The 49948-nt window shown below is 71.2% G+C and carries 48 protein-coding genes and 1 pseudogene; 26 read left to right on the top strand and 23 right to left on the bottom strand.

Translation table 11 applies throughout. The annotated features are described in order from the left end of the window. Window positions 1-700, bottom strand: a 700-nt coding sequence (locus ACWC91_RS36025; RefSeq protein WP_450726215.1) for a type III polyketide synthase, incomplete at its 3' end; no start/stop codon positions are given. Window positions 701-849: 149 nt separating this feature from the next. Between ACWC91_RS36025 and ACWC91_RS36020 the strand changes: the two genes are divergently transcribed. Continuing rightward, window positions 850-1719: a UbiA family prenyltransferase gene (locus ACWC91_RS36020; RefSeq protein ID WP_450726213.1), complete on the top strand. Its 870-nt coding sequence runs from the start codon at window positions 850-852 to the stop codon at window positions 1717-1719. 134 nt (window positions 1720-1853) lie between these two features. On the opposite strand, the gene ACWC91_RS36015 is transcribed toward ACWC91_RS36020, so the two are convergent. The 3 genes from ACWC91_RS36015 to ACWC91_RS36005 form a co-directional block, all read right to left on the bottom strand. Beyond that, complete coding sequence (locus tag ACWC91_RS36015; protein ID WP_450645105.1) at window positions 1854-2168, bottom strand: hypothetical protein; 315 nt, start codon at window positions 2166-2168, stop codon at window positions 1854-1856. A 62-nt stretch (window positions 2169-2230) separates the two neighbouring features. Further along, the gene (locus ACWC91_RS36010; RefSeq protein ID WP_450726211.1) at window positions 2231-2908 is read right to left on the bottom strand and encodes a hypothetical protein; all 678 of its coding nucleotides are present in this window, start codon (window positions 2906-2908) and stop codon (window positions 2231-2233) included. Then, window positions 2899-3474, bottom strand: coding sequence for an RNA polymerase sigma factor (locus ACWC91_RS36005; protein WP_225078421.1), 576 nt, complete (start codon window positions 3472-3474; stop codon window positions 2899-2901). Before ACWC91_RS36005 ends, ACWC91_RS36010 begins: the two co-directional genes overlap by 10 nt. 155 nt (window positions 3475-3629) lie before the next feature. Here ACWC91_RS36005 and ACWC91_RS36000 point away from each other — a divergent pair, with 155 nt between their 5' ends. The 6 genes from ACWC91_RS36000 (at window position 3630) to ACWC91_RS35975 (ending at window position 7228) form a co-directional block, all read left to right on the top strand. After that, entirely contained in the window at window positions 3630-4112 is a 483-nt protein-coding gene (locus tag ACWC91_RS36000; RefSeq protein WP_225078420.1) for an Asp23/Gls24 family envelope stress response protein, read from the top strand. A gap of 83 nt (window positions 4113-4195) precedes the next feature. Next, the gene (locus ACWC91_RS35995; RefSeq protein WP_450644877.1) at window positions 4196-4363 is read left to right on the top strand and encodes a hypothetical protein; all 168 of its coding nucleotides are present in this window, start codon (window positions 4196-4198) and stop codon (window positions 4361-4363) included. Continuing rightward, entirely contained in the window at window positions 4360-4773 is a 414-nt protein-coding gene (locus ACWC91_RS35990) for an Asp23/Gls24 family envelope stress response protein (protein WP_225078418.1), read from the top strand. Before ACWC91_RS35995 ends, ACWC91_RS35990 begins: the two co-directional genes overlap by 4 nt. Window positions 4774-4825: 52 nt before the next feature. Further along, the gene (locus tag ACWC91_RS35985; RefSeq protein WP_376506317.1) at window positions 4826-5539 is read left to right on the top strand and encodes a DUF6286 domain-containing protein; all 714 of its coding nucleotides are present in this window, start codon (window positions 4826-4828) and stop codon (window positions 5537-5539) included. Between the two features lie 28 nt (window positions 5540-5567). Beyond that, window positions 5568-6176 (top strand): alkaline shock response membrane anchor protein AmaP, encoded by a 609-nt coding sequence (locus tag ACWC91_RS35980; protein WP_450644875.1) that lies wholly within the window; start codon window positions 5568-5570, stop codon window positions 6174-6176. A 596-nt stretch (window positions 6177-6772) separates the two neighbouring features. Beyond that, complete coding sequence (locus ACWC91_RS35975; RefSeq protein ID WP_450644873.1) at window positions 6773-7228, top strand: DoxX family protein; 456 nt, start codon at window positions 6773-6775, stop codon at window positions 7226-7228. A gap of 69 nt (window positions 7229-7297) precedes the next feature. On the opposite strand, the gene ACWC91_RS35970 is transcribed toward ACWC91_RS35975, so the two are convergent. From ACWC91_RS35970 to ACWC91_RS35930, 9 genes and pseudogenes are all read right to left on the bottom strand, one after another. Continuing rightward, the gene (locus tag ACWC91_RS35970; RefSeq protein WP_450644879.1) at window positions 7298-7762 is read right to left on the bottom strand and encodes a DUF2199 domain-containing protein; all 465 of its coding nucleotides are present in this window, start codon (window positions 7760-7762) and stop codon (window positions 7298-7300) included. Window positions 7763-8096: 334 nt separating this feature from the next. Next, window positions 8097-8615, bottom strand: a complete 519-nt coding sequence (locus ACWC91_RS35965) for a hypothetical protein (protein WP_225078413.1) — start codon at window positions 8613-8615, stop codon at window positions 8097-8099. Window positions 8616-8917: 302 nt separating this feature from the next. Then, a complete protein-coding gene (locus ACWC91_RS35960; protein WP_225078412.1) occupies window positions 8918-9229 on the bottom strand; it encodes a hypothetical protein in 312 nt (103 codons plus the stop codon). Between the two features lie 164 nt (window positions 9230-9393). After that, entirely contained in the window at window positions 9394-10392 is a 999-nt protein-coding gene (locus tag ACWC91_RS35955) for an ABC transporter substrate-binding protein (RefSeq protein WP_450640919.1), read from the bottom strand. An 8-nt stretch (window positions 10393-10400) separates the two neighbouring features. After that, window positions 10401-11168: an ABC transporter ATP-binding protein gene (locus ACWC91_RS35950; protein ID WP_450640920.1), complete on the bottom strand. Its 768-nt coding sequence runs from the start codon at window positions 11166-11168 to the stop codon at window positions 10401-10403. A 2-nt stretch (window positions 11169-11170) separates the two neighbouring features. After that, entirely contained in the window at window positions 11171-12247 is a 1077-nt protein-coding gene (locus tag ACWC91_RS35945) for a FecCD family ABC transporter permease (RefSeq protein WP_450640921.1), read from the bottom strand. A gap of 320 nt (window positions 12248-12567) precedes the next feature. Next, on the bottom strand, window positions 12568-13086 hold the full coding sequence (locus ACWC91_RS35940) for a copper chaperone PCu(A)C (protein ID WP_225078408.1): 519 nt from the start codon (window positions 13084-13086) through the stop codon (window positions 12568-12570). A 222-nt stretch (window positions 13087-13308) separates the two neighbouring features. Continuing rightward, window positions 13309-13518: pseudogene (locus ACWC91_RS35935) on the bottom strand (heavy-metal-associated domain-containing protein); the annotation flags it as partial. Next, entirely contained in the window at window positions 13518-13721 is a 204-nt protein-coding gene (locus ACWC91_RS35930; protein ID WP_281154970.1) for a hypothetical protein, read from the bottom strand. The gene ACWC91_RS35930 and the pseudogene ACWC91_RS35935, both read right to left, overlap by 1 nt. 712 nt (window positions 13722-14433) lie before the next feature. On the opposite strand from ACWC91_RS35930, the gene ACWC91_RS35925 reads away from it, so the two are divergent. The 3 genes from ACWC91_RS35925 to ACWC91_RS35915 are packed head-to-tail and all read left to right on the top strand — an operon-like array spanning window position 14434 to window position 16723. After that, window positions 14434-15069 (top strand): ATP-binding cassette domain-containing protein, encoded by a 636-nt coding sequence (locus tag ACWC91_RS35925; RefSeq protein WP_225078406.1) that lies wholly within the window; start codon window positions 14434-14436, stop codon window positions 15067-15069. After that, on the top strand, window positions 15066-15944 hold the full coding sequence (locus ACWC91_RS35920) for a metal ABC transporter permease (protein ID WP_450640923.1): 879 nt from the start codon (window positions 15066-15068) through the stop codon (window positions 15942-15944). Before ACWC91_RS35925 ends, ACWC91_RS35920 begins: the two co-directional genes overlap by 4 nt. Next, on the top strand, window positions 15893-16723 hold the full coding sequence (locus ACWC91_RS35915; protein ID WP_225078404.1) for a metal ABC transporter substrate-binding protein: 831 nt from the start codon (window positions 15893-15895) through the stop codon (window positions 16721-16723). The genes ACWC91_RS35920 and ACWC91_RS35915 overlap by 52 nt, the downstream gene beginning before the upstream one ends. A 108-nt stretch (window positions 16724-16831) precedes the next feature. Here ACWC91_RS35915 and ACWC91_RS35910 read toward each other — a convergent pair whose 3' ends face one another. Both ACWC91_RS35910 and ACWC91_RS35905 read right to left on the bottom strand, forming a co-directional pair. Next, window positions 16832-18502, bottom strand: coding sequence for a class I adenylate-forming enzyme family protein (locus ACWC91_RS35910; RefSeq protein WP_225078403.1), 1671 nt, complete (start codon window positions 18500-18502; stop codon window positions 16832-16834). Then, window positions 18499-20247 (bottom strand): CoA transferase, encoded by a 1749-nt coding sequence (locus ACWC91_RS35905; RefSeq protein ID WP_450640925.1) that lies wholly within the window; start codon window positions 20245-20247, stop codon window positions 18499-18501. The genes ACWC91_RS35910 and ACWC91_RS35905 overlap by 4 nt, the downstream gene beginning before the upstream one ends. Before the next feature lie 125 nt (window positions 20248-20372). Here ACWC91_RS35905 and ACWC91_RS35900 point away from each other — a divergent pair, with 125 nt between their 5' ends. Continuing rightward, window positions 20373-21545 carry an acyl-CoA dehydrogenase family protein gene (locus ACWC91_RS35900; RefSeq protein ID WP_450640927.1) on the top strand — a complete coding sequence of 391 codons (1173 nt, stop codon included), beginning with the start codon at window positions 20373-20375 and terminating at the stop codon, window positions 21543-21545. Here the strand turns inward: ACWC91_RS35900 and ACWC91_RS35895 are convergent. Then, a complete protein-coding gene (locus ACWC91_RS35895; RefSeq protein WP_450640929.1) occupies window positions 21542-22477 on the bottom strand; it encodes a sugar ABC transporter permease in 936 nt (311 codons plus the stop codon). The two genes, ACWC91_RS35900 and ACWC91_RS35895, sit on opposite strands and share 4 nt — an antisense overlap. Window positions 22478-22578: 101 nt before the next feature. After that, window positions 22579-23787: an MFS transporter gene (locus tag ACWC91_RS35890; protein WP_450640931.1), complete on the bottom strand. Its 1209-nt coding sequence runs from the start codon at window positions 23785-23787 to the stop codon at window positions 22579-22581. Between the two features lie 682 nt (window positions 23788-24469). Here ACWC91_RS35890 and ACWC91_RS35885 point away from each other — a divergent pair. Together ACWC91_RS35885 and ACWC91_RS35880 are read left to right on the top strand one after the other, a co-directional pair. Next, window positions 24470-24742 carry a hypothetical protein gene (locus ACWC91_RS35885; protein ID WP_308043141.1) on the top strand — a complete coding sequence of 91 codons (273 nt, stop codon included), beginning with the start codon at window positions 24470-24472 and terminating at the stop codon, window positions 24740-24742. A gap of 184 nt (window positions 24743-24926) precedes the next feature. After that, on the top strand, window positions 24927-25544 hold the full coding sequence (locus ACWC91_RS35880) for a sigma-70 family RNA polymerase sigma factor (protein WP_225078398.1): 618 nt from the start codon (window positions 24927-24929) through the stop codon (window positions 25542-25544). Between the two features lie 310 nt (window positions 25545-25854). On the opposite strand, the gene ACWC91_RS35875 is transcribed toward ACWC91_RS35880, so the two are convergent. The 4 genes from ACWC91_RS35875 to ACWC91_RS35860 form a co-directional block, all read right to left on the bottom strand. Then, the gene (locus ACWC91_RS35875) at window positions 25855-27057 is read right to left on the bottom strand and encodes a PP2C family protein-serine/threonine phosphatase (RefSeq protein ID WP_450640933.1); all 1203 of its coding nucleotides are present in this window, start codon (window positions 27055-27057) and stop codon (window positions 25855-25857) included. Between the two features lie 236 nt (window positions 27058-27293). Continuing rightward, on the bottom strand, window positions 27294-27500 hold the full coding sequence (locus tag ACWC91_RS35870) for a hypothetical protein (RefSeq protein WP_225078397.1): 207 nt from the start codon (window positions 27498-27500) through the stop codon (window positions 27294-27296). A 186-nt stretch (window positions 27501-27686) separates the two neighbouring features. Beyond that, window positions 27687-29606 (bottom strand): ABC transporter ATP-binding protein, encoded by a 1920-nt coding sequence (locus tag ACWC91_RS35865; RefSeq protein WP_450640935.1) that lies wholly within the window; start codon window positions 29604-29606, stop codon window positions 27687-27689. Window positions 29607-29738: 132 nt separating this feature from the next. Beyond that, window positions 29739-30119 (bottom strand): sugar ABC transporter substrate-binding protein, encoded by a 381-nt coding sequence (locus tag ACWC91_RS35860; RefSeq protein ID WP_450640937.1) that lies wholly within the window; start codon window positions 30117-30119, stop codon window positions 29739-29741. Between the two features lie 333 nt (window positions 30120-30452). Between ACWC91_RS35860 and ACWC91_RS35855 the strand changes: the two genes are divergently transcribed. After that, the gene (locus ACWC91_RS35855; RefSeq protein ID WP_450640938.1) at window positions 30453-31694 is read left to right on the top strand and encodes an Ig-like domain-containing protein; all 1242 of its coding nucleotides are present in this window, start codon (window positions 30453-30455) and stop codon (window positions 31692-31694) included. Window positions 31695-31840: 146 nt separating this feature from the next. Here the strand turns inward: ACWC91_RS35855 and ACWC91_RS35850 are convergent, their stop codons facing one another. Next, window positions 31841-32893, bottom strand: coding sequence for a LacI family DNA-binding transcriptional regulator (locus ACWC91_RS35850; protein ID WP_225078393.1), 1053 nt, complete (start codon window positions 32891-32893; stop codon window positions 31841-31843). A gap of 194 nt (window positions 32894-33087) precedes the next feature. On the opposite strand from ACWC91_RS35850, the gene ACWC91_RS35845 reads away from it, so the two are divergent. From ACWC91_RS35845 to ACWC91_RS35815, 7 genes are read left to right on the top strand one after another with little or no spacing between them, the layout of a single operon-like run. Then, entirely contained in the window at window positions 33088-34158 is a 1071-nt protein-coding gene (locus ACWC91_RS35845; protein WP_376504370.1) for a C45 family autoproteolytic acyltransferase/hydolase, read from the top strand. An 8-nt stretch (window positions 34159-34166) separates the two neighbouring features. Beyond that, entirely contained in the window at window positions 34167-35813 is a 1647-nt protein-coding gene (locus ACWC91_RS35840; protein ID WP_450640940.1) for an amidohydrolase, read from the top strand. Then, on the top strand, window positions 35810-36829 hold the full coding sequence (locus ACWC91_RS35835) for an ABC transporter permease (RefSeq protein ID WP_376504373.1): 1020 nt from the start codon (window positions 35810-35812) through the stop codon (window positions 36827-36829). The genes ACWC91_RS35840 and ACWC91_RS35835 overlap by 4 nt, the downstream gene beginning before the upstream one ends. Next, window positions 36826-37701 carry an ABC transporter permease gene (locus ACWC91_RS35830; RefSeq protein WP_376504374.1) on the top strand — a complete coding sequence of 292 codons (876 nt, stop codon included), beginning with the start codon at window positions 36826-36828 and terminating at the stop codon, window positions 37699-37701. Before ACWC91_RS35835 ends, ACWC91_RS35830 begins: the two co-directional genes overlap by 4 nt. Further along, the gene (locus tag ACWC91_RS35825) at window positions 37698-38720 is read left to right on the top strand and encodes an ABC transporter ATP-binding protein (protein WP_450640941.1); all 1023 of its coding nucleotides are present in this window, start codon (window positions 37698-37700) and stop codon (window positions 38718-38720) included. The genes ACWC91_RS35830 and ACWC91_RS35825 overlap by 4 nt, the downstream gene beginning before the upstream one ends. Then, window positions 38717-39523 (top strand): ABC transporter ATP-binding protein, encoded by an 807-nt coding sequence (locus ACWC91_RS35820; RefSeq protein ID WP_225078387.1) that lies wholly within the window; start codon window positions 38717-38719, stop codon window positions 39521-39523. The genes ACWC91_RS35825 and ACWC91_RS35820 overlap by 4 nt, the downstream gene beginning before the upstream one ends. Before the next feature lie 14 nt (window positions 39524-39537). Beyond that, on the top strand, window positions 39538-41190 hold the full coding sequence (locus tag ACWC91_RS35815; protein ID WP_225078386.1) for an ABC transporter substrate-binding protein: 1653 nt from the start codon (window positions 39538-39540) through the stop codon (window positions 41188-41190). Window positions 41191-41281: 91 nt separating this feature from the next. Here the strand turns inward: ACWC91_RS35815 and ACWC91_RS35810 are convergent, their stop codons facing one another. Further along, on the bottom strand, window positions 41282-44452 hold the full coding sequence (locus tag ACWC91_RS35810) for a BTAD domain-containing putative transcriptional regulator (RefSeq protein ID WP_450640943.1): 3171 nt from the start codon (window positions 44450-44452) through the stop codon (window positions 41282-41284). Between the two features lie 225 nt (window positions 44453-44677). Here ACWC91_RS35810 and ACWC91_RS35805 point away from each other — a divergent pair, with 225 nt between their 5' ends. From ACWC91_RS35805 to ACWC91_RS35785, 5 genes are all read left to right on the top strand, one after another. After that, window positions 44678-45538, top strand: coding sequence for a hypothetical protein (locus ACWC91_RS35805; protein WP_450640945.1), 861 nt, complete (start codon window positions 44678-44680; stop codon window positions 45536-45538). A gap of 158 nt (window positions 45539-45696) precedes the next feature. After that, window positions 45697-46785, top strand: a complete 1089-nt coding sequence (locus tag ACWC91_RS35800; RefSeq protein ID WP_225078383.1) for an ABC transporter permease — start codon at window positions 45697-45699, stop codon at window positions 46783-46785. Between the two features lie 161 nt (window positions 46786-46946). Further along, window positions 46947-48104: a sugar ABC transporter substrate-binding protein gene (locus tag ACWC91_RS35795; RefSeq protein WP_225078382.1), complete on the top strand. Its 1158-nt coding sequence runs from the start codon at window positions 46947-46949 to the stop codon at window positions 48102-48104. After that, window positions 48101-49711: a sugar ABC transporter ATP-binding protein gene (locus ACWC91_RS35790; RefSeq protein WP_450640947.1), complete on the top strand. Its 1611-nt coding sequence runs from the start codon at window positions 48101-48103 to the stop codon at window positions 49709-49711. The genes ACWC91_RS35795 and ACWC91_RS35790 overlap by 4 nt, the downstream gene beginning before the upstream one ends. Next, window positions 49708-49948: hypothetical protein (locus ACWC91_RS35785; RefSeq protein WP_450726208.1), on the top strand; the 241-nt coding region annotated here is incomplete at its 3' end. The genes ACWC91_RS35790 and ACWC91_RS35785, both read left to right, overlap by 4 nt.

Raw genomic sequence — 49948 nt, 5'->3', positions numbered from 1 at the left:
AGCTCCTGATGTCCCAGCCCATGACGCGCCCGGTGTCCGGATACAGGTGGCTGCGGGTGTCCACGATCGTCGGGCCGACGGTCGCGTCCGGGCGGTCCGCGCCGCAGGCGACGACCGCGGCGGCGCCGTCGCCGAACAACCCGGTGGCGACCAGGTTGGCCACGGAGGCGTCGTTGCGCTGGAAGGTGAGGGAGCACAGTTCGACCGACAGCAGTACTGCCACGTGGTCGGGCCGGCCCAGCAGGTAGTCGTGCATACGGGCCAGGCCTGCAGCGCCGCCGGCGCAGCCGAGGCCGAAGAGGGGCAGTCTTGTGACGTCCGGCCGCAGTCCGAGGCGGCCGGCCACCCGTGCGTCGATCGAGGGAACGGCGATGCCGGTGACGGAGGTGAAGATCAGCAGGTCGACGTCGGCTGCGGACAGGCCGGCCCTCTGCAGTACGGCTCTCACTGCCTTGGCGCCCAGACCGGTGGCGGCGGCGATGAAGACGTCGTTGGCGGCGCCGAATCCGTCCAGTTCCTCGTACCGTTCCAGCGGCAGTGTCATGTGGCGCGAGCGGACCTTCGCGCTGCGGTGCAGCCGGTCCAGGACCCGGCGGTCGGTGCCCTCGGGCAGGCAGGTGCGGGCCACCATGTCGGTGATCTCGGACTGGGTGCGACGGTGCGGTGCGAGGGCACCGTGAACGGCGGCGATCCGCGTCATGGGGTTCCCGTCCGGCTGTCGACTGGGGTGAGTTGCTCTGCACGTGTTCCCCGAACCCGGGCTCCGGCACCATGGATCGCCCGTCCGGCCGTTCGTTCCGGGGCGCGTGCTCCACGCGTGTCGGGGCCGGGACTCCTACGATCGGCCGGGTGGGCACTCCTGAGCAGTCGACGGCCGGCGGTGTGGCCGCGATGTGGGCCGGCCGGTTGGGTGGCCTGGCCGGGTCGTGCCACCCCGGGCCTGTAGTGGCGGTCACCGCGTTGATGGCAGCGCTGGCCGTGACCGCCGGCCAGGGCGCCGCACGTTGTGTCCTGGCCACCGCCGCCGTTCTGAGCGGGCAGTTGTCCGTCGGCTGGTGCAACGACGCGTTCGACGCGCGCCGGGACATCGCCGCCGGCCGCCGTGGCAAACCCGTCGTCGACGGCGCGGTGGGCGTGACGCAGGTGTGGGTGGCCGCGTATGCCGCGCTGGCGCTGTGCGTGCCGTTGTCGTTCGCATGTGGCCTGTGGGCGGGCGTCGTTCACCTGGCTGGAGTGGCGGCGGCGTGGGCGTACAACCTGTGGCTCAAGGCGACAGCTTGGTCCTGGGCTCCGTACGCGGTGGGTTTCGCCGCGCTCCCGGCGTTCGTGGCGCTGGGGCTCCCAGGGCAGCCCTGGCCGGCCTGGTGGGTTGTCACCGCCGGGGCGCTACTGGGGGTCGGTGCCCATCTGGGCGACGTGCTGCCGGACATCCGCGGGGATCTGGCGACGGGCGTACGGGGATTTCCGCACCGGCTGGGCCCGGACGGCGCGCGGCTGCTGCTGCCGGTGCCGCTGGCGACCGCGTCCGCGGTTCTGACGCTGGGGCCCGCCGGACCACCCGGCAGATGGGGAGTGGTGGCACTCGTGGTGGCCGGCCTGGTCGCGGTGGCGGGGACGGTGCTGGGACGCCGCTGGGAGCGAGCGGCGTTCGCGGCAGCGGTCGCCGTGGCGGTGGTGGACGTGACGTTGCTGCTGGTACGCGGTATCCGGATCGCCTGATCGTCCGGCGGTTCCTGTCGTTGCGACGAGGAAGCTACTGGTCAGCTGGATCCGGGAGTTGGGCGAGCCGGTCGAGGACGGCCGTGATGCAGCCGGGCCAGTGGCCGGCAAGACGGCGGCCGGGCGTGCGGCGCTCAGACTGTGCGGTCCCGGGTGGCGATGCGGGTCACCGTGACCGTGACCGTCACGGTGACCGCCACCGGGGCGTCGTGTGCGGCGAGGTAGGAGAGGACAGCGGCCCGTACCCGGTCGTGGACATCCCGGGCGGTGTCCACCACCCTGCGGCCTTCAGTCAGGACGCAGCGCACCTCGATGTGCCATCCCGAGCCGTCGGGCACCCGGTCGATGCGCACACCTGCCTCGGGGGCATGTTGAGCTGTTGTCTCCGGCCAAGTGGGTGAGGCCGCAGCCGCGAGGCGGTGGGCGAGGCGGGGCTGCAGGCCGGCCACGCCGGGAACCGTGAGGGCCGCTGCGGCCGCGACACGGAGGGGCGGCGTTCCGGTGGCGGCCATCAGGCACCACCGCCTGTGGTCTGGCCGGAGCCCGCGGGGCCGACCTGTACGGGCGGCTCCAGTACGTCGACCACGATGATGTCGACGGCCGTCACGTCCAGCCCCAGGGCGTGTCCGGCGGCATCGACGATCGCCTCGCGTACTTGATCGACACTGTCGGGCAGCGGGCGGTCGAGGGCGGCGGCCAGGGTCATGGTCACCCGCACGGCGGTGCCACCTGCGGGCACGAGCCGGCAGGACACGGCCCTCGCCCCGGGGACCGTGTCCGCGGCATGCCGCAGCACTTTCGCCGCGGCGCTCTCGGCGATCAGCAGATCCAGCATCGTGTCGGCCAGCGGGAGCAGCCGTCCCAGCCGGACCTCGGCCCTGACGATGCACATGACGCGGTCGGTCAGCGCCTGCAGGCCGGGAGGGTCCTTGGCACGCAGCGCCCGCGTGGCCGCGTTCAGCCTGGCCAGCCCCTCGACGGCCTCGCGGCACTGGGGACATGACATGGTGTGCGGATCCGCAGTCGGCGTCGCGTCCTGCGCCTGTTCCCAGACCTGGCTGAGCAGGCGGCCGCAGGTCAGTACCTCGTCACCGGCGAGCGGAGCCGCGTCATCGATGGCCGGGTGGCCGGGAGCCCCATCGTCTCCGGGCGGTTCGGAAGGCCGCGCGTGCGGGTCGTCTAGCGCCATGGGGCCATCGCCTCCTTCAGGGACCGGCGTGCCCTGAACAGTCTGCCGCGCACCGTCTGCTCACTGGTCTGTGTCACGACAGCGATCTCCTTGTAGGGCAGACCCTGCAGCTCCCGCAGGATCCAGCAGACACGCTGTCCGGCGTCCAGCTCGCCGAGCGCGCACGTCAGGGCGGCCGCCTCCGCGTCCTCCTCTGCGGCTCGGGCGGGCGAACTCCACTCGCCGCCCGTCGCGGGCTCGGCGACGGCGTCCAGTGGAAGGGGTGGTGGTCGGCGGCGTCGCGAGTTCAGGCAACGGTTGACGGTGATGCGGTACATCCAGGTGGAGAACTCCGCATCGTGACGGTATTCCGGCAGCCGCCGCCAGGCGCTGACGAAGGCGTCCTGAACGGCCTCCTCGGCGTCCTGGGCGTTACCGAGCATGCAGCAGGCCAGACCGAGCAGAGGCCGGCTGTGCCGCCGGACGAGAACAGCGAAGGCGTCCTCGTCCCCCTCGGCAGCCCAGACAGCCAGCAGCCCATCCGGCAGGTCGCCTCCCAGAGGTGCGGAACCGGTCCGTTCGATCATGCCTCTCCTGCTCATGGTTCAGGACCATCGCGTACCCACCCCCTTACATGTGATGCGCATCACATAAAGCGCCTGTGAGAAGTCCGCCGCGCCGCGTGTCCAACCTTTCGACGGGCACCACGCCGGTGTCCGACCGACCGATCGAGGCGACCGCCATGACGGACAACATCACCAGCGTCGGGGCGGACAGCCGGCCCGACGCGGGCGTGAGCGCGCTGAAGGGCCGCACCGGAGCCGGAACTCCGGCCGAGACCCGGGGGAAGACCACCATCGCGGACGGCGTAGTGGCCAAGATCGCGGGCATGGCCGCCCGCGAGGTACCGGGCATCCACAACCTCGGGGCGGGCATGGCCCGTGCCTTCGGTGCCGTGCGGGAACGCGTCCCCGGCGGAGGCGGCAGCGTCACACAAGGGGTGAAGGTCGAGGTGGGCGAGCGGCAGGCCGCCGTGGACCTGGACGTCGTCGTCGAGTACGGCGTCCCCATCGTCGACGTCGCCGGCGACGTGCGCACCAACGTGATCAGCGCTGTGGAGCGGATGACGGGACTGGAGGTCGTCGAGGTGAACATCGCCGTCGACGACGTCCACCTTCCCGACGAGGAGGAGGAGTCCCGACCGGACGAGGGCCGCGTGAGGTGATCCGCCGTGACCGCCGCCACCACCGCGTTCCGGCGTAAGCGGCTGATCACGCGGATGACGCTCGCGAGACGGGTGAGTGCATCATGAACACAGCGACCACGGGCCTCGTGGCCGGGATGGCCCTGGGCTTCGCCGGTTACTTCGGCGGCTTCTGGGCATTTCTGCTGGTTCTGGTCCTGGGGGCGGTGGGGCTGATCGTCGGCCTCGTCGTGCAGGGCGACCTCGACCTCCACGCACGGAGGCGACGGTGAGGACCCTGCCCGGTACCCCACCTTCCGGCGAAGGATCCGGCCCGTCAGCGCGGGCCGCCGGCCTGCCGCCTCCGGCCGAACGGGGCGCCACCGTCATCCCGGACAGGGTGGTCGCCCGTATCGCCACCCAGGCCGCACGCACGGCCCGGTCCCGGCGTGCCGCCCTCCCGCGCGACCCGAGTGGAACGGCGGCACCCAGCGCCTCCGCCGCGGTCCGGAGCGGATCGGTGCGCCTCCACCTGACCATGGAACTGCCCTACCCCATCGACATCCCCCATGTCTGCGAGCGGATTCAGCGGGACGTCGCCGAACAGGTGGCTCAGCTGACCGGCTTGCGGGTGGGAGAGGTCACCCTCACCGTCCGACGGCTGGTGGCGACCTCCGGCGCGAACCGGGGGCGGGTCCTGTGACCAGCCACCCGGCCCGCACCACCGGGCCCACCACGCGGGAAGGAGGACCGGAATGACACCCGACCCGGAACCTCCCGCCCGCGACTCCGCGCCGCCCCCGCGCCGTGCAGCGGTCCCGCCGACGAAGACGCCCGAGGGGCCGAGGGAGCCCGCCGCGGAGCCCGGTCCACCTCCCGAACACCACACGCCCCCGCCGAGCCTGACGGCCGACGAGCGCGACAGAGGGCACCGGACCCATCGTCCGTGGTCCGCGCGCCGCATTCCGGCCGCGCTGGTCGCCTCGGTGGTCCTCGTGGCGGCGGTCGCGGCGCTGGCCGACGTCGTCGCCGTACGGGCGGGACGCCCCGCGGCAGCCTGGCGGCAGCACCTGACCGACGCCCTGGCCACCCGCCCCGTGGACGACGTGTGGATGCTCACGGGAGCCGCCGTGGCCGCCGCCGTCGGCGTCTGGCTGATCGTCCTGGCCCTCACCCCTGGCCTGCGCCACTGGCTGCCCCTGCGCTCCCCCGCGCCCGGGCTGCGGGCCTCCCTGGACCGCGATGGCACCGCCGCTCTGCTGCGCGACGCCGCCATGCGGGTACCCGGGGTCGGCAAGGCTCGCATCCGGGTGCGCCGCCACCGCGTCAAAGCCCGCGCGGACGTCCGCTTCCGCGATCCTCGACAGGTGAAGGACGACCTCACCGCCGTCCTCGACGAGGAGCGCCACCGGCTCACCCTCGCCCGCCCTCCCCGCATCGTCGTACGGGTGCGGCGACGTACCAACTGACCGGAGAACCCGGACCCGGAGCCTCACCATGACGCCGCGACCCGCACTCAACCGCAGTCTGCTGGCCCTCGCCGGACTGGTCCTGCTCGGCGGCGGACTGCTGATCCTCTTCGCCGGGTTCGACGTCTACCGGCGACACGATCTGGTCCCGCCCGCCGGCTGGCCCCTGACCACCCCGGGCGACGTCCTGCTCGGCTCCGCCGACCGGGCTCGCTGGAGCGGCCAGGGCTGGTGGTGGTGGCCCGCCGTCATCGCCGCCCTCGCCCTCGTCGCCCTGCTCGCCCTGGGGTGGCTGCTCGCCCAACTGCGCCGGCGCCGCCCCGGAACGCTGTCCGTCGGCGGCACACCCCCGCAGGAAGGCGTCGAACTGCGCGACCGGGCGCTCAGCGACGCGATCGCCACCGAAGCCGGTGCCCTGCCGGGGGTTGAGCATGCGGCCGTACTCATCACCGGCCGGCCGGCCCATCCCCGCACCCGCGTCAGGCTCACCCTCACCCCTCAGAGGGCACCCGGCGCCGCTCTGGACGCCCTCTGCGAAGGCCCGCTCCGAACCGCCCACCGGTCCACTGGCCTCCCTGACATGCCCACCGAGATCCGCCTACAGGTCGCCCGCCACAAACCACACCGCGCGGAGTAAGGAGGCGGACCGTTCACGCCGTCCTCGCTCTGCACCTTCACCGCGGCCCCCTCCACAATCAGCGGCGCTTCCAGCGGCGACCGACCGGAAGTTGACCGCGGCGGTCGAGCAGACCTGGCTGAACCCGCAGATGCTCATGGAGGGCGCCCTGGAGGCACATTTCCGGCGACTGAGTATCCAAGGCCCAAGCCCCGCCAAGGAGGAAGGGTGCCGCGTGACGACGTCCGACACCGGCACTCTCCCGCCCGTCCTCACCGTCCGGCTGAGCGAGATATTCATCCGGGAACAGGAACGGCCCAGCGGGTGCCGCCCGGCGGATTCGGGTCACGGCGGCGCGTCGGGCACGAAGACGATCCGGTCAGGCGGAAGCCGGGCCGAGACCGCTCCGATCGCCTCTAGGGCGCCGATACGGGAGGTGACGCCCGTTGCCTCCGTGGCGAAGGAACGGGATTTGGACTCGGTTGCGGAGTCGGACCGTTGGCCAAATGTTGAACTAGCAAGCATTCGTCAGGCCTGCCTAACGTGTCGCTCATCGATTTCCGTCCCCCTGGACCAGTCCGTGCGCGGACCGGTACCAAACCGTAGGAGCCCCCCACATGACCGCGCGCCTCAACAGTGCCCAGCCATACGTCGTCGGACTGTTCCGCATCGTCGTAGGCCTGCTCTTCACCTGCCACGGAGCCGCCTCGCTCTTCGGCGTCCTCGGTGGCGCGGCGGGCACCAAGGGCGGCACCGTCCCGACCGGTGCCTGGCCGTTCTGGTACGCCGCCCTGATCGAGCTCGTCGCCGGCGCCCTGGTACTGCTCGGACTCGGCACCCGCGGTGCCGCGTTCCTGGCGTCCGGCTCGATGGCGTACGCGTACTTCGATGTGCACCAGCCGTCCGCCCTGTGGCCGATCCAGAACGGCGGGGATCTGCCGGTGATGTTCTGCTGGTCCTTCCTGCTGCTGGTCTTCACCGGTTCCGGCGCGTTCGGCCTCGACCAGCTCATAGCCTCCCGGCCCGCCACCGGGCAGAAGACCGAGCCGGCCTCGGAGCCCGTCACGGCCTGAGCCCTCACCTACCCCTGCGGCTCAGTCCGGCAGGCGCGACGGGGATCGGCGGTACGGAGGTGTCGACCCTCACCGCTGCTCGCCGCTGCCGGAGTGGAGTACGGCCGCAGCGATCTCCCGCAGGCGGTCCATGGTGATTCCTGTGCGCTGTTCGACGGCGAGGGGATGTTCGGTGGGCTCGAGCTCGACGTAGGGGCGCTCACCGACCGGTCGGGTGTGGACGTTGGTCTTGAGGTTGAGGGTCGTGGGCGAGTAGACCGGCAGGTCGGTGGTGAGCCAGCCGAAGTACGGCTTCTCAGCCTCGCGGCCGGGCCTGTCCCACAGGTCTGCGGCCCGGGAGAAGTTCTCGCGGCTGAGCGAGACCCAGACGCCCCAGGAGAACACGTCGTCGGTGTCGATGACCGGTATCTCGATCAGGCCCTTGACGAAGTAGTGCTGTCCTTGGATCACGCACTGGTCCGACGTGAGCATGCAGTCGTCGGCGCCGGCGAACGCCGGATCCCACACGGCCGGGGCCTCGGCCGTGTAGTTCATCGGCAGCTCAGGGTGGCGGGCCTGGCAGCACGTGCAGGTGAATCCGAGATCAGTGGTCATGGTGCCGGAGCCTAGTGACGGACTCCGGTACCACCTCGGGTGGGAGCCCCTACCGTCCGCTGCCTTGCGGGCCAACTGCTCAGGCGGAGCCGCCCCGGTGCTCCCAGACCTAGTGCCGCGGCAGGCAACGTTTGCCCGTAAGGGAGCGGCGTCCGGTGCGTGCTCTCGGCGTGCCGCCCGGAAGTCCTCGTACTGGATGTACTTGGGCTTTCGGGCGGTGCGGCGAGAGTGCGTGCCGGGCGTCGCGACGGGGCGAACGTCGCCTGTTGCGGCACTAGCGGCCGACGGTGCTCCAGTCGGCGGGGGCCGGCGGCACCGAGCGGCCTTCGGCGTGATCGCGGAGGCGACGGGTCAGTTCCGGCAGGTCGGAGGCTGGGAAACTCACCTGGAGCAGTTGCAGGCGGAACTGCGACGGCAGGTCCTCCTTGAACATCGCCGCGTCCATCGGCTTGATCGTCACGTCCCACGCGCCCGGTGCCGCCCAGTGCGTCATCCGCACGTAGAACGCGTCCCGCGGGCCGGCGTTCGCCACGGCCGAGAGGAAGGCGAGTCCGCTGTCGACCGGGAAGTCGATGAGCATCCAGCCACGTCTGGACTCCACCCACTTTGCCATGTGCGGCAGCTTCTCCGGCCAGTCCGCGTTGCTCTCTGCGAGATCCTGACAGCAAGTGAAGGTGTCGAACCCGCACTCCCAGATCGCCTGGATCGCGGGTGCGAGCCGTTCGTCGATCTGGGCGTGCCGGCCACCCACCCGGACGAGAACGGTGGGGTGCGTGCCTTCGTAAGACGTCATCGCAGGAGCATAGAAGCGGGGTACGACATCGAGGCAGGCAGCGTCTTTCCGGCTCCCCGGGGCGCTCACCCGGGCCGGCCGGACCAATCACCGGCCGACAACGCGCTCAGAAGGCACTGTCTGCCAGACGTGGTGAACGGGAAGCGGTGGCACCGTCGGCGAAAGCAGAGCCATGCACGAGCCCTACGAAGGCTGTTGAGTGGCTCAATTGGCCGCTCCGGCACACAGAGTCGCCTGCCTGACGTCAGGCGCCGGCGTAGTTCGGGGCCCTCCGTGCCTGATGGACCGCGTGCCGCACGTCACTACAAGAGCAACAAGATCAGGGTCAGTGCGATGGGCGTAAACAGCATCGTGGCCAGGTGGCTGAACAAGGCCCGCGTCATAACCAGCACGGAGAACAACATCAGCCCGCCCACGAGCCAGCACCCAAAGATCTGGCCCGCGAGAATCCGAGCGGCGGTCTCCTCCTCCCGGGTAGGGACCCTGGAGCTCAGTAGCCCGCCGATCGCCATGAAGAAGAGCACGCCGCAGAGCAACAGGTTCCCCACGCCGACGATGACAGCGACCGGCTTGTCCACCCGGCGTACCCGTCTCCAGAGTTGTATGGCGCTCATGGGCACGGGAGCCTACCCAGGGGTGCACCCACGACTGTCGACTGCGGCCATCTGTGGCCATCGGTGGGTGAAGACCGTACTGGTCGTCGACGAGACCGGCGACGTGATCTGCGTCGACCGGGCGGGCACGATCGTGGGACGCAGTACGGTCCGACAGGCCGCGATCACGGTTTCCCCGGCACCGTCCGCAGGTAGGCGCCGAGCCGGGCGATTGCCGACGGGTTGCGGGGACTCTCGACGAGGTCGGCGTAGTCCAGGACGAAGATCCGCCGGTGCTTGACGGCAGCGACGCCCCGCAGTGGGGCGTAGGAGAGGAGGAAGTTCTTCTTCTGCTCGGCGCTCGCGTCTCCGTAGTCGCAGATGACGATGACGTCCGGGTCGCGTTTCACGACGCTCTCCCAGCCGACCGTGGTCCAGGAGTCCGCCACGTCGTGCATGACGTTGACGCCGCCGGCCTCGGTGATGATCTGCTCCGGGGCGGCGTAGCGGCCGGAGGTGAAGGGCGTGTCCTGGCCACTGTCGTAGAGGAAGACCGACGGTCGTTCGGCGCCGTTGGGAGCCTTCGCCCGCACGTCTGCGATCTGCTTCTTGAAGTCGTCGATCAGCGTTGCGGCCCGCTTCTCGACGCCGAACAGCTTGCCGAGGTTGGTGAGATCGGCGTACAGGGCGTCCAGCGGCGGCATGATGCCGCGGGAGGACTTCGTACGGCCGTTGCGGCAGGACTCGGTGAGGATGTACGAGGGGATGCCGAGCTTCTTCAGAGCGTCGGGAGTGAAGCCGCTGTCCTCGCGAAACCCGTAGTTCCAGCCAGCGAAGACGAGGTCGGCGCGGGCGTCGAGGACGTTCTCCTTGGTGAGTTGGTCCTTCGAGAGCCACTTCACCTTGTCATAGCCGTCCTTCCAGGGGACGTTGCTCAGGTCTCCCTTGTCGTCGGGCATGGCGAAGCCGGCCATGCGGTCCTCCAGACCGAGGGCGAACATCAGCTCGGTGATGCCGACGTCGTTGGTGACGACGCGTTCGGGGACCCTGTCGTACGTCACCTTCCGGCCGCAGTTGGTGAGGGTGACCGCCGAGGACTTCGCGTCCCTGGACGGCTCGACCGTGGCGCCGCAACCGGTGGCGGTCGCGGCGAGGCAGAGGGCGGCGGCGAGCAGTTTACGCATGTGCATCCTTATGCGGTGGGCGGGAGCAGGTCGAACAGGAGCTGGAGGGCGCCGGTTTCGGGATGTGGTAGGGGGTGTGCGCGGACGCCGAACACCTCAGCGAGCAGCCGGGGTTGCAGGACGTCGTGCGGCGGCCCGGAGGCGACGATCCGACCGCCGTCGATGACGTACAGGACGTCGCAGTGGGCGGCGGCGAGGTTGAGGTCGTGCAGCGCGGCCAGCACGGTCGGCCCGCTGTCACGGACCAGGGAGAGGATGTCCAACTGGTGAGCGATGTCCAGGTGGTTGGTGGGCTCGTCGAGCACCAGCACCTGAGGTTGCTGGGCGAGCGCGCGGGCGATGAGAACCCGCTGCTTCTCACCACCGGACAGGCTGAGGAACCCGCGGTCGGCGAGGTCGGCGACGCCTGTGCGTTTCATCGCCCGGGCACAGATCTCCCGGTCCGAGGCGGCCGTCCGGTTCCGGTGCGGCAGCCGTCCCATGGCGACCACCTCGACCACGGTGAAGTCGAACTCGGCCGACGACTCCTGTGGCAGGGCGGCCAGTACGCGGGCGGCTGCCCGTGGATCCATGGCGTGCAGATCGTCGCCGTCCAGCCGTACCGCCCCGCCGGTCGGCCGCAGGGCCCGGTACACGCTGCGCAGCAACGTCGACTTGCCGCTGCCGTTGGGGCCGACGAGCCCGACGAACGCCCCGTCCGCCGCGGTGAGTCGGATGCCATCGACCAGCTGGGCTCCGGCGGCCTCGATGGTGACGTCGTCGATGTCCAGTCGCATGCTCAGCGGCCTCCGAACGCGTAACCGCCCCGCCGCATCAGCAGCAGGAAAGCGGGCACCCCGACGACTGCGGTGATCACTCCGACCGGCAGTTCGGCCGGGGCGAGCAGCAGCCGGGACAGGATGTCGGCCCACACGAGCAGTACCGCTCCGGCGAGCGGGGCCACGGCCAGCACCCGCCGGTGGTCGGCGCCGACCAGCATCCGTACGACGTGCGGCACCATCAGCCCGACGAACCCGATGGCCCCGCTGACCGCGACGACGCTCCCCGTGACGGCAGCGGTGACCAGGAACAGTTCCCGGCGTAGCCGCGGTGGTTGGACACCGAGGGCGGCCGAGGTCTCGTCCCCCATGGCGAGCGCGTTGAGCGGCTCGGCGCGCCACCGCAGCCACGCCCACCCGGCCGCCACGGTCACCGCGGGGAGCGGCACCTGCGCCCAGGTCGCGCCGCCCAGGCTGCCCAGCAGCCACATCATCGCCGACCGGGCCGCCTCGCCCCGGGCCGCGCCGAACACCATGACCGTGGTGACGGCCTCGAAGCCATACGCCAGCGCCGTCCCCGTCAGGATCAGCCGCAGCGGTGTCAGCCCGCGCGCAGAGCGGGCCACGGCGTACACCAGCGCCATGGCCGCGAGCGCCGAGGCGAACGCCGACACCGACAGCGCCCACACTCCCAGCCCCGCGAACGCGCCCAGCAGGATGACGGCGTTGGCGCCCACCGCCGCACCCGAGGAGATGCCCAGGACGAACGGGTCGGCCAGCGCGTTGCGGACCATGGCCTGCACGGCCACGCCGACGGCAGCCAGCCCCGCCCCGACGACGGCACCGAGCGCGACACGCGGCAGCCGGATCTCCCAGACGATGGTGTACGACGCCGCGTCACCCGCATGCACGGTGCCTCCGGTGAGACCCGCCCACAGGAAGCGGAGCACTTCTGTCCAGCCGACTCCGGCGGCCCCGAGCCCGACACCGCACAGGAGCGACAGCAGGAGCACCAGCCCCAGCCCGAGGCTGAGCGGCAGCACGGGTATCCGGCGAGGGGCCGTACTTCGACGCACGGTAGGGGCCGTCCTTCGCATGGGCCGCCTGCTGGACGTCGAGCAGGAGGCAGCCCGTACGGCCGTGCCGGCCGCGCGGTCCCCTCTCGCAGTCCACGGCGAGCAGTCAACGGGTCGCAGGCCCCCCACAGGCGATCGGGCTCGCACGACGACGGACCACAGGGTCGCCGCGCACACCGTTGCGGGTCAGCGCCGGACTCTCACCGGACTTCCCCCGCGGGAGGCGAGGGGAGCCTAACAAACAGGCTCGGCACCTCGCCGAACATCAACGTCCTGCCCTGGAAGGTGTTGCGAACTGCACGAGTGCAAGGGGTGGTTGGGGGCCAGGCCGCCCGGGCCGCTCATGTTCCGCTCTGTCCCGGGCGGACCACGACAGCGAGGGCCTCGACGCGTCCCGCGTGCTCGAAGTGCAGGGTGAACGGCACCAGATCGCCGGCCTGCCACCGGCGGGTGACCGGTACGGTGACGTCGCCGGTGTGCGGTGACATGTCCAGGGTGCCGGCGGCCGGAACCGCCAGACTGTCCGTTGCCTCGCGGTAGCCGGATGCCCCCTTGCTCATCCGGTGGCGGCTGAGGGAGATCTCTCCCGCGACGGCGGGTGACGTCACCCGCACGAGCCGGTCCGGTGCGTCGCCCGTGTTGGTGATCCTGAAGAACGCGGCGGTCTCGGGCACGTCCCCGAACGGCAGGTAGAGCCGTGCGTGGGTGACCCCGATGCGCGGTGGGCTGCCCGCGTTTCCGGAGGCGGCCCACACCGACAGGCCGCCCAGAGCGAGGACGCAGGCGCACACGGGGGCCATCGCCGCGAGCAGGGCGTCGGTGAGGCGGCGGCGGGTGGGGATCCAGTCGTGAGCTGTCATCGGCGGGGGCTCCCGGTCGGTGTCGAGCGACGGGTACGGGCGCGCGGCCCTACCAGGACGGGGGAAGAGAGCGTCACGGCATGCTCCGAGGGGCCGGCGACCGCTCGCGCCCGGACGCGCGCGACGGCTGCCAGGCGCGCAGCCGCAGGCTGTTGCCGACCACGAGCAGGGAGCTGGCGGACATCGCCGCGGCCGCGAGCATCGGGTTGAGGAGACCGACCTGCCCGCTTGCTCGATGGCGGCGATCAGCCGGTCAGGACCGATCTGCGGTGGGTGACTGACCCGGGCGCGGCCAGTGGCCAGGTTGACGCTCGCGGTCACTCCGTCCAGCTTGCCGAGCTTCTTCTCGACCCGCTTCACGCAGGCCGCGCAGGTCATTCCGCCGACCGAGAGGTCGGTGACGACCTCCACGGACACCGATTCGGCAGCCATCAGCCCCCGCTTCCGTGGTGATGCGTGTCCATGCCCCCGGTGTCCGTGCCGCCGCCGTCGTGGCCGCCTGTGCCGTTCTCCGTCGTACGGGTTCCGTGCATGCCGGGTGCTACCGGCCCAACGGACGCTCCGACGGCATAGGAGGCGGCGAACATCAGCACCAGCAGCAGGAGGAACCCGCACAGGGCGGGTGGCGGCAACACCTTGCGCGACGCTTCGGCCTCAGGGCCGAGAGCGTGTCGCGGTATCCGGTCGATCACCTGGTCTCCAGATCACGTCACACGGCAACGGCCCCCTCGAGCCGCACCACTTCAGTGGTCGGAGGTGTCGGCGTCCGAGTTCCCACGCGACGATGTGCCAGAGGTCACAATCCGATGGTGCCGATGCGGGTGGGAAGTCAGGGTTCCTCCTTTGGATCCCTCCCTCTTGGAGTCAACGCAGGCGGATCAGGCCTTGGCGCACCTGCTCGCGGCCGCCGCTTCGACGTACGGACCTCGATGACGGGGATGCCCACCGTGCGCCACCCGCGCCCCGCCCCACACGTGCAAGACCGCCCGTCGCGGCCGAGGACTCGACGGGGTCGCCGCACGCCTCCTGGTGCAGGAGAGGGCCCACAGCGTCAGGTCCGGCCGACCCATGACTTCCGAGAGTGCTGGCAGGAGGCAGCGCCGCGGGTGCCGCCGACCCGGGGGGAACGTCGGCCCGCAGGCGTCGGCCGCCCAGCCGGACGCCGGGCACAGAGCCGGCAGGACTCTTGGTCCGTGCGTCCCGGACGCACGCGCCGCGACTCGACGACATGGCGCATGTGCATGTGCCTGTTCTCGCGTTCTCGCGTTCTCGCGTTCTCGCGTTCGCCGGGAACTCATCACTCTCCCGCTCCGACTCCTCTCCGAGAAACGACAGGCAGGAGGTGGAATGAACGGTCTGGATGTGCGGATGCGCCAGGTCGGCTGCCGGCATGGTCGCGTCGAGGCCGTGCGCCACGTGGATCTCGACATCGAGGCGGGCGAGCGAGTAGCACTGACCGGCACCAACGGCTCGGGCAAGACCACGCTGATACGTGCCGTGCTGGGCCTGCACCGCCATGCGGACGGGCAGATCCTGGTCGGTGGCCGGGGCACCCGCAGCGCAGCCGAGTGGGCGTGGCGGCGCCGGGCGTGCGCCTGGATACCGCAGAAGCCCGCGGTGGGCCGCTTTCCGCTGCTGGCGGGCGAGTTGCTGGCCAGCAGCGGTTCACCGGCCGAAGCGGTGGAGGCGGCGGAGAAGCTGGGTGTCGGACCGCTGACCGGCCGACCGCTGCACACACTGTCCGGGGGCCAGCTGCAGCGCATGTATCTGGCCCGCGCGGTCGGCGGTGTCGCGGCCGGAGCAGGGGTGCTGCTGGCCGACGAGCCCACCGCCGCCCTCGACTTCGCGGGGCAGGAGGAGGCGGCCGACGTGCTGTTGTCCCTGCCGGTGACGGTCATGGTCGTCACCCACGACCGGGCGCTCGCCGACCGCTGCGACCGGGTGCTGGAGATGGCCGCCGGCCGGCTCAGGGAGGTCCGGTGAACAGCATCGCCGCCGCCGACCTCGACCAGCTCCTCCAGCTCATCCCGGTCCAACGGGCCGGCACCGCACTGCTGCTGGCCGCCGTCGGACTCCCGGTGATCGGTGTCGTGATCGTCGGGCTCGACATCATGCCGGTGCGGTTCGCGATGATGCACGTGGCACTCCTGGGCATCGCGGTCGGACTGCTGACCGAGCTCGACCCCATGTTGTGCGCACTGGTCGCCTGCGCTCTGGCGGGAGCCGGTGTGGCACCGCTCGCCCGCACCCCGGACGGACTGTCGGGCGCGATGGGCCTGCTGATGAGTCTGGCGATCGCCGCCGCGCTCCTGGTCCTGGCCGTGTCCGGAGTCAACGCGCAGGGCGCGTTCGCGTTGCTGTGGGGCTCGATCCTGTCGGTGGGTACGTCCGACCTGTGGTTGCTGGGCATGCTCGCCGTCGTCGTACCCGGCCTGTTCTGGTGGCGCCGCCGCGACCTCGCACTCCTGCTGTACGACCGTGAACTCGCCCTGTCGTCAGGGGTGCGCGTCAACCGCCTCACCCTCCTGCTGCTCGTCCTCGTCGCGGTGTCCGTCACCGGCGCGCTCAAACTCACCGGCGCGCTGCTGGTCGACGCGCTGACCCTGCTGCCCGCGCTCGCCGCCCGCCGGCTGGGCACCTCCCTGAAGTCCATCACCGCCTGGGCGGTCGGCATCGGCGTGGCCGTGAACCTCATCGGGTTCCTCGTCGCGCTGAAGCTCGACTGGCCGCCCGGACCTGTGCTCGTCCTGACCGCCGGGGCCCTGGTCCTGGCCGTGCACCTCATCCCCGAACGGAGAATCAGCTCATGGCGCGCACCCGCGTCCGCATCGTCCGTGTCCCTTCCGTCGCCGCACTGACTCTGAGCACCGTGCTCGCACTGACCGCCACCGCCTGCGGCTCCGACCAGGCCGACAAGGCGGACGGCGGCACCAAGGCCGCGAACAAGAACGACACCGCTCCCGTCGTCGTGGCCACCACCACCTGGGAAGGCGCCCTCGCCAAGGCCGCCGGCGCCAAGGACGTGAAGGTCATCGTCCCCTCGTCCGCGCAACATGCCCCGGACTACGATCCCAAGCCGTCCGACCTCGCGGCGGTGGCGGGCGCGGACTTCGTGCTGTACGCGCCCTTCGAGCCGTATGCGAAGAAGATCAAGGAGGCGGCCGGGTCGAGCGCGAAACTGGTCGAGGTGGACCTCGACAACGATGCCGCCAGGACGAGCGCCGAAGTCACCCGTCTGGGTGCGCTGTTCGGCACCCAGGATGCCGCCGCGAAGTGGGACACGTCCTTCAAGAGCGAGTACGGCACGCTGCAGCAGGAGTTGAAGGCCGCCTGGCCGGGCGGCAGGGCGCCGGCGGTCGTCGCGCAGGTTTTCTCCGTCTGGTCGGCGAAGATGGCGGGCGCGGATCTGCGGGGCACGTACGGTCCCCAGGCCGTGACCGCCAAGCAGCTGGCCGACCTGGTGGCGAAGAAGCCCGCTCTCGTCCTCGACAACGTCCACATGACGACGGGCAAGGTGCTGCCGGACTCCGGTGCGCGGCAGGTGGAGATCGTCAACTACCCGGGCGAGGACCTCGACCTGCTGATGGTCTACAAGAACGCCGCGGAGACGATCAAAAGGGCGATGGCCTCGTCCTGAGTGCCTTTCTCGGGTGCCCTTCCTGAGGCGCCTCCTGCGGTGCTCGTACAGACGTGAGTGAGGGGGACGACGCCCGCAGCGTGCGGGCCGTCCCCCTCACCCGTTTGGTCAGACGGCTCGTGCGAGGGACTGCGGCGCCTGCGCGGAGCAGCGCTCCCGCAGCACTGCCCGGTCCGGTTTGCCCGCCGGAGTCAGCGGCAACTCCTCGACGATCAGAAGGTGTTCGGGGTGCTTGCGCTGCTCCAGGCCACGGTCGCCCAGGTGCGTGCACAACTCCTCGAGCGTGGGCGCCTCTCCCCGCGGTACGACGCAGGCGGCAAGCCTCTCACCCATCAGCGGGTCGGGCACGCCGACGCACACCACGTCCCGCACCGACGGATGGGCCGCCAACTCGGCTTCCACCTCGGCCGGGCTGATGTTGGCCCCGCCCCGGATGACGACGTCCTTCAGTCGGCCCACGATCCGCAGGCTCCCGTCCTCCTCGATGAGGCCGAGGTCGCCGGTGCGTACCCATCCGTCGGCGGTGCGGTAACGGGCGTCGAGGTCGGGGGCGGCGACGTAGCACAGGGGTGTCATCGGACCGCGGGCGACGATCTCACCGACGGCGCCGCGGGGCGCCTCCTCCAGTGCGGTCGTGCCGGGGACGGCGATGCGTATGTCGGCGACGTGCGGGTCCGGATGACCGGCGAGGGTGCCCGGCCCTTCCCCGCGCGGGGGCTTGCCGGACAGTCCGGTGTGGCAGTTGACGCCGTCGGCCGAGCCGTAGAGGTTCACGACCGGGCAGCCGAAGGCGCGTCGGGCCTCCTCGGCGGTGGTCTCGTCGAGTGGCGAGCCGCCGACGACGACAGCTGTCGGCGGGGTGAGCGCCGGACGCTGATGCCGGCCCACCGCGATCCGGTCCAGCATCATCCGGATCATGGTCGGTACGCCCAGGACGTGAGTGGGCTCGTGCACGGCGAGCGCGTCCAGGGCGGCTTCTGGTGTGAAGTGGTCGAGCAGGACGAGCGTTCCGCCGTGCCGGGCGAGGGTGACGGCGGTGCCGTTGCTGCCGAACGCGGAGGCCAGCGGTACGAGGAAGAGGCAGCGCGGCGGCTGCCCGTCCGGCATGAGCGAGGCGAGGAAGTTGCCGCGGCCGCCGGCCAGCGCGTTGTGCGAGTAGGCCACCATCTTCGGCTCGGCCTCTGAGCCGGATGAGACGAGGATGCGGGTGGCGGAGTCGGGGTCGGGGCGGGCCGGACTGAAGGACGTGGGGTCCGTGCGCAGCAGCGCGGACAAGGCGACCGCGCTCTCCGGTGCGCCCGGCCCGGCGGCGATCACCGTGCGCAGGGCGGGGAGTTGGTCGGCGAGCGTGAGCAGATCGGCTGCGTGGCGGTTGCCCCGGTGCTCGGTGGCGGCGATCACGGCGACCGCCTCCGCTCTGCGCAGCAGCGAGGCGGCCTCCCGTCCACCGCGGCCCACCGGGAAGGGCAGGGCGACGGCGCCGAGCGCGGCCAGGGCGAGGTCGGCGATGACGGCGTCGCGGGTATTGGGGAGTTGTGTGCCGACCACGTCGCCGGCGCGTATGCCGAGCCCGGACAGCCCGGCGGCCAGACATCGCGCCTTGCGATCGAGGGCGGTGTAGCAGAGTTCGCCCTTGGCGTCGATGAGCGCGGTGCGGTGCGGGTCGGCGATCTGGCGGGACCGGTAGAGGCTGTAGACGTCCAGGTCCGGACAGGTGCCGTCGACCGCCCAGGCGCGGCGCAGCTCGGCGGGCAGCAGGTCGTGCAGGTCCACGGTCATGCGAAGCTCCAGGGGTCGGGGACGGCGGGGGCGCCGTACGCGTCGCGGGCGATCGGGCCGGAAGAGACGCCGGAGGCGAGGAGGGCGGCAAGGTCGGTGACGACCGGGACGGCGGCCGGACCGCGGTCGTTGAGCCGCTCCAGCGCCTGCTCGGTGGACAGTTCGCCGACGTCGTACGGGGCCGTGCGGTGGTCCTCGAGGGCGATCCAGCCGTCGGAGGTGCGCAGCGGGCGGCGGAACCCGGCCGGCCGCCGCGGGTCGAGTCCCTGTGCGGCCCGGGCCCGGTGGGGAGCGGTGAGCACATCGGCGGCGCCGAGCAACGACGAGTCGACCCGTACCCCGCGTCCGGTGCGCTCCCGCAGCAGCAGCCCCGCCAGGACAGCCTCGGCGCCGAGCAGGCCACCGAGCACGTCGAGCAGTGTCATCAGTGACGGAGCGGGCGGATCGCCGGCGGCGCGCACGGCCTCACCCACCCCGGTACGGGCCTGCACCATGAAGTCGGTGCCCATGGGGGCGCCGGGCAGCCGGTCTGCCCAGCCGCTGGTGTAGGCGTAGACGAGTGCGGGATTGGCGGCGGCCAGGTGGTCGTGATCCAGGCCGAGTTGAGCGGCCTTGCCCGGAGCCCAGTTGTGCAGGAACACGTCGGCGTCGGCGGCCATCTCACGCAGCCGCTCCCGGTCGGCCGCGGACTTGATGTCCACCTCGACGGCCTTCTTGCCCCGGTTCAGCGCCAGCCAGCGTGCCGAGATGCCGGAGCAGGCCGGTGGCATCCCGCGCAACGGGTCGCCGCCCGGCGGCTCGATCCGGATCACCTCGGCGCCCAGCAGGCAAAGGAGGTGGGCGGCTAGCGGTGCCTGGATGCGCCGTCCGGCTTCGAGGACGGTGAATCCAGCGAGGGGTGGGCCGTCGGTGGCTCCGCCGGAGGTGTATGCCGCATCGTGCGGGGCCAGTGACCAGGGTGGCGCACCGTCGAACTCGGCCGCGCGCTCGGCGAGTGATCGCAGGGGGCACACATCAGCGCCGGATACGTCGGCAGCGTACCGGATCCGTTCCCAGGAGCTCGCCCGTGTGGCCTCGTGCAGCGTCCGCGGGATGGGCGCGCACGCCGTTGCATACCGGAACTGGAAGGGCCGCCACCCTCGGCGTATCGATTCTTCGGGAGCGTCGAGGGCGCGCCAGAACGACGCCCACACTCCCGGGTCGAGCGTCTCCAGCTCGAAGACGATCCCGTCGGCCGATGTGAACGGCGGCCCGCCCGGGGCGAGTTCGGCGGCCTCGCCCTCCTCGGCTCCTGCGGCGGCCAGGTACTGGGACACCGCGAGCAGCCCGGCCCGCTCAGCGCTCACCTCGACCTGCGCGACGCGACCGCCGCGTGCCCGGGCCAGCAGCCCGGCCAGCAGTCCCTGCACCGCGAGTACCCCGGTGGCGGTGGTGGCGTAGTCGACGGCGAGACCGCGCGGCGCACCGTCGCGGCGGCCATGCACCGCCATGATGCCGGTCGCCGCCTGGACGGTGGCCTCGTCGGATGCGGTATCGCCCCACGTGGTGCGGGCGTTGAAGGCGCCGGCCTCGCCTCCGGTGAGGGCGAGTCGGCCGCCGGAGCTGCCGTCGGTCTCGGCGCCCAGCAGCCGCAGATGCTCCGCGATGACGGAGTCCGCCGGCCCCGGCGGACCGGAGCGCTCCAGACAGAGGCCGTCGAGTGGTCCGGCCGTCCGCGCGGTGGCCGGTGTGGCTGGAGTTGCCATGCCCTTCCTTTCCTGACGCGCGGGAACCCGGGGGCGGTCGCCCCCGACCTGTTCCACGGAAGAGGGAGTCGGACGGTCGGCGGCCGGGGTTCCCACGGACTCTGAGGAAAGCGACGGAGACGCGCATGGACGTCATCACCGGATCACCCCAATGCCCGGAAGAACTGGTGGACTTGAGGGATCGTGTCGCGGAGTTCGTGCGGGCGCGGGTGGTGCCCTGCGAGCCTGTGCTGGAGGCAGGCGGCGCCGAGGCCGCAGCCGTACTGCGCAGGCTTCAGGGTGAGGCGAAGGCCGAGGGGCTGTGGGCGCTGCCGCTTCCCTCCGAGCTCGGAGGCCAGGCCCTGCCTTTGCGGTCGTACGCCCATGTCGCCGAGGCCGAGGGTGTGAGCGACCACGGGCCGGCTGCCCTGGGCTCGGCACCGCTGCTCGACGCGTTGATGCTGTGGAGACACGGCAGCGCCACGGTCCGTGCACGGTACGTCGAACGCCTGGTCGCCGGCGAGATACGTGCCTGCTACGCGATGACCGAGCCCGAGGTGCCGGGTACCGACCCCTTCCTCACCACCACGCGTGCCGTCCCCGGGGGCGACGGAACCTGGCGCGTCAGCGGGCGCAAATGGTTCACCAGCGGGGCGGCCGACGCCGACCTCGTCACGGTCCTCGCCCGCACGGACGGCGCACCGCCGGATCGCGAGGGGCTGTCGCTGTTCCTGGTGCCGACCCGCTCACCGGGCCTCCGTGTGGTGCGGGAGCTGCCGGTGCTCGGCGCGGGTGGGCAGTGGGAGATCGAACTGGACGAGGTCGTCGTCGACGGCGACCACTTGATCGGCGAGCGCGGCAAGGCCCTCGACGTCGCGGGCGAGCGGCTCCAACTCGGCCGCACTCTGCGATGCCTGCGCTGGCTCGGGCTGGCGAGCCGGGCTTTCGACCTGATGCGCTCGCGCGCGATGACCCGTGTCCGGTCCCACGGTCCGCTTGGAGACCTCCAACTCGTCCAACGCCACGTCTTCGAGTCACTGCTCGCCCTGCGCACGACCCGCCCGCTCGTGCACGAGGCCGTGGCTCGTCTGGACGCCGACCTAGACGCCCACGTGGAAGTGGGCCTGGCCAAGGTGGCCGCCGCCCGCACCCTCCAGCAGGTGGCCGACGCGGCGATCCAGATACATGGTGCCGCGGGCCTTGGCCCGGACACCGCACTGCCCGCGCTGTTCCGTACCGGCAGGGCGGCGCGCATCCTCGACGGCCCGGACGAACTGCACATCACCTCGGTCGCGCGCCGGGTGCTGCGCACTGCCTAGGCTTCGTGGGGCTCGACCAGGCCGGTGAGCGCAGCCAGCGCGTAGGTGAGGAAGAAGTCGCCCCAGACCAGTTGGTGCCGAGTCGCCGTACCGGCGTCGAGGTCGTAGCAGCCGTCCAGGAGACGGCCGTCGTCGGAGAGTTGGGTGCGGACCAGCTCCTCCAGCACCCGGACGGCCCGCTCGCGGTGGCCGAGCTTGAGCAGGGCCACCGCGGTGATGGCGGCGGCGGAGGTGTCGAGGGGGCCTCCCGGGTGCGCCTCGTCCGCCAAAGGGACGGCGTGCTCGGGTGCCAAGTAACCTGCTGTGTCCGCCAGATCGTCGGCGTGCAGACGGTGAATCGCGTCAGCCACGGCCAGCAGCAGCCAGGACCGGCCCCTGCTCCAGCCGGGCGGTGGAGCGTCGCACGGGACCCAGCCCCCAGGCCGCTCGTACCGCCAGGACCAGCCGAAGCCGCCATCGCCCAGGCAGAGTTCGAGGTGGCGGCGCAGATGTGACTCGGCAGTCGGGACATCCACCGTTGCCAGGAGCGGGACCATGCCCGGCACGCCGTCCACGCGGGCCAGGAACCGGGGCCCGCCGAACGCCGAACCCCATGGGACAAGGCCGAGTTCGGCGTCATACGCATTCCGGCAGGCGTGCGCCGCGCGCTCCCGTAGCGCCGCGGACTCGGGAGTGTCGGCGAACGCGGTCCCGTACCAGAAGATCAGTCCACGCGTGGCCGTGTCGGCGTGCACCCAGTCCGCCAGTCGGCCGGTGTGTTCCACCGCCGCCTCGTGGTCGCCATCGTCCTTCGTGTACCGGGCACGCAGCCACAAAAGGCCCGCCCAGAAACCGCCCGTCCACGAGCCCCTCCTCGTCGTCGTCCATCGGCCGGTGCCGGGATCGGCGAACAGCGGGAAGCGGCCACCGACTTCGGCCTGGGTGACGGCCACCCGTCTCAGGACGGACTCCAGGGCGGGAGTGGCCCACTCGGGGACGGCAGGGCAGGGCCGCGGAGCCATACCGTTCGAGCCCGTCACCGGAGGCATCGCGCTCATCGCCTTTCGACCGATCGCCGCTCACGCACCGCCCACGTCAGCGCCACGGCCGCGGCCCCGACGAACTCCCCCGCGACCAGCAGCCATCCCGTCCCGTACCGCCCGGCGTCCGCAAGCAACCCGAACAGCGGCGGGCCGATCGCGAACCCGGCGAAGAAACCCGCCGAGACCAGCGCCGATTCCTGCCCGGCCCGGCCGGGCGCCGCACGCTGCATCACCAGCACCATCGAGACCGCGTTGGCGGCCACCGCGAAGACACCCACGGCCACCGCCGCGCCCCACGCCAGCGGGCTCGCATACACCGAGGCCGCCAGCAGCAGAGCGGCCACCACGGCGCCGGCGGCCAGCCCGCCCGGCAGCCACACCGCCCGGCGCGGCTGCCCCGCCATCTTCGACCAGCCCACCCGCCCGGCGATGCCCGCGATGCCGAGCACCGCCACCAGCGCACCGGCCGCCGTCGGCCCGAACCCGAGCCGCCGTACACCGTACAGCGCCAGATACGTGTTCACCGACGCGATGCCGCAGCCCAGCAGCAGTGAGAAAACCGTCAGCCAGGCGATCGCGCCCCGTGGGACCCACGAGGAGGGAACGGCCTTCGGTGGCGGGTCGGGTGGCAAGGTGCGAGCCGCCCAGATGGCCGCCGGCACGGCCGCGCCCGCCGCCGTCCACACCGCGCCCCGCCAGCCGGCGACCCCGGCCAGCGCGGCCAGCGGCAGCCCGGCCGCGAACGCGCCCAGCTGCACCCCGGACTGCTTCATGCCCGTGACCGAGCCACGCCGCTCCGCCGGTACGGCGGCCAGAATCGCCTTGTTCGTGGCGGGATTCGCGAGTGCCTGCGGCAACCCGCCCAGCGCGACCGCCACAAGCAGGAAAGCAGCGCCCGGCGCCGACCCGATGAGCGTCAGCGCCACCGCCGACACCAGCAGCAACGCGACCAGACAACGGCGCGGACCCAGCCGGTCCACCACACGTCCGCCCACCGGCGAGAGCACGGCTGCGGCCCCGAAGCCCACGGTCGTCGTCAGCCCCAGCACGGTCGGTGAAACCTTCAGATCGTCCACGATCCGCGGTCCGAGTGCGCCGAGCAGGAACAGCTGCACCATCGAGAAGGCCATGGCGCAGGTCAGCAGCGCGGTCATGGCACCGGTCGCAGCTACCGGGCCGCGCCCGGCCGCCGTCCGGATCTCACTCTGGTCCGCCGACACCGACGCTCCTTCCTTCCACCCGGGAAACCTCCAGGGACTTCGAGAGAAGTCGGCCCCATACCCCTACGAGTTCCCTTCCGTTACTGTGGCCTGCATCACTACCTCTGAGTTGAGGGGCCATCAGGCTGACTTCCGTACCCTCCGATGTCCGTGGAAGGGCGAATGCGAGGATGAGGCCGCCATGACTGCCGGGTGGTGTTCTCGCACGGTACGGGCCGCGCTGTTTGCGGCCGTCTGTACGGTGTCCGCCGCCCTGGGCCACGTCATGATGTCGGGAACCGCGGTGCCCTGGTGGGCCATGACCGCGGGCGCGGTGGCGACGGGCGGCATGGCCTGGTGGCCGGCCGGCCGGGAACGCGGATCGCTTCTCGTCTCTTCCGTCGCGGTGGCCGTTCAGGCCTTGCTCCACTCGTGGTTCTCTCTCACCCAAGCCCTCACGGACCCCGCGTTGTCCGGCGGGAGACCCCTCGCCCAGCGGTGGTTCACCTACCTCCTGTGCGGCACACCGCCGGCACCGGGCGCAAGGTATGACGCCATGCCGATGCCCATGGGCTCCATGCCCTCCATGGGCTCCGGTACAGGCGCCATGCACTCCGTGGGATCAATGAATTCCGTGGGCTTGACGGGCTTGACGCAACACCACACGGGGTCCGCCGGATCCCTGGGTCATGACATGGGTGGCATGTCCCCGATCGGCATGCTCGCCGCCCACCTGCTGGCCGCGCTGCTGTGCGGCGTGTGGCTTGCGTACGGCGAACGCGCGGTCTTCCGCATCCTGCGGGCCTTCGCCGGCTGGCTCTTCGCTCCACTGCGCCTGTTCCTCAGGCCGCCCACCCCTCCGCACCGGCCGTGCGTCCGCCCTCGCCGAGCAGGCTCGGACCGGCCACCGCACCGCATCCTCCCCACGCACGCGATCACCACTCGGGGTCCGCCGGCGAGGACCGCTGTCGCCTGACGACAGCTGGTTCCCCGGGGCCGTACCCGGAGCCGTCGAGCCGTCGGTTCCCGCCTCGGGCATCGGCCGTGCGCTGCCGCGCCCGGCCGTCCACTCCTCACCGGTCCCGCGGCGGTGCCCGCCGGCTGCGGCGCACACCGGCCCGGACACCGGATACCTGATCCCCGAGAAGGACAGACACCAGGTGACCACTCCTGCCCTGCCGCCATCGCGCGAACAATCGAGGACGAACTCGACAGAAGAGTCGATCACAGCGTGGGCACTCGCTGCCCGCAGCGGCGATCCCGACGCCTTGGACCTCTTCGTACGCGCCCTCCACCGGGACGTCCGCCGCTATGTGACGTACCTCGGCGCCGACCCCCAGAGCGCCGACGACCTGACCCAGGACACCTTCCTGCGCGCGTTGGGCAGCCTGCACCGTTTCGAGGGCCGTTCCTCGGCCCGCACCTGGCTGCTCTCCATTGCCCGGCGCGCGGTGGTCGACAGCATCCGCTACAGCTTGTCCCGGCCCCGTCTGTCGGACACGGACGACTGGGAGTCGGCCGCCGAACGCACCCAGCCGCGCGACCTGCCCGGCTTCGACGACGGCGTCGCTCTCAACGAGCTGCTGGACACGCTCCCCAACGACCGCCGCGAGGCATTCGTCCTCACCCAGCTGGTGGGGCTTCCCTACGCTGAGGCGGCCCGCCTCAGCGACTGCCCGATCGGCACCGTGCGCTCGCGGGTCGCCCGCGCCCGCACCTCCTTGATCACGTGGCTGGACGAGGCCGAGCGTCGTGCCCCGGCGCCCGCAGTGGCCTGACCTGTCGTATGTCGAGGGCCCGGTGCGTTCGCCGACGGTCCGGCCACCGAGCCGTACCAGCTCGCCGTCGGCGGCCACCGCGCCCGCGCCGACCTGTCCGACATACACACCCTCCCCACTGACCCCCGACCCGCGTCCTCGAGGTCTCCGCGATCGGCGAGCGGCATTCGACGCAGAGTAATGACCGGCCGCGGCCGGGCAGCCTCGTGCGGGACACGGTCTCCGGCCGGGCCGGTCCGGTGATGGACCACGGGCTGGATCGTGTGGAGTCCGAGGGCAGACCGCCTGAGCAGGTGGTGTTCCCGGGTTCCTAGAACGGCGGCCGCGAGTGGACGGCTGCCCCTGAGAACATCGAGCCGCCGGCGCCATGAGGGCGTTTCGGTCCTGAGCTGCCGATCGGTGGTGAACGCACTGGGGGTGCTGCCGGGGAACGGTGCAGGCGGCTCGTGGCCGCGCTCGGGTGCTTCTGGGGGAATGCCGCGGTGCTCTGCCGGATCCCCCCTGCGGGGCGTTCGAGGGCAATCATGGCGGCATCGTCGTCCAACCGGCCTCCCGCGTGTGCGAGCAGGTCGGTGCGCAAGTGCTCCAGGAGTTCCTCGGGGCGCTCCCCGCTCCAGGTGGCGGCGCGTTCGGCAAGGGGATAGAAGTCGCCGCGGGGGTTGCGGGCTTCGGCCACGCCGTCGGTGTACAGCAGGAGCAGGTCGCCCTGCCCGAAGTCGAACGTGTCGACACAGTGACCGGGCGTGTCCAGCTGCAGGCCGAGAGGAGGGCCGGCCTGGTGGGCGCACAGCGCGGTGACCTGTCCCGGGCGCAGCCGCAGCGGCGGGGGGTGACCGCAGTGGACGATATGGACCGTGGGTGCGTGGTCGGGGATGTCGATGAGTATCGCGGTGACGAAGCATTCCTGCGCCAGATCGTTCTCGCCGGGCTCCGCCAGGTTCCAGCACACGCTCGCGTCCAGGTAGGCCGTGAATTCCGCCAGGCCCGTCTGCCGGTGCGCGGCCCCCCGGAAGGCGCTCAGCAGCAGCGCTGCGTCGCTCACGGCGGTCAGGCCCTTGCCGCGGACGTCCCCGATGAGCAGCCGGGTACCGTGGGCGGTGCGGGCGGCCGCGTACAGGTCGCCGCCGATCTTCATCTCGCGCTCCGCCGCCAGGTACACCGCCGCCACGCGCAGGGGCCCCATCCGTGGGGGCAGCGGGCGCAGGACCAGGTTCTGGGCGATCTCGGAGACCTTGCGCACCCGGGTCAGCTCCCGTACCTTCCGCTCCCGCATCCCGGACAGGAGCGCGGCGAACGCGGAGGCCGCCACCACGGCGAAGATCTGCGTCATGCGCTGCGCCGAGTGGAGGTCTCTGAGAAGGACGGCAAAGATCACCTGGTCCACCAGGGCCAGCACTCCGGTCAGTGTGGTCAGCCACGGCCCCAGGGTCACCGCGGCGAGCACCGGCGCGACGATCAGGAGCGGACCGACGTGCGGGTGACCGGGAGTGGCCAGGTTGACGGTGGTGATCACGACGATCAGCGCAAGTGGAACAGCGACCAGGCCACGCGCCTCGTACCAAGGCCGGCGCCGACTCGCAGGGCGCTCTACGGAGGGCATACTTCCGTGTACCCGCCATCGCGGCCGACCGCCGACCGCCGCCCGGCTTCCGCCGACACGCTCACCGCGTCCAGCCCGGCCTCGCACAGCGGCCAGGTCGGCCGGTGGTGTCGGCGCGACGTACGAACTGCACCGAGTGCTCGTCGACGTCACGGCTGCGAACCAGTGCCGAGGGGCTCTCGTGCGCCCAATCTCGGCGCGTTCGGCCAGCGGACGGCAGACGCCCCGGGCGTCGCGGGCACTCCGTCGGTGTGCAGCACGGCCTCCCCGAAGGCGCCCAGCAGCAGCGCGGCATCGCTGACCGCGGTCAGGCCCCTGCCTCGCGCATCGCCGATGATCAGCGTGAGCACCCGCATCGTCGTCGACAGCGTCCTCGTGATCGACTGAGAGGGATTGCTCTTCCTCCCCCAGTGCCCCCGGACCGCGTCAGCCGGTCCGGGAGCACTGGTCGTTTTTCCTGCGGCGCCTCACGGTTCGCCGCACGTGACGGACGTATCAGCGTGGCGCTGCCGGCGGCCGAGGATGTCCGGAAACCGACTCGATCACGTGGACCCGGTGCTCGTACGAGCGTGCGGCGGCGTCCTGCGGTCCCCGTCCGGCGCCGGGTCGGCCGGTCCGGGCAGACCGCTGGGACCGGCTTCCGGGACCGGGCGTCCCAGGGCCGACTCGGTGCTTTCCCCGAGGAAGCCGCCCGACTGGTGCTGCCACAGCTTGGCGTAGGCTCCGTCCGCCGCGATCAGTTCCTCGTGGGTGCCCTGCTCGACGACGCTACCGCGGTCGAGGACGACGAGGCGGTCCATGCCGGCGACGGTGCTCAGGCGGTGGGCGACCACGAGTGCCGTACGTCCGTCCATCAACCGCCACAGGGCGTCCTGGACGAGGAGCTCGCTCTCCGAGTCCAGCGCGCTGGTCGCCTCGTCGAGCAGCAGGATCGGGGCGTCGCGCAGGATGGCCCTGGCGAGGGCGACGCGCTGGCGCTGGCCGCCCGAGAGTTTGACGCCCCGCTCCCCCACCAGAGTGGCGAATCCGTCGGGGAGTTGGTCGGCGAACTCCGTGACGTGCGCGGCCGCGGCCGCCGCGTGGATCTCCTCGTCGGTGGCGCCGGGCCGGGCGAAGGCGATGTTGTCCCGCAGGCTGCGGTGGAACATGGCGGGTTCCTGCGGGACGTAGGCAATCAGTGAGCGCAGGTCGGTCTGGCGCAGCCGGCTGATGTCCTGACCACCGATCAGGATGCGTCCGTCGTCGATGTCCGACATCCGCAGCAGGAGCCGGGTGAGCGTGGTCTTGCCGCCGCCGGACCTGCCGACCAGACCGATCCGTGCGCCTGCGGGCACGTCCAGTTCGAGTCCCTGGAAAATCGGCTTCGCACCCGTGTGGGCGAAGGTCACCGCCTCGAAGCGGACACCTGTGTCCCGCGGTGCGAGCGGTTCGGGTTTCGTCGGGTCGAGCACGGTGGGCGGGTCCAGCAGCAGCTCCGTGAACTGCGCGGCCTCGGTCATCGAGCTTTCCAGACGCCGGTAGATCTGGTTGAACTCGAACATGATCTGTGTGGCGTTGGAGTAGTAGGTGAAAGCGACGACGATCTCCTCGACTCCCTGGCCCGAGCCGCCGAAGGCGATGGCCACCAGCAGACCCAGCACGTTGGTCAACACGGACATGGGGGCGACCAGGGTGTCGACGCGCAGATTGCCGAAGTCCCACGACCTCAGCGTCAGGCGCCGGGAGTCCGCGACACGGCTGCGGTGTTCGTCGGCCTCCCGCCGCTCGGCCGCGAACGCCCGGATGGTCTCCATGTTCATGAGGCTGTCGGCGACGTGGCCGGAGACCCGGGCGATCGCCGCCTCACGGTCGTTGACGAGCCTCTGCCGGCGACGGACCAGAGGCGTCGCGGCCACCACGGTCAGCGCGATCATCACAAGAAGGCCGACGACGAGCATCGGTTCGTAGCTCCACAGCACCACGGCACCGAACACCAGGGGAACGAGACTGCCCAGGATCCGGTACGTCACCGTGTCGACGAAGTCCTCGAAGCGCTTGCCGTAGCTGAGCACCCGTTTGGTCAGGGAGCCGGCGAAGTTGTCGTGGAAGAACGCCGCGTCCTTGGCGAGGAGTTCGTCCATGCCGCTGACGTACAGGTGTTCCATGCCGAGGGCCTCCACGCGGTTCAGGCAGTGCTGCCCGATCCGCCACACGGCCTCGGCGAGCAGCAGCGTCACGCCGAAGCCCAGCACGTACGGCAGCGCCGAGCTGAGAGTGAGGCCGCCGTCCCCGGCGGCCTGTCCTGCCAGTTTGGCGATCAGCAGGGGGGCGACGTAGCGGATGCCGATGTTGCCCACGGCCGGCAACAGCAGCGCGGGCAGGGCCAGCAGCCGTAGTCGCAGCAGTTCCCGGCCGTAGCGGCGCAGTGCCAGAACGACCGCGCTCCTGCCTGGCGTCGGCCCTCGCGTATCTGTTGTCCGCATCACACTCCCGGAGGTTCGGAAGTCGGAAGTCTCCCGTCCGCGGAGTTTCCCAGTCCAGGCATTTACCGCGGACTGGCGAGAACCGGACACCGCTGCGTTCAACGTACGCAGCGGACGTATCCGGCGTGCGGCTCACTTGGAGCAGTACTGCGGTGCCTCCTCCACGTCGTCCTTGGTGATCAGTGTGAGCGGAATGCTCGTGACCTTGCCCTTCTCGCCCTTCTCGAGCAGGTCGACCGTGCTCTTGACGGCCGTTTCACCGATCAGCTCGGGCGAGTTGGCGACCGTGGCCGAGAAGCGGCCGTCCTTGACGGCGGCCAGCCCCTCGCCGGTGCCGTTCTCGGTGACGATCTTGATGTCCTTGCCGCCGGCGGCGTCGAAGACCTTGCGGACGGCGAAGGCCGTCTCCTCGTTGGCGACGAAGACGTAGTCCCGGTCGGGGTGTGCCTGGATCATGTTCTCGGCGACATCCTGGGCCTTGACCGGGTTGAACATGCCGGGCTGGTTCGCCACCACTTTCGCGTTGCCGGGCAGGGCCGGCGACCATCAGGTCGGAGGCGGCTCTCGGAGCACCCGCGATGACGCCGACCTCCACCTGCCTGCCGCCCGCGTCCTGGGCGACCCAGCCGGCGTCCAGGGCGCCAAGTCGTGTCGCACTCCCTGAAGATCGACTTCGCGCCGTCCGGCCGCCGAGCAGGGCCTCGGCGTCGCGCTCGACATGCGTGGCCTTCGCCACAGTTTGCCCATTTCGGGACGCATGAATGCGTATAAGTGGTTCTAAAGCCAGTTACAGACCTCGGGCAGTCGGCCTCGGGGATTCGAAGAGCAGTGACATGGGAGAAGCGTTTGATCACGGCACGTAAACGACGCACCGGGCTGGTCGCCACGGCCGGCGTACTCGGCGGCGTAGTCGCCCTCACGGCCCTCGGCGGCACCAGCAACGCCGCCACCAGTGGCAGCGGCGCCGGGGACCACCCGAAATCGCAGGTGCGGCAGGATCAGGCGGCTGCCCCGGACGTTTCCGAAGCCCGAGTGAAGATCACGCCCCCGCGGGGAGCCGACAGCGTCGGGGCCGGCAAACCCGTCCAGGTCACCGTCAGTAAGGGCAAGCTCACCAAGGTGACCATGACCGCCGTCGCGACCGGCGCCGAGATTCCGGGCACCCTGTCCGCGGACGGCACGTCCTGGAAGCCGAACGGTCCGCTGGATCGGGCCACCAGGTATCAGGTCGCCGCAGACGCCGAGGACGCCAACGGCCGCTCCGTCACCGGGTACGCCACGATCACCACAGCCTCCCCGGCCGACGGCTTCATCGGGCACCTCTCCCCCGAGGACGGCTCGACCGTCGGCGTGGGCATGCCGGTGAGCGTCAACTTCGACAAGGCGATCAGGGACAAGGCCGCCGTACAGTCGAAGATCCAGGTCAGCTCCAGCAGCGGCCAGCAAGTCGTCGGTCACTGGTTCAACAACGACCGCCTGGACTTCCGCCCCAGGGACTACTGGAAGCCCGGCTCCACCGTCACCGTCAAGCTCGGCCTCCACGGCGCCCAGAAGACGATCACGTTCAAGATCGGCCGGAGCCAGATCAGCACCGTCGACGCCAAGACGAAGCAGATGACCGTCGTACGGGACGGCAAGACGATCAGGACCATCCCGATCTCGTCCGGCAGCCCCGAACACCCCACGTACAACGGGCAGATGGTCATCTCCGAGAAGTTCAAGCAGATCCGCATGAACGGTGCGACCGTCGGCCTCACGAAGAAGGACGGCAAGCCCGCGTACGACATCGCGGACGTACCGCACGCCATGCGCCTGTCCGCCTCGGGCACGTTCATCCACGGCAACTACTGGAGTGCCGACTCGGTCTTCGGCAAGGTCAACACCAGCCACGGCTGCGTGGGCCTGAAGGACGTCAAGGGCGGCGACGACGGCAAGCGGCCCGCCGCGTGGTTCTTCGACAACTCGATGATCGGTGACGTCGTGATCGTCAAGAACTCCGAGGACACGAGCGTGCTGGCCCCGGACAACGGCCTCAGCGACTGGAACATGCCGTGGAGCCAGTGGGTCGCGGGCGGCACGACCAGCTGACGCCGCGTCACTCCCCACGCGTCCGAACCTGGGCCTTTGGCGGCGCGGTACGTCAAGGCTCCCTGACGACCGGCGTGTTCACCTGAGCGTCGACCAGGATCGAAGTCGTGCGGGCGAAGGGCGCATACGGCAGGGCGGGACACGTCTCAGTCGTCCCGGCTCGGTGAGCACCGGGCGTTCGTGTCGGTGCGCCGCGAGGACGCGCGGACCCGGAACCGGGCGGTCGTCAGGACCGGTCCCGCGCTCGGCTCGCCCGCGATGCGCGCCTGGAGAAGGTCGAGCAGCGCCAACGTCGTTTCACCGGCGTGGAGTTCGACTGCCGAGATGGCGGGCCGGCTGTGCCGGGTGTGCTCGGAGTCGGAAGCCGCGGCAAGCATCGTCCGGTCGGGCACGGCGACGCCGCGCGCCGTGAGACCCGCGAGCACGCCGGCCGCCTGACGACCGGTGTGGCACAGGATCGCGTCGGGGATCCCGTCGTCCACGATCGCGTGCGCGATGTTCTCGCCGCCGTGCTCGCCGGCGCGCTCGGCCGACGTGTAGACGCGCGGCGTGATCCCGGCGCTCTCACACCACGCGCGGTACGTCGCCTCACTGTCGATGTTCCACGCGTTGGGGTCGGTTCCGCGCAGCAGCACGATCGACCGGGCACCGGATGCGGCGAAGTGCTCGTAGATGCGCCCGAAGCTGGAGCCGTCGTCCTCGGTGGCCCAGTCGGTGAAATCCGGGCGGCTGGGATCGCGTCCGAGCGTCACGTACGGGATCCCACGCCGTTCGAGGAGATCGATCACCGGATCGTCCACGTGCGGCATCGTCACGATGTAGCCGTCGAGTGACAGCGCCAGTGGTGGTGTCGGCCGCTTGGTCGGGTCGGGCACGAGCATCACACTGAGTCCGCGGTCCATCGCCTGTGCCGAAGCGGCACCGATGTAGCGGGTGAACACATCGACGCCCCGCGGCGCGTACTCACCCAGCGCGTCCAGCGATCGCATGACGAGTCCGATCGCCCCGACCGACGAACGTCGCAGACCGCGCGCGAGGGCGTCGGCCTGGTACTCCATCTCCTCGGCGACGGCCCGGACGCGCAGCCGCGTGGCCGCGCTCAGCGTCCCGGTGCCATTGAGCGCCATCGAGACCGCCGCGATGGAGACACCCGCGCGCTGGGCGACATCGCGAATGGTGACGCCCTTCGATCGAGCCACGACGGCCCTCCTTGGTACGTACCTTCCGCTGCTCCCTCAGGCCGCCGGACCGTGGTCGCCGACGCACGCCGAGGGCGGCGGAAAAGCAGAAAGTGACACGACGATCACCATTGTATTAAACGTTTTATGTACCTAGCGTGTCGCCCGCCCCTCACCGTGACGGGCCTCACAAGCAAAGGTCGCACAGCAACACCATGAAGCTGCACACACTGCGCACGACCACCACCGACTCCCGCGACCGTGGACGCGAGATCGGCACGCGGTACGCGGACCAGGTGCGTGACGTCAGCGCCCGCTACCTGGCGCATTTCAAGGTTCTGGGCATCTCGGAGACGACCGTCCGCGACATCGTCGCCCACAGCCATGACGCCTTGCGCGACTGGTACCCGGGGCTGGCCGAGGAGTCCGACGGCATCGCCGAGGCATCAGGAATCGAGCCATGGCAGGTGGCAGCGGTCGGCGCACGGACCGAAGTACTGGCCGCCGCGCCCGGGAAGGGCGAGTGCACAACCGCCGTGCACACACCGCTCTCCGGCGGACCGCCCGAGACGATCCAGACATGGGACTGGCACGACTCGCTCACGCCGGACGGTCTGCTGCTGTCGCTCGTGACCGGAACGCGACGCCGGGTGAAGCTGTTCACCGAGTTCGGCACGGCCGCGAAGATCGGGGTGAACGACGCCGGCCTCGGCCTGCATTTCAACATCCTGCACCACCGCTCGGACAACGCCGCCGGCGGTGTGCCCGTCCACGCTGTCGCGCGTCGCGTCCTCGAGGAGGCGGCCACGGTGGCGGAGGCCCGCGACATCGTCGCCTCCGCGACCGTGAGCGCGTCCACCGTGCTCACCGTCGCGACCTACCGGGACGGCCACTCCGCAGCAGCGTCCATCGAGATGTCGCCGGCCGGATTCGCCGTGGTGCGACCCGGTGCGGATGGCTGGCTCATCCACACCAACCACTTTCTCGACCCCGGCCTCGCCGGCGGTGACACCAGCACTCCGGAGTCGGTGTCGGCCGAGCGGTATCACCACACGCACGCGGTGCGCGGCGGCATGACCGGCCGCTCCGCGCCGGAGCGCGCGGCCGCCTTCTGCGGCGGCGACGGTGCCGCCGCGGTGGTGTGCGTCCGTGCCGACGATTCCCAGCCGGGCCACGAACAGTGGAGCACCTTGTTCACGGCCTCTCTCGACCTTCCCGGCGTTGCCCTCGAGTACCGGGCGGGCAACCCCGACGCTGCGGCCCGTGAGGGTCTCGACCGTTTCTGAGGAACCCGATGGACAAGGACGCGACCATGCCCGCTCATCTCTACCGCAACGCCCGGATCTTCACCTCCGACCAACGCCCCTGGGCCGACTCGCTCGTGGTGGTGGGCGACCGGCTCACCTACGTCGGCGACGAGGCCACCGCAGCGCGTGTGGCCGGACCGGATGCCCTGACCCACGACCTCGACGGCGCGACCGTCCTCCCCGGCTTCGTCGACGGCCACGCGCATGTGATCGGCACCGGTGAGGCGGCGGTCCAGGTCGATCTGTGGGGCGCCAACACGGTGGAGGAGATCCAGCGGCGCATCCGGACGTGGGCGGAGGAGAACCCCGACGCACCTCGGGTGCTCGCCACCGGGTGGAAACACGGTGACATCCCGGGCGGCACACCCGATCGGGGCATGCTCGACGCCGTCGTCGCCGACCGGCCCGTCTACGCGCAGGCCTACGACTTCCACTCGATCTGGCTGAACTCGGCCGCCCTCGCCGAAGCCGGCATCGACGACACCACGGCATCGCCACCGGGCGGAACGGTCCACCGGGATGAGCGGGGCGCGGCCACCGGCCTGGTCGACGAGACCGCGATGCACCACCTCGTGTGGCCGGTACTCGACCGATTCGCCACTGACTTCGACCGTGACGAGGCCCTGGCGGTCGTCCTCGCGGCCTACGCCGAGTCCGGGATCGTCGGTTCGACCGAGATGGCGCTGGGCGAAGGCGACTACGAGGCGATGCGTCGTGCCGATGAGGCGAGCGTCCTGACCACACGAATCGCCGCGTTCTGGCGCGTCCAGCCCACCGGCGACGAGGGGAGGAACCTCGCCCAGGTCGAGCGCGCCGTCGAGCTCGCCACCCACCGGGCGACCCCGTTCCTGCGCGTGACCGGCATCAAGGTCATGGTCGACGGAACCGTCGACGGGTGCACCGCATCCCTCGGCAAGCCCTACGTGAACGGCACGAACGCCGACCCGATCTGGAGCCTTGCCGAACTCGCGCCGGTGGTGGCCGCCGCGGACGCGGCCGGCCTGCAGGTCGCCATGCACGCCATCGGGGACGAGGCGATCCGGGTCGCGATCGGCGCCGTCGAGCACGCCGTCGCCCTCAACGGCCCCAAGGAGCGCCGCCACCGCATCGAACATCTCGAAGTCGTCGACCCGGCGGACATCGACCGGCTGGCAGCACTCGGCATCACGGCGAGCATGCAGCCCGTGCACGCCGATCCCGCCATCCAGGAGAACTGGCGACGCGTGCTCGGCGACGAGCGGGCCGACCGCGGCTTCCCGTGGCCCGAGATGACCGATGCCGGAGCCACCCTCGTGCTCGGCACCGACTCCCCCACGTCGCCGCATGCGCCGCTGCCCAACATGTTCATCGCGGCGACACGGCGCTCGGCACTCGATCCGTCGCTGCCCGCCAACATCGCGCACTACGCCCTGCCGCTGGCGGACGCGATCGTGCACGCCACACGTGACGCCGCCTGGGCGAGCCGATCCGAACACCTGCACGGCCGTCTCACCGAGGGGCTGTACGCCGACTTCATCGTTCTCGACCGGGACATCTTCACCCGGCCACTGGAGGAACTGCTCGACACGCGGGTGCTGCGGACGGTCGTGGGTGGCCGCGTGGTCCATCACGCGCAGCCAGAGGTGAACCGATGAGCCCCGCGACCGTGACGGCACCCGTGCGATCAGGGCAGGCGAAGGCGAAGCAGCGGCCCGTCGGCGTGATGCTGCGGTTCGTCGCCACTCGCGTCGTGGGGCTGGTGGTGACCTTGTTCATCGCGAGCCTGGTCGTCTTCGGAGCGCTCTACGCCGCGCCGGGAAGCCCGCTGACCTACCTCACGCACGGTCGCACCATGAGCCCCGAGGCAATCGCCTCGATCAAGGCCGAGTACCACCTCGACGACCCCGTCTGGCAGCAGTACCTGAGGTGGCTGGGCGGCGTGGCGCACGGCGACTTCGGAACCTCGATCATCTACAACCAACCGGTGGCGTCGCTGGTCGGAAGCCGCGCCTTCGCGACCACGCTGCTCGTCCTCATGGCCGCGGCGATCGTCCTGGTGCTCGGGTTGGCCATCGGCACTCTCGCCGGCCTCAGGCCCGGCTGGTTGTCACGGTCCGCCATGGCCGGCGCGACGGCCGTCATGGCGGTGCCGACCTTCGTCGGTGCGGTCGTGCTGATCATCGTGTTCGCCGTCGACCTGGAGTGGTTCCCGGTGTTCGGCGCCGGCCGTGCGGGGCTCGACGAGGTCTACCACATGGTTCTTCCGTCGATCGCGCTCGCGCTCGCGTCGGTCGCGTTCGTCGCGCGACTCGCCCAGACCGCGATCCGGCAGGAGCTGTCGGCCGATCACGTGCAGACGGCGATCAGCCGCGGACTGCCCCACGGGGCCGTCGTACGCAGACATGTGATGCGCAACGCCGCGATGCCGGTGCTCACCGTCGCGGGTCTCACGATCGCGGGTCTGATCGCGGGAAGCGTCGTCGTGGAACAGGTCTTCCAACTCGGCGGGCTCGGTCAGTTCCTCGTGAGTTCGGTGCAGCAGAAGGACTTCCCCGTCGTACAGGCGATCTGCCTGATGTACGTCGCCGCCTTCATCGTGCTGAACACCCTCATCGACATCGCCTACACACTGCTCGACCCGCGCGTGTCGATCGGGAAGAAGGACTCATGAGCACGACAGCAGCGGTGCGACGCATCGGGGCCCGAAAGGCCGGCTCGCGGACGACGCGTCGTACGAGATCCATCGGCGTATCCGGTTGGGTGGCGGTCGCCGTCCTCGGACTCGTCGTCTGCTTCGCCGTCCTCGCGCCCCTCCTCGCCCCCCACGATCCGAACGCCGTCGACCTCTCCGGTGCGTACCAGGGATCGAGCGGCACGCATCTGCTGGGAACCGACGCAAGCGGGCGGGACCTTCTCTCGCGCCTCGTCCACGGCTCCCGGACCGCGCTGACCGGACCGTTCCTCGTCGTGATGATCTCGACTCTCCTCGGGACGATCCTCGCGCTCACGGCCGTGTGGTTCGGCGGTTGGTTCGACCAGATGGTGGTGCGCGTCGTCGACGCCGTGTTCGCCTTCCCAGGGCTGCTGCTGGCGATCCTGGCGACCGCCCTGTTCGGGTCCGGTCTGAAGGCCGCCACCGCGGCGCTTTCCATCGCCTATGTCCCCTACATCGCGCGGATCGTGCGGAGCGCTGCGCTGCGGGAGCGCTCACTGCCCTACATCGCGGCACTGCGGGTTCAGGGCGTGCACGGGCTGCGGATCGCGTTGCGGCACATCCTGCCCAACGTGGGCGGGCTGATCGTCGCCAACGCCACACTCGCCTTCGGGTTCGCCCTGATGGATTTCGCCGGCCTCTCGTTCATCGGCCTCGGGGTGCAGCCGCCGACATCGGACTGGGGCGCGATGGTCGGCAGCGGTATGGCCGGTGTGCTGCAACAGCACCCGCAGGAGGCCCTGTTCGCCAGCGCACTCATCGTCATCACCGTCGGTGCCGTGAACGTGCTCGGCGACCGGCTCACGGAACGCTGGGAGGCACGCTCGTGAACGCACTTCTCGAAGTCGACGGTCTGACGGTCCGGCTGCCTGTCGCGGGCGAGTTGCGCACCGTGCTGCGCGATGTCTCGTTCTCACTCGGCAGCGGAAGCACTCTCGGCCTGGTCGGCGAGTCCGGTTCGGGCAAGTCGATGACGGTTCGCACCATCGCGCGCCTGCTCCCCGACGGCGCCGACGTCCGGGGCGGTGTCCGCTTCGACGGCGCCGAGGTGTTCGACCTTCGTGCCGACGCCCTGCGGTCCTATCGGGCGAAGGACGTCGCGATGATCTTCCAGGACGCACGGGCCTACACGAACCCCGTACGCACGATCGGCGACTTCCTCACCGAGGCGATGCGCACCAACGACCGGATGCCGAAGCCCGCTGCTCGCAAGCGCGCGCAGGAGCTGCTCGCCGAGGTCGGGATCGGGGACCCGGAGCGCCGGCTGCGGCAGTACCCCCACGAGCTCTCCGGCGGCCTGCTGCAACGGGTGATGATCGCTGCCGCGGTTGCCGCGCGACCCCGGCTCGTCCTCGCCGACGAGCCGACGACCGCGCTCGATGTCACCACCCAGGCGGAGGTGATGGCGATTCTCGGGCGTATGCAGCGCGAGTACGGCATGGCGATGCTCTTCATCACTCACGACCTGGAGCTCGCCGGAGCCGTGTGCGACGAGACGATCGTGCTGTACGCCGGCCAGGTCATGGAGCGCCAGGCGTCGGTGCGGCTGCACCAGGACCCGCTCCACCCCTACACCGCCGCACTGGTGCAGGCGCGACCGGAGATCGACCGACGCGTCGACCGGCTGCCCGCGATCACCGGTCATCCGACCACCGCCTACGAGGCACCGGACGGCTGTGCGTTCGCGCCGCGCTGCCGCTTCGCCGAGGAGCGGTGCCGGGCAGGAATGCCGCCCCTGCTGCAGATCGGCCCGTCGCAGACCCGGTGCGTCCGGATGCCCGGCCTGCGCGGACAGATGGTGGAGCGGCAGCACGCCGGCTCCCCTTCGAACGAGGAGGTCCAGCGATGACCGAACCGCTGCTCGTGGTCGAACACCTGACCAAGACGTTCGGCCGTGGGCGTGCCGAGGCAACGGCGGTCGCCGACGTGAGCTTCGCCCTGGCCCCGGGCGGGGCCCTCGGCATCGTCGGCGAATCCGGCTCCGGGAAGACGACCACAGCACGGATGATCATCGGCTTGGAGCGTCCCTCCGGCGGTCGCATCATGTTCCGGGGCGAGGACCGCACACACCCGGCGCGTTCCGCGCGCAGTCGCCGTGAGCGGGGCCGGGACATCCAGATCGTCTTCCAGGACCCGTACACCTCGCTCGACCGCCGTCAGCGCATCGGCGACTGCCTCGCGGAAGTCGTCGGCGTGCATTTCCGGCTCGGCCGCGACGAGACCAGGAAGCGCGTGAGCGAACTCGCCGAGCTCGTCGGACTCGACGACCGGCAGCTCGCGGCACTGCCGAGGTCACTCTCCGGAGGGCAGCGCCAACGCGTCGCCATCGCTCGCGCGCTCGCCGCCGATCCGGACATCCTCATCCTCGACGAGGCCGTGTCGGCCCTGGATGTCTCGATCCAGGCGCAGATCCTCAATCTGCTCTCGGACATCCGGCGGAAACGCGGCGTGAGCTACCTGTTCATCAGCCACGATCTCGCCGTCATCCGCCAGGTGACCGACGACACGATCGTCATGCGCCACGGCGCCGTCGTCGAGCAAGGGCCCACCGCCGCCGTGCTCGACAACCCCCAAGACCCCTACACCCGCTTGTTGCGCGACAGCGTCCCCCGCAGCGGGTGGGACCCCGAAGCCCTCACGGCCCGACACTGAACGGGAGTTCCGCCATGTACTCACCCCGCCCCCGCGGACGGGCGACGGCACTCGCCGCCGTCGCCGCCGCAGCCACCCTCGTGCTGGCCGGTTGCTCCGGAGGCGCCTCCGGCGCCGGAGCGACCGGGTCCTCCGACGCGCTGACGACCTTCACGCCGAAAGGCTCGGGGTCGGTCGACACGATCACCTGGAACGTCTTCCAGGGCGAGCCCCAGACCGTCGACCCCTTCCAGTCGGCGGACTACACGCCGAACATGATCAACTCGAACATGTGCGAGACACTGCTCGCCCAGACGCCCGACTTCCAGATCAAGCCCAATCTGGCGACGTCGTACTCGAACCCCGACCCGAAGACCTGGGTCTACAAGCTGCGCGGCGACGTCACCTTCTGGGACGGCTCGCCGATGACAGCCGACGACGTCGTGTGGAGCATGCGGCACAACATGACGGACAAGTCGAGCTTCTACGGCTACCTGTACTCGAACGTCGCCTCGATCGCGAAGACGGGCGCCGACGAAGTGACCGTCGGACTCAAGGAGCCCGACTACCTCTTCAACGACGAGCTGGCGAGCTTCGCCGGTGTCGTCGTCGAGAAGAAGTTCTACGAGCAGCACGGCAAGAAGGCCGGTACGCCGGGCGTCGGTGTCATGTGCACCGGCCCCTACAAGTACGGCAAGTGGACGCAGGGTCAGTCGATCAGCGTGAGCCGCTACGACGGCTACTGGAACAAGTCGCTGCCGTTGAAGGTGAAGAACATCGACTTCACTTTCCTGACCGACGACTCCGCGATCACCTCCGGCCTGCTCTCGGGCCAGATCGACGGAACGTACGGTCCGCCGACGGCCGGGCTGGCACAGCTGAAGGCGTCGTCGGCGGGCAAGCTCTACTCGGGTGCCGCGCCCCTGGCCGTCACGCTCGTGGTCGCGAACCAGAAGGGCGCGATGGGCAACGCGGACGTGCGCAAGGCGCTCCAGACGGCCATCGACTGGAAGGGCATCGGCGACCAGGTGTACGCCGGTGAGGGGACCGCTGTTCCGCTGCAGACCGTGCCGGCCGTGTACGGCTTCGCGAAGGACGAGCTGACCTCGTACGCCGACTCGGTCAGAACCGACGGCTCCGCGAAGGTCGAGGAGGCGAAGAAGCTGCTCGCCGGCGTTCCGGCCGACGTGAAGTCGAAGCAGATCAGCCTCGTGGTTCCGCAGCAGGCGGAGACGCAGCAGCTGGGCCTGGGGATCAAGGCCGCGGCCGACAGGATCGGCTTGAACTTCAAGCTCAACGTCGTCCCCGCGACCGGCTACTCGAACTACCTGTACGACCCGGCGACGCGTGGCGACACCGACCTGCTGTACACGCAGTTCTGGCCGAACATCCCGAACCCGCTCGACTGGCTGGGCCTCACCGCGATCACCGGAGGCACCTTCAACCAGTCCGGCTACAGCGACATCGACGGGCTCTACGCCAAGGCGATCAGCACGAAGGACGACGGCGCCCGCGCCAAGCTGGTCGTGCGGATGGAGCAGAAACTGCACGACGAGATGAATCCGATGTTCTCCGGCATCCAGCTGACGAACGACGTGTGGCTCGGAAGCAGGATCACCGGGGCGCCGGCGGCGTTCGACTACGTCTACTACCCATGGGCGGCTCACCTCAGCGGAACTGGCAAGTAGTCCTCGCCCTGGTCAACGGCCCGGAGGTGGGGAGCGCAGCGGGGGTGGGACGGTCTTGCGTGGGCCGTCCCACCCATGTGTGCCGCTGGTCTCACCCGTGCCGAAGCTCCGCCAGCAGCCGGCGCGTCGCTGAGGAAGGGCTCGCGCTGACCTCCTCCAGCGCGAGTCCGCACCGGCGGTAGTGGTTGATGACCTCGTCGTACTGCCCGAGCGCCCCCGCGATCCGCATGAGCAGCCGCCACATCGACTCCCGGTAGGGATCGCCCTCCAGGGCCTGCTCGGCCAGGGCCAGCGCTGTCTGCGGTTCGTCGAGCCGCCAGGCGAGTTCCGCCGCGTCGGTGGTGACGTCGAGGACCAGCCGGGCCAGTTCCGCCCGCCGTTTCTCCGCCCACGCCGACGTGGCACGCGGCAGGTACGGTCCGTGCGCGGCCACGGCCAGCGCGGACGTGAGACGGGTCAGGCGCTGATCGCCCCCGCACTCGGCCGCGGTGGCGACCCAGCCGGTGAACTCGTCGGTGTACGTGGTGACCTGGGCCGCACCGGCCAGCGAGATCGTGCCGTCCTCCAGCCGCAGCGCCTCCTCGTCGGGCAGGACGAGACGCAGATGGTGGACGGCCTGGCGGAGGTAGGCGCGCGCGGAGTTGTCGGACCGGCTGTCGAAGAGCGCGTCGAGCGCGGCCGTCCGGGTCACTGTGCGCTCGGGCGCGGCGAGGAGCAGGCCCATCAGCTCGTACGACTTGGCGATACGGGGCCGGCGCAGCTCGCCGTCGACGAGGAGGCGGGTGGGGCCGAGGTCGTGGAACTCCACCACGGCGGACGTCCCCTCGGCGGCCGGCAGCGGCTCCCGTACCTCCGCGGGCGCGGGTCGTGCGGAGGTGGAGAGGAGGGGGCGGCCGAGGCTGTGCCAGGAGGAGTCGGTGTCGGTGAGCCCGTCCAGGCGGCGGGAGAGCACGCCGGGGAACGCGCGCAGCGCGCCGAGCAGGGCGTGGCGGGTGCCCAGCCGGTAGGCCGTGGCGAGCGCCAGGTCGGCGGCGCGGTCGGCCGCGTCGGGGTCGCCGGCCCGCCACTCGGCCTCCGCCAGGTACACCGCGGCGGCGCACAGCTCCAGGATGCGGTCGGCCTCGTGCATCGAGACGACCGCCCGGCGCAGCCGGACGAGGGCCTCCGCGTCGTCGGCGGGCGTGCCGCAGCCGAGCAGGGCGAAACCGTGGAGAGCGTCGAGTTGTTCACCGGTGGACTGGTAGCTGCGCGCGTAGGGAAGGGCCTCCAGGTCCTCCAGGACCCGGCGGGCCCGCTGCGGGTTGCGGCACAGCCACAGTTCGAGCTTCGCCTCGGCGAGCATCGAGAACATGTCCCACACCAGGCTGCCGTTGCGCCGGGCGATTTCGCGGCCCTCGGTGAGGAAGGCGCGGGCCCGTTCCTCCTGGCCCAGTTCGGCGGACAGCTCCACGCCGACGACCGCGCTCAGCCCGGCCGTCACCACACCGCGTTCGACGGTGGCGCGCAGCAGCCGGTCGGCCTCGTCGAGACGGCCCAGCGCCCGCAGCGCGGCGATCCGCCAGGGCCCGGACACCACGCCCGCCCAGCGGCTGTCGGTGCTGGCGAGGACGTCGTTCAGACGGCCGCGCCAGTAGTGGGCGCGGGCGATCAGACCCTCGGCGGGCACACCGACCGCGCTCGGCGGGGTCCGGCCACGATCCCGGGAGTCCACCAGGCTCGCGAGGTAGTGCACGGCCTCGATGTCGTCGCCGGGCGGGGCGAGCCGCAGCATCCGTTCCAGGTCGTCGACGCGGCACGCGTGGTAGTACGACCACGCCATCATCGCGGCGGCCCGGGTGGACCGGGAGGCGATCGCGTCGCGCTCGCCGAGCTGGTGCAGCTGGTCGGCGATGCGCACCCCGCGCCGGTAGTCCTCGCGGCCCACGGCCAGCATCAGTTCGGCTGTGGTCAGCGGGGAGCTGCTCGCGGAGTCCGCGTAGGCGAGCTGGTCCAGCCAGCGCTCGGCGACCTCGTGGTCGCCGCGCTCGATGACATCCTCGATCGCCTCGACGGCGTGCGGCAGCGCCGCCGCGGTGTCGCCGAGACCGAGGAAGGCCTCGGCGGCCTCCTCGTGCCGGCCTTCCGCGCCGAGGAGTTCGGCCGCGGTGAGCCGGGCGGTACGGGCGCGGACGGCGCCGTACTCGTCGAGCTGCTGCACCAGGCAGTCGCGGAAGCACAGGTGCAGTCGCATCGCGGGCGGGCGGGCCTCCCAGACGGCGGGCAGCTGGTGGGCGCGCAGGGCGGTGAGGGTGCGGGCCGCGTCGGGGAAGCCGAGTGCCTCGGCGCGCGGCACCGTCACCACGTCCAGCACCGATGTGCCGATGAGGAAATCCCGCTGATCCTCCGTCAGCCCGTCCAGGAGCTGCTGCGATATGTACGCGGACAGCGGCTCCGTGTCGAGTGACGGCCAGGCGTCGTCGTCCGCGGCGGGCGTCTCGGCGAGGAAGCACACCCCGGTCACCCAGCCCCGGGTCACCCGCAGCAGCTGCTCCACGTCGCGGGTCGGGCCCGGCAGCCCTGCGACGACCTGGGCGGCCTCGGCGCGGGTGAGGGCGAGCTCGGCCTCACCGATCACGGCGGGCGGCCCACCCGGCCCCGTACGCGGCACCGGTGCCTGACCGAGGCGCACAGCACGCCGGCTGACGAGCAGGAACCGCAGGCCCTCGGGTGCGTACCGGAGCAGGCCGTCGAGGACGGCGAGGGCGGCGGGGGAACCGCTGAGCCGCTCCACCTCGTCGAGGACGAGCACCAGTTCGACATCGGCGTCGTCGTCGCCGTTCGCGACGGAGTCGGCGGCGCCGCTTCCGGTGCCGTTCCGCCAGGATTCCGAGGTATCCCTCGCCAAGGCAGCCTGGTCCGTCGCCTCGGCCAGCAGCCCCGCGGTCTCCGCGTGCGGAATGCCCGCCGCCAGGGCCGAGGCGACCGTCCCCGCGACCTCCGGAACGGCCGAGGCCAGCGCCGCCTCCAGATACGTCAGCAGGCGGCCGGACGCGCAATCCGTGTCGTCGAGGGACAGCCAGGCGACGCGCCGGCTGGTCGCCGCGAGGTACTGGCGCACAGCCGTCGTCTTTCCGGAACCCGCCATTCCGAGGATCTGCACCGTCTGGTGCCGTTGCAGCGCGTGATCGAGCAGGGCGGTGAGCCGGGGACGGGCGACGGCGCGGTCGGGGAGGGGAGGCAGCTGGATCTTGCGCCGGATGAGATGGACGTTCTCCCGGGTCATCCGTACCGCCTTGTCTCGTCGTGCCGGGCCGCGCCGACGGCTCAGTGAGGTCCGGCGTGGCGGAAAAACAGGTACTGAAGGACGGAATCTACGTGGTCAGTGGCCGAAATTGCATCCCCCTCCGGGGACGGCACCTGCCCCGGGCGCGGCGAAACGGGGGTTCCCCGTGCTCGTTTCGCCGCCGTTAACGGGCCGCGCGGCAGCCTGTGGGGCGTGACGAGAGCGATGACGCAAGCCGGTCTCCAGGGCCGTGCGGACAGCAGGCCGCTGCCGGTACGTGAAGTACGGCGGCTGGCCGCGCTGTTGGCGCGGGCCATGGAGTCGGGTGAGCCGATGGCCCCGCTCCACCTGGCCTTCCCTGAGGTGGACGGCGCCGAGGCCGAACGCATCCGTGCGGCCCTGCTGGACCGCACCGCCGACGACGGCCCGCGCTGGGCCGTCATCGCCGACCCCGCACCCGGCGGTGAGCGCTCGCTCGCCCATGTCACGGCGGGCATGGTGCACCCCGGTGGCCGTGTCCTGGTCGAGCGACCGGACGCCGTGGTGCTGCGGGCGCGGCTGCTGCTGCGCGTCGCACCCGGTTCCCCCGGCCTGCTGCCGCCGCTCGCCCTGTGCTGGGAGCTGCGCCGCCAGGTCTACGGGGAGGGGCCCAGCCCCGCCGACCTGGTCGCCGCCAACGCCGGCGTGCTGCTGGTCGTCCCCGGCGACATGCCCGCCGGGGCGGCACGGGGCCGGGAGCCCGGCACGGTGTCGTGGAGCGTGAGCGCGGCCGGCGATCGCGCCGCGAGCGGTGTCCTCACCGCCGACGACGTCCGCGACGACCTCGCGTGGGCGGCGGGCCTCGCCGGCGACCCCTTCGGGTACGTGCTGTCCCGGCCGCTCGGCCCGCCACTCGGTCCGGGCGTCACCTCGGCGACGCTGACCGCCGACGCGGCCGGGCTCACCCGCTCGGTGACCGTGGCGCTGGAAGCGCCGCCCGTCACCGGGTCCCGGACGGACCCGGGCCCGACCGGTCCGCGTCCGTCCGGGACCGTCCAGGGGCCGCGGTCCGACGCCACCGACGTCAAACCGCGCGCCGGCCGGTGAGGTCCGGGCGCCCGCCACACCCGATCTCGCCGAAGTGCCCCGCACGGCTTCTCGCGCCGTGCTCGTACGGGCCGCCGACCCGTACATCCCTTTCGACCCTCCGCCCCAGTGCCCTCCTCGCCCCTGCGACAGGCCTTCACCCGCCCGAGGTGGTAGCGATGCAAACCGACGCCCCGCAGACCCCGTCCCCGCACGCGGAAGTCCCTCCCAGCCGTAAAGACGCCCAGACCCGGGCCGGTTCCACGGCGGCCGCCGCCCCGCCGGGCCGCACGAAGAGCGCCGAGGTCCGGCGCGCGTCCGGCGGCGCCGTGGACCTCTTCCAGCGGTACGCGGTCCTGCTGGTCCTCGTGGCCCTGGTGGCCGTCTACTCGGTGCTCGCCCCCGACACGTTCCCCACCATGGACACGTTCCGCGTGATCACCTCCACGCAGGCGGTGCTGATCGTGGCCGTGCTGGGTCTCACCCTGCCCTTCGCCGCCGGCGAGTTCGACCTGTCCTTCGGCGCCGTCATCGTCTGGGCGTCGACGCTCACCGCCGTCCTGACGAAGCAGCAGGAGTGGCCGCTCGCGGCCGCCGTACCGGTCGTGCTGGTCAGCTGTCTGCTGTGGGGAGCGCTCAACGCGCTGTTCGTGGTCGGCTTCGGCATCAGCTCGATGGTGACCACGCTCGGCTCCAGCACCGTGATCATCGGTCTGACGCTCGCGGTCAGCCAGTCCCAGGTCATCGCCGGTCCGCCCGAACTGCTGACCAACCTGACGACCGGGAAACTCCTCGGTCTTCCCTACCCGGTGTGGTTCAGCTTCGCCGTCGCCGTCGTGGTCTGGCTGATCCTGGAGCACACCCCGCTCGGCCGCTACCTGTACTTCACCGGTGAGGGCCGCGAGGTGGCCCGGCTCAGCGGCCTTCCCGTGGACCGGCTGCGCACCGGCGCGCTCATCGCCAGCGCCCTGTTCTGCGGTGTCGCCGGGATGATCAGCTTCGGCCGGCTGGGCAGCGCCGACCCGAACCTCGGCTCGTCGTTCCTGCTGCCGGGTGCCGCCGCCGTGTTCCTCGGCGCCACGGTCGTCCGCCCCGGCCGGTTCAACGCCTGGGGCACCGTCATCGCCGTGTACCTGCTGGTCACCGGCGTTACCGGACTCCAGCTCCTCGGCGGGGCGGGCTGGCTGGAGAACGTCTTCAACGGCGGGGCGCTCGTACTCGCCGTCACCTTCGCCCACGTCGTCGCCCGCCGCCGCACCCGCGTCTGAGCCGGCGCGCACGCCGTCCCCGGTACGTCCCTCACCGGATGGAACGCCACGTACGCCCCCCGGCACTGCCTGGCACTCCCCCGGCCCGGACGGCCCCGCGCCACCCGTGCGCAGGCGAAGCGCACGCCCACGACTCCACCCGAACGCCGAAAGGAACCCTCGTGCGAATCCACAGCCTCCCCCGGAGCAGAGCCGCCGGTGCCGCACTCCTCGCCGCCGCGCTGATCGTGCCGCTCTCCGCGTGCAGCGCCGCCCAGGGCATCACCGAGAAGGCCGCCGACAGCAAGACCGTCGCCGCCGCCCGGAAGAGCGCGCAGGCCCTGGTCGACAAGGCCTCCGGCCCCACCGTGTTCAGCAAGCCCGGCGACGCCTTCGACATCACCGCGGCCCGCGGCAAGACGATCTGGGTGGTCACCCTCGACAACAGCATCCCGTACGTCCGCGCCGTCCTGAACGGGATGACGGAGGCCGGCCGCCGGGCCGGAGTGAAGGTCCGCGTCTTCGACTCCAAGGGCTCCACCAGCACCGCGGGCAAGGGTGTCGAGCAGGCGCTCGCGACCGACGCCGCCGCCGTGGTCGCCTTCGGCATCAACCTCAGCGAGGTCAGCGGCGCCGTCCGCGCCGCGCAGCAGGCCAAGGTGCCGGTGATCTCCGCGTTCAACGTGGACGCCAACGCGCCGCTGGAGGAGGGCGCCGCCGGTGCCGTGAGCGTCGACTTCTACGACTCCGGCCGCATCCTCGCCGCCCACGCGGTCACCGCGACCGACGGTCCGGTGCACGCCTCGTACCAGCACCTGCCCTCGGTCGCGACGTTCACGGCGCTGAAGCAGGGCCTCCAGGACGGGTTCAAGGAGTTCTGCCGCAGCGGCTGCAGCCTCTCCGTCGACGATCTCAACCAGGCGGACTTCAAGCAGGGCGCCGAACGGGTCACCTCCTCGACGCTGATGCGCAACCGCAAGCTGAACTGGGTGTTCCCGGCGATCGACGGCATCGCCCAGTTCACGGTGCCCGCGATCGAGGCCGCGAACCGGCCCGAGGTGCAGGCCTCCAGCATCAACGCGGTCACCGCCAACCTGGAGTTCGTCCGCAACGGGCGCGTCCAGAGCGCCGACGTGGGCAACAACAACTCCTGGCTGGGCTGGGCGATGATGGACCGCAGCCTGCGCGCGATCGCCGGGCAGAAGGCGGCCACGACCGTCGTCCCGCTGAAGCTGTTCGTCAAGGACAACCTGAAGGGCAAGGACCTCGCCGACGAGGACGCCCTGTTCGACGGCGCCGACTACCGCGGTGGCTTCACCGCCCTGTGGAAGACGCGATGACCGCGCCCGGCACGCTCACGGAACAGGGCGACGGACGGCCCGAGGACGCCGGGTCCCGTGCGCAGCACCGCGGCGTCAGGCTGGAGGGCATCAGCAAGACCTTCGGCCCGACCCGCGTCCTGCACTCGGTCTCCCTCGACTTCCCGGCCGGCCGCACCACCGCGGTCCTCGGCGAGAACGGAGCCGGCAAGTCCACCCTGTTCAAGATCCTCTCGGGCTTCCACGCCCCCGACGCCGGTGGCCGTCTCGTCGTCGACGGCACCGAGCACCGGCTGCCGCTCACCCCGACCTCCTCCGCCGACCTGGGCTTCGCCTTCGTCCACCAGGATCTGGCCCTCGCCCAGACCCTCAGCGTCGCCGAGAACGTGTGCGTCGGCGCCCTCGTCACCTCCCGCGCCGGACTCGTGCGCTGGCGGGAACAGGCGAGACAGGTCAAGGAGTTGCTGGACGGCCTCGGCATGGACATCGACCCCGCGGCCCCCGTACACCGACTGCCGCAGGGCGAACGGGCGGTCCTCGCCATCGCCCGTGCCCTGTACGCGCGCGGCCGGCGCCACTCCAGGCTGCTGGTCCTCGACGAGCCGACGGCCAACCTCACCGAACGCGAGCGCACCAGCCTCTTCGACGCGATCCGCCGGGTCACCGCCCGCGGCACCGCCGTCGCCTTCTGCACCCACCGTCTCGAAGAGGTCGGCATGATCGCGGACCGCGTGGTCGTGCTGCGCGACGGGCACCTGGTGTCCGAGCACGAGGCGGGCGACATCGCAGGACCCGGTGAACTCGCCGCCGCCATCATCGGATCCGCGCCGCAGGCCGCAGCCACCCGGACCGCGCGCACCGAACCCGGCGCGCCCGTCCTGCGCACCGAGGGACTTCGTGGCCGCACCGGCAGCCCCATCGACCTGACCGTGCACGCGGGCGAGATCGTCGGGGTCACCGGACGCGCGGGCGCAGGCCACGACGCCCTGCCCATGCTGCTCCTCGGCTCCGACCGCACCGCGGGCACCCTCACCGTCGGCGAGCGCACCCTGCGGGCCTGGCGCCCCTCGGCCGCGCTCGCCGCGGGACTCGCCGTCCTGCCCGCCGACCGCAAACAGCACAGCGGCGTGCAGAGCTACGGCATCCGCGAGAACCTCACCCTGGTCAGCCTGCGCCGCCACACCCGCCGCGGCTTCGTCGACCGGACCGCCGAGCGCCGCACCGTCCAGGACGCGATGGAGCGCTACGACGTACGGCCACGCACCGAACCCGACCGGCCGCTCGGCACCCTGAGCGGCGGCAACCAGCAGAAGGTGCTCCTCGCGAAGTGGCTCCAGCGGCCCGGGCTGCGCTGCCTGGTGCTGCACGAGCCGACGCAGGGCGTCGACGTGGGCGCCCGCCGTGCCCTGCTCGACACCGTCACCGCGCTCACCGAGGAGGGCCTCGGTGTCCTCGTCGTCGGCTCCGACCACGAGGAACTGGCCCAGATCTGCGACCGCGTCCTCGTGATGTCCCGCGGCGCCGTCGTCGGCGAACTCGACCGCCCGGCCGCGGACGAGATCTCGGCGGCGTGCCTGGGCGCGACGACGCCCGCGGCGGTATCGGCGGCGACGGGAGCGGCGCCGTGACGGCGCACGAGGAGTCCAGGAGCACGGGTCCGGTCACCGCGGCGGCGCACGAGGACCCCAGGAGCACAGGTCCGGTCACCGCGGCGGCGCACGAGGACCCCAGGAGCACAGGTCCGGTCACCGCGGCGGCGCACGAGGAGTCCAGGAGCACAGGTCCGGTCACCGCGGCGGCGCACGAGGAGTCCAGGAGCACAGGTCCGGTCACCGCGGCGGCGCACGAGGAGTCCAGGAGCACAG

The sequence above is a fragment of the Streptomyces sp. NPDC001204 genome (assembly GCF_053598035.1).
Note: the sequence above shows the minus strand (reverse complement) of the source record. Positions and strands in the feature narration are given on the sequence as shown.

What these genes read in the sequence shown, in the direction of transcription:
- ACWC91_RS36010 (WP_450726211.1), bottom strand. Translation starts at nt 2,908, where the DNA reads ATGGCGCTAGACGACCCGCACGCGCGGCCTTCCGAACCGCCCGGAGAC.
- ACWC91_RS36005 (WP_225078421.1), bottom strand. Translation starts at nt 3,474, where the DNA reads ATGATCGAACGGACCGGTTCCGCACCTCTGGGAGGCGACCTGCCGGAT.
- ACWC91_RS36000 (WP_225078420.1), top strand. Translation starts at nt 3,630, where the DNA reads ATGACGGACAACATCACCAGCGTCGGGGCGGACAGCCGGCCCGACGCG.
- ACWC91_RS35995 (WP_450644877.1), top strand. Translation starts at nt 4,196, where the DNA reads ATGAACACAGCGACCACGGGCCTCGTGGCCGGGATGGCCCTGGGCTTC.
- ACWC91_RS35985 (WP_376506317.1), top strand. Translation starts at nt 4,826, where the DNA reads ATGACACCCGACCCGGAACCTCCCGCCCGCGACTCCGCGCCGCCCCCG.
- ACWC91_RS35980 (WP_450644875.1), top strand. Translation starts at nt 5,568, where the DNA reads ATGACGCCGCGACCCGCACTCAACCGCAGTCTGCTGGCCCTCGCCGGA.
- ACWC91_RS35975 (WP_450644873.1), top strand. Translation starts at nt 6,773, where the DNA reads ATGACCGCGCGCCTCAACAGTGCCCAGCCATACGTCGTCGGACTGTTC.
- ACWC91_RS35970 (WP_450644879.1), bottom strand. Translation starts at nt 7,762, where the DNA reads ATGAACTACACGGCCGAGGCCCCGGCCGTGTGGGATCCGGCGTTCGCC.
- ACWC91_RS35965 (WP_225078413.1), bottom strand. Translation starts at nt 8,615, where the DNA reads ATGACGTCTTACGAAGGCACGCACCCCACCGTTCTCGTCCGGGTGGGT.
- ACWC91_RS35960 (WP_225078412.1), bottom strand. Translation starts at nt 9,229, where the DNA reads ATGAGCGCCATACAACTCTGGAGACGGGTACGCCGGGTGGACAAGCCG.
- ACWC91_RS35955 (WP_450640919.1), bottom strand. Translation starts at nt 10,392, where the DNA reads ATGCGTAAACTGCTCGCCGCCGCCCTCTGCCTCGCCGCGACCGCCACC.
- ACWC91_RS35950 (WP_450640920.1), bottom strand. Translation starts at nt 11,168, where the DNA reads ATGCGACTGGACATCGACGACGTCACCATCGAGGCCGCCGGAGCCCAG.
- ACWC91_RS35945 (WP_450640921.1), bottom strand. Translation starts at nt 12,247, where the DNA reads ATGCGAAGGACGGCCCCTACCGTGCGTCGAAGTACGGCCCCTCGCCGG.
- ACWC91_RS35940 (WP_225078408.1), bottom strand. Translation starts at nt 13,086, where the DNA reads ATGACAGCTCACGACTGGATCCCCACCCGCCGCCGCCTCACCGACGCC.
- ACWC91_RS35925 (WP_225078406.1), top strand. Translation starts at nt 14,434, where the DNA reads ATGAACGGTCTGGATGTGCGGATGCGCCAGGTCGGCTGCCGGCATGGT.
- ACWC91_RS35915 (WP_225078404.1), top strand. Translation starts at nt 15,893, where the DNA reads ATGGCGCGCACCCGCGTCCGCATCGTCCGTGTCCCTTCCGTCGCCGCA.
- ACWC91_RS35910 (WP_225078403.1), bottom strand. Translation starts at nt 18,502, where the DNA reads ATGACCGTGGACCTGCACGACCTGCTGCCCGCCGAGCTGCGCCGCGCC.
- ACWC91_RS35905 (WP_450640925.1), bottom strand. Translation starts at nt 20,247, where the DNA reads ATGGCAACTCCAGCCACACCGGCCACCGCGCGGACGGCCGGACCACTC.
- ACWC91_RS35900 (WP_450640927.1), top strand. Translation starts at nt 20,373, where the DNA reads ATGGACGTCATCACCGGATCACCCCAATGCCCGGAAGAACTGGTGGAC.
- ACWC91_RS35885 (WP_308043141.1), top strand. Translation starts at nt 24,470, where the DNA reads ATGTCCCCGATCGGCATGCTCGCCGCCCACCTGCTGGCCGCGCTGCTG.
- ACWC91_RS35870 (WP_225078397.1), bottom strand. Translation starts at nt 27,500, where the DNA reads ATGCGGGTGCTCACGCTGATCATCGGCGATGCGCGAGGCAGGGGCCTG.
- ACWC91_RS35865 (WP_450640935.1), bottom strand. Translation starts at nt 29,606, where the DNA reads ATGCGGACAACAGATACGCGAGGGCCGACGCCAGGCAGGAGCGCGGTC.
- ACWC91_RS35845 (WP_376504370.1), top strand. Translation starts at nt 33,088, where the DNA reads ATGAAGCTGCACACACTGCGCACGACCACCACCGACTCCCGCGACCGT.
- ACWC91_RS35840 (WP_450640940.1), top strand. Translation starts at nt 34,167, where the DNA reads ATGGACAAGGACGCGACCATGCCCGCTCATCTCTACCGCAACGCCCGG.
- ACWC91_RS35835 (WP_376504373.1), top strand. Translation starts at nt 35,810, where the DNA reads ATGAGCCCCGCGACCGTGACGGCACCCGTGCGATCAGGGCAGGCGAAG.
- ACWC91_RS35830 (WP_376504374.1), top strand. Translation starts at nt 36,826, where the DNA reads ATGAGCACGACAGCAGCGGTGCGACGCATCGGGGCCCGAAAGGCCGGC.
- ACWC91_RS35820 (WP_225078387.1), top strand. Translation starts at nt 38,717, where the DNA reads ATGACCGAACCGCTGCTCGTGGTCGAACACCTGACCAAGACGTTCGGC.
- ACWC91_RS35815 (WP_225078386.1), top strand. Translation starts at nt 39,538, where the DNA reads ATGTACTCACCCCGCCCCCGCGGACGGGCGACGGCACTCGCCGCCGTC.
- ACWC91_RS35810 (WP_450640943.1), bottom strand. Translation starts at nt 44,452, where the DNA reads ATGACCCGGGAGAACGTCCATCTCATCCGGCGCAAGATCCAGCTGCCT.
- ACWC91_RS35805 (WP_450640945.1), top strand. Translation starts at nt 44,678, where the DNA reads ATGACGCAAGCCGGTCTCCAGGGCCGTGCGGACAGCAGGCCGCTGCCG.
- ACWC91_RS35800 (WP_225078383.1), top strand. Translation starts at nt 45,697, where the DNA reads ATGCAAACCGACGCCCCGCAGACCCCGTCCCCGCACGCGGAAGTCCCT.
- ACWC91_RS35790 (WP_450640947.1), top strand. Translation starts at nt 48,101, where the DNA reads ATGACCGCGCCCGGCACGCTCACGGAACAGGGCGACGGACGGCCCGAG.